The sequence below is a fragment of the Roseburia sp. CLA-AA-H209 genome, from assembly GCF_020687575.1.
In the GTDB taxonomy this organism is placed as follows: Bacteria; Bacillota; Clostridia; order Lachnospirales; family Lachnospiraceae; genus Roseburia_C; species Roseburia_C amylophila.
Genome location: NZ_JAJEQU010000001.1, coordinates 288,082 through 345,752, shown reverse-complemented (window position 1 = coordinate 345,752; position 57,671 = coordinate 288,082). Strand labels below are relative to the sequence as shown.

General features: G+C 41.2%; 51 protein-coding genes (2 of these 51 only partly in view). 45 read left to right on the top strand and 6 right to left on the bottom strand.

What is annotated here, in order from left to right; all coding sequences use genetic code 11:
• Positions 1-610, top strand: partial view of an NAD(P)/FAD-dependent oxidoreductase gene (locus tag LKD41_RS01705; protein WP_022243114.1) — the end only. It extends 794 nt beyond the left edge of the window; the window shows 610 of its 1,404 coding nt (coding positions 795-1,404); its start codon lies beyond the left edge, outside the window; it ends in the stop codon at positions 608-610.
• Positions 611-657: 47 nt separating this feature from the next.
• A complete protein-coding gene (locus tag LKD41_RS01700; protein WP_227700201.1) occupies positions 658-1,647 on the top strand; it encodes a peptidylprolyl isomerase in 990 nt (329 codons plus the stop codon).
• Between the two features lie 98 nt (positions 1,648-1,745).
• Here the strand turns inward: LKD41_RS01700 and htpG are convergent, their stop codons facing one another.
• The 3 genes from htpG to LKD41_RS01685 all read right to left on the bottom strand — a co-directional run bounded on the left by htpG (position 1,746) and on the right by LKD41_RS01685 (position 9,269).
• Positions 1,746-3,842, bottom strand: coding sequence for a molecular chaperone HtpG (htpG, locus tag LKD41_RS01695; RefSeq protein ID WP_227700200.1), 2,097 nt, complete (start codon positions 3,840-3,842; stop codon positions 1,746-1,748).
• Between the two features lie 215 nt (positions 3,843-4,057).
• Positions 4,058-5,014 (bottom strand): glycosyltransferase family 2 protein, encoded by a 957-nt coding sequence (locus LKD41_RS01690; protein ID WP_227700199.1) that lies wholly within the window; start codon positions 5,012-5,014, stop codon positions 4,058-4,060.
• A 7-nt stretch (positions 5,015-5,021) separates the two neighbouring features.
• Positions 5,022-9,269 carry a 2-hydroxyacyl-CoA dehydratase gene (locus LKD41_RS01685; protein ID WP_227700198.1) on the bottom strand — a complete coding sequence of 1,416 codons (4,248 nt, stop codon included), beginning with the start codon at positions 9,267-9,269 and terminating at the stop codon, positions 5,022-5,024.
• Between the two features lie 250 nt (positions 9,270-9,519).
• On the opposite strand from LKD41_RS01685, the gene LKD41_RS01680 reads away from it, so the two are divergent.
• The 4 genes from LKD41_RS01680 (at position 9,520) to pdxR (ending at position 14,460) form a co-directional block, all read left to right on the top strand.
• The gene (locus LKD41_RS01680) at positions 9,520-10,380 is read left to right on the top strand and encodes a hypothetical protein (RefSeq protein WP_022243109.1); all 861 of its coding nucleotides are present in this window, start codon (positions 9,520-9,522) and stop codon (positions 10,378-10,380) included.
• Between the two features lie 120 nt (positions 10,381-10,500).
• Entirely contained in the window at positions 10,501-12,171 is a 1,671-nt protein-coding gene (locus LKD41_RS01675) for a glutamine--tRNA ligase/YqeY domain fusion protein (RefSeq protein WP_022243108.1), read from the top strand.
• Between the two features lie 15 nt (positions 12,172-12,186).
• Positions 12,187-13,038, top strand: coding sequence for a DUF2225 domain-containing protein (locus tag LKD41_RS01670; RefSeq protein WP_022243107.1), 852 nt, complete (start codon positions 12,187-12,189; stop codon positions 13,036-13,038).
• Positions 13,039-13,050: 12 nt separating this feature from the next.
• Positions 13,051-14,460, top strand: coding sequence for a MocR-like pyridoxine biosynthesis transcription factor PdxR (gene pdxR / locus LKD41_RS01665; protein ID WP_022243106.1), 1,410 nt, complete (start codon positions 13,051-13,053; stop codon positions 14,458-14,460).
• 67 nt (positions 14,461-14,527) lie between these two features.
• Here pdxR and LKD41_RS01660 read toward each other — a convergent pair whose 3' ends face one another.
• Positions 14,528-15,754 carry an argininosuccinate synthase gene (locus LKD41_RS01660; protein ID WP_022243105.1) on the bottom strand — a complete coding sequence of 409 codons (1,227 nt, stop codon included), beginning with the start codon at positions 15,752-15,754 and terminating at the stop codon, positions 14,528-14,530.
• A 315-nt stretch (positions 15,755-16,069) separates the two neighbouring features.
• On the opposite strand from LKD41_RS01660, the gene argC reads away from it, so the two are divergent.
• The 12 genes from argC (at position 16,070) to holA (ending at position 29,630) form a co-directional block, all read left to right on the top strand.
• Complete coding sequence (gene argC / locus LKD41_RS01655) at positions 16,070-17,125, top strand: N-acetyl-gamma-glutamyl-phosphate reductase (protein ID WP_227700197.1); 1,056 nt, start codon at positions 16,070-16,072, stop codon at positions 17,123-17,125.
• Positions 17,126-17,137: 12 nt separating this feature from the next.
• A complete protein-coding gene (locus LKD41_RS01650; RefSeq protein WP_117696967.1) occupies positions 17,138-17,599 on the top strand; it encodes a GNAT family N-acetyltransferase in 462 nt (153 codons plus the stop codon).
• 63 nt (positions 17,600-17,662) lie between these two features.
• Positions 17,663-18,886, top strand: coding sequence for a bifunctional glutamate N-acetyltransferase/amino-acid acetyltransferase ArgJ (argJ, locus tag LKD41_RS01645; protein ID WP_022243102.1), 1,224 nt, complete (start codon positions 17,663-17,665; stop codon positions 18,884-18,886).
• Positions 18,887-18,937: 51 nt separating this feature from the next.
• Positions 18,938-19,837, top strand: coding sequence for an acetylglutamate kinase (gene argB / locus LKD41_RS01640; RefSeq protein WP_022243101.1), 900 nt, complete (start codon positions 18,938-18,940; stop codon positions 19,835-19,837).
• Entirely contained in the window at positions 19,830-21,023 is a 1,194-nt protein-coding gene (locus tag LKD41_RS01635; protein WP_227700196.1) for an aspartate aminotransferase family protein, read from the top strand. The genes argB and LKD41_RS01635 overlap by 8 nt, the downstream gene beginning before the upstream one ends.
• A 9-nt stretch (positions 21,024-21,032) precedes the next feature.
• Entirely contained in the window at positions 21,033-22,178 is a 1,146-nt protein-coding gene (locus LKD41_RS01630; RefSeq protein WP_227700195.1) for a hypothetical protein, read from the top strand.
• Positions 22,179-22,284: 106 nt separating this feature from the next.
• Complete coding sequence (locus LKD41_RS01625; protein ID WP_227700194.1) at positions 22,285-22,860, top strand: ComEA family DNA-binding protein; 576 nt, start codon at positions 22,285-22,287, stop codon at positions 22,858-22,860.
• Between the two features lie 8 nt (positions 22,861-22,868).
• A complete protein-coding gene (locus LKD41_RS01620) occupies positions 22,869-23,558 on the top strand; it encodes a response regulator transcription factor (RefSeq protein ID WP_118056793.1) in 690 nt (229 codons plus the stop codon).
• A 32-nt stretch (positions 23,559-23,590) separates the two neighbouring features.
• A complete protein-coding gene (locus LKD41_RS01615; protein WP_022243096.1) occupies positions 23,591-25,039 on the top strand; it encodes a sensor histidine kinase in 1,449 nt (482 codons plus the stop codon).
• A gap of 10 nt (positions 25,040-25,049) precedes the next feature.
• Complete coding sequence (locus LKD41_RS01610) at positions 25,050-26,012, top strand: GerMN domain-containing protein (protein WP_227700193.1); 963 nt, start codon at positions 25,050-25,052, stop codon at positions 26,010-26,012.
• A 134-nt stretch (positions 26,013-26,146) separates the two neighbouring features.
• Positions 26,147-28,609 carry a DNA internalization-related competence protein ComEC/Rec2 gene (locus LKD41_RS01605; protein WP_227700192.1) on the top strand — a complete coding sequence of 821 codons (2,463 nt, stop codon included), beginning with the start codon at positions 26,147-26,149 and terminating at the stop codon, positions 28,607-28,609.
• 43 nt (positions 28,610-28,652) lie between these two features.
• On the top strand, positions 28,653-29,630 hold the full coding sequence (gene holA / locus LKD41_RS01600) for a DNA polymerase III subunit delta (protein ID WP_227700191.1): 978 nt from the start codon (positions 28,653-28,655) through the stop codon (positions 29,628-29,630).
• A 73-nt stretch (positions 29,631-29,703) separates the two neighbouring features.
• Here the strand turns inward: holA and rpsT are convergent, their stop codons facing one another.
• Complete coding sequence (rpsT, locus tag LKD41_RS01595; protein ID WP_022243092.1) at positions 29,704-29,967, bottom strand: 30S ribosomal protein S20; 264 nt, start codon at positions 29,965-29,967, stop codon at positions 29,704-29,706.
• A 192-nt stretch (positions 29,968-30,159) separates the two neighbouring features.
• Here rpsT and gpr point away from each other — a divergent pair, with 192 nt between their 5' ends.
• The 15 genes from gpr (at position 30,160) to thiI (ending at position 48,043) form a co-directional block, all read left to right on the top strand.
• The gene (gpr, locus tag LKD41_RS01590; protein ID WP_022243091.1) at positions 30,160-31,107 is read left to right on the top strand and encodes a GPR endopeptidase; all 948 of its coding nucleotides are present in this window, start codon (positions 30,160-30,162) and stop codon (positions 31,105-31,107) included.
• 242 nt (positions 31,108-31,349) lie between these two features.
• Positions 31,350-32,480 carry a stage II sporulation protein P gene (locus LKD41_RS01585; protein ID WP_227700190.1) on the top strand — a complete coding sequence of 377 codons (1,131 nt, stop codon included), beginning with the start codon at positions 31,350-31,352 and terminating at the stop codon, positions 32,478-32,480.
• A gap of 116 nt (positions 32,481-32,596) precedes the next feature.
• Positions 32,597-33,931 carry an MBOAT family O-acyltransferase gene (locus LKD41_RS01580; protein ID WP_117840938.1) on the top strand — a complete coding sequence of 445 codons (1,335 nt, stop codon included), beginning with the start codon at positions 32,597-32,599 and terminating at the stop codon, positions 33,929-33,931.
• Between the two features lie 12 nt (positions 33,932-33,943).
• Positions 33,944-34,831, top strand: a complete 888-nt coding sequence (locus tag LKD41_RS01575; protein WP_227700189.1) for a GDSL-type esterase/lipase family protein — start codon at positions 33,944-33,946, stop codon at positions 34,829-34,831.
• A 4-nt stretch (positions 34,832-34,835) separates the two neighbouring features.
• Positions 34,836-36,647, top strand: coding sequence for a translation elongation factor 4 (gene lepA, locus LKD41_RS01570; protein WP_022243087.1), 1,812 nt, complete (start codon positions 34,836-34,838; stop codon positions 36,645-36,647).
• Positions 36,648-36,664: 17 nt separating this feature from the next.
• Positions 36,665-37,852: a radical SAM family heme chaperone HemW gene (gene hemW / locus LKD41_RS01565; RefSeq protein ID WP_117696996.1), complete on the top strand. Its 1,188-nt coding sequence runs from the start codon at positions 36,665-36,667 to the stop codon at positions 37,850-37,852.
• 206 nt (positions 37,853-38,058) lie between these two features.
• The gene (hrcA, locus tag LKD41_RS01560) at positions 38,059-39,102 is read left to right on the top strand and encodes a heat-inducible transcriptional repressor HrcA (RefSeq protein WP_022243085.1); all 1,044 of its coding nucleotides are present in this window, start codon (positions 38,059-38,061) and stop codon (positions 39,100-39,102) included.
• 20 nt (positions 39,103-39,122) lie between these two features.
• Positions 39,123-39,776: a nucleotide exchange factor GrpE gene (gene grpE / locus LKD41_RS01555; RefSeq protein WP_227700188.1), complete on the top strand. Its 654-nt coding sequence runs from the start codon at positions 39,123-39,125 to the stop codon at positions 39,774-39,776.
• Between the two features lie 18 nt (positions 39,777-39,794).
• Entirely contained in the window at positions 39,795-41,675 is a 1,881-nt protein-coding gene (dnaK, locus tag LKD41_RS01550; RefSeq protein ID WP_117840941.1) for a molecular chaperone DnaK, read from the top strand.
• Positions 41,676-41,752: 77 nt separating this feature from the next.
• A complete protein-coding gene (dnaJ, locus tag LKD41_RS01545; protein WP_227700187.1) occupies positions 41,753-42,931 on the top strand; it encodes a molecular chaperone DnaJ in 1,179 nt (392 codons plus the stop codon).
• Positions 42,932-43,167: 236 nt separating this feature from the next.
• Entirely contained in the window at positions 43,168-43,698 is a 531-nt protein-coding gene (locus LKD41_RS01540) for a molecular chaperone DnaJ (protein WP_022243081.1), read from the top strand.
• Positions 43,699-43,938: 240 nt separating this feature from the next.
• Positions 43,939-44,895: a 50S ribosomal protein L11 methyltransferase gene (prmA, locus tag LKD41_RS01535; protein ID WP_227700186.1), complete on the top strand. Its 957-nt coding sequence runs from the start codon at positions 43,939-43,941 to the stop codon at positions 44,893-44,895.
• A gap of 5 nt (positions 44,896-44,900) precedes the next feature.
• On the top strand, positions 44,901-45,641 hold the full coding sequence (locus LKD41_RS01530) for a 16S rRNA (uracil(1498)-N(3))-methyltransferase (RefSeq protein WP_022243079.1): 741 nt from the start codon (positions 44,901-44,903) through the stop codon (positions 45,639-45,641).
• Between the two features lie 30 nt (positions 45,642-45,671).
• A complete protein-coding gene (locus tag LKD41_RS01525) occupies positions 45,672-46,838 on the top strand; it encodes a cysteine desulfurase family protein (protein ID WP_227700185.1) in 1,167 nt (388 codons plus the stop codon).
• A 17-nt stretch (positions 46,839-46,855) separates the two neighbouring features.
• Positions 46,856-48,043, top strand: coding sequence for a tRNA uracil 4-sulfurtransferase ThiI (thiI, locus tag LKD41_RS01520; protein WP_117697007.1), 1,188 nt, complete (start codon positions 46,856-46,858; stop codon positions 48,041-48,043).
• 106 nt (positions 48,044-48,149) lie between these two features.
• Here thiI and LKD41_RS01515 read toward each other — a convergent pair whose 3' ends face one another.
• The gene (locus LKD41_RS01515) at positions 48,150-48,380 is read right to left on the bottom strand and encodes an HPr family phosphocarrier protein (RefSeq protein WP_022243076.1); all 231 of its coding nucleotides are present in this window, start codon (positions 48,378-48,380) and stop codon (positions 48,150-48,152) included.
• Positions 48,381-48,469: 89 nt separating this feature from the next.
• On the opposite strand from LKD41_RS01515, the gene mtaB reads away from it, so the two are divergent.
• The 12 genes from mtaB to coaBC all read left to right on the top strand — a co-directional run.
• The gene (mtaB, locus tag LKD41_RS01510; protein ID WP_227700184.1) at positions 48,470-49,822 is read left to right on the top strand and encodes a tRNA (N(6)-L-threonylcarbamoyladenosine(37)-C(2))-methylthiotransferase MtaB; all 1,353 of its coding nucleotides are present in this window, start codon (positions 48,470-48,472) and stop codon (positions 49,820-49,822) included.
• 136 nt (positions 49,823-49,958) lie between these two features.
• On the top strand, positions 49,959-50,222 hold the full coding sequence (locus LKD41_RS01505) for an IreB family regulatory phosphoprotein (RefSeq protein ID WP_022243074.1): 264 nt from the start codon (positions 49,959-49,961) through the stop codon (positions 50,220-50,222).
• A gap of 10 nt (positions 50,223-50,232) precedes the next feature.
• The gene (ruvX, locus tag LKD41_RS01500) at positions 50,233-50,670 is read left to right on the top strand and encodes a Holliday junction resolvase RuvX (protein WP_022243073.1); all 438 of its coding nucleotides are present in this window, start codon (positions 50,233-50,235) and stop codon (positions 50,668-50,670) included.
• 2 nt (positions 50,671-50,672) lie between these two features.
• Complete coding sequence (locus tag LKD41_RS01495) at positions 50,673-50,933, top strand: DUF1292 domain-containing protein (RefSeq protein ID WP_022243072.1); 261 nt, start codon at positions 50,673-50,675, stop codon at positions 50,931-50,933.
• Between the two features lie 66 nt (positions 50,934-50,999).
• Positions 51,000-52,664 (top strand): ribonuclease J, encoded by a 1,665-nt coding sequence (locus LKD41_RS01490; RefSeq protein WP_022243071.1) that lies wholly within the window; start codon positions 51,000-51,002, stop codon positions 52,662-52,664.
• A gap of 15 nt (positions 52,665-52,679) precedes the next feature.
• On the top strand, positions 52,680-53,024 hold the full coding sequence (locus tag LKD41_RS01485; RefSeq protein ID WP_022243070.1) for a YlbF family regulator: 345 nt from the start codon (positions 52,680-52,682) through the stop codon (positions 53,022-53,024).
• Positions 53,025-53,039: 15 nt separating this feature from the next.
• On the top strand, positions 53,040-53,429 hold the full coding sequence (locus tag LKD41_RS01480; RefSeq protein WP_022243069.1) for an endolytic transglycosylase MltG: 390 nt from the start codon (positions 53,040-53,042) through the stop codon (positions 53,427-53,429).
• The gene (locus LKD41_RS01475) at positions 53,426-54,067 is read left to right on the top strand and encodes an O-methyltransferase (protein WP_227700183.1); all 642 of its coding nucleotides are present in this window, start codon (positions 53,426-53,428) and stop codon (positions 54,065-54,067) included. The genes LKD41_RS01480 and LKD41_RS01475 overlap by 4 nt, the downstream gene beginning before the upstream one ends.
• A 35-nt stretch (positions 54,068-54,102) precedes the next feature.
• Complete coding sequence (locus tag LKD41_RS01470; protein ID WP_117697019.1) at positions 54,103-55,329, top strand: peptidase U32 family protein; 1,227 nt, start codon at positions 54,103-54,105, stop codon at positions 55,327-55,329.
• 3 nt (positions 55,330-55,332) lie between these two features.
• On the top strand, positions 55,333-56,385 hold the full coding sequence (locus LKD41_RS01465) for a lactonase family protein (RefSeq protein ID WP_118172665.1): 1,053 nt from the start codon (positions 55,333-55,335) through the stop codon (positions 56,383-56,385).
• A gap of 247 nt (positions 56,386-56,632) precedes the next feature.
• Positions 56,633-57,478 carry an ECF transporter S component gene (locus LKD41_RS01460; RefSeq protein WP_227700182.1) on the top strand — a complete coding sequence of 282 codons (846 nt, stop codon included), beginning with the start codon at positions 56,633-56,635 and terminating at the stop codon, positions 57,476-57,478.
• Positions 57,479-57,483: 5 nt separating this feature from the next.
• On the top strand, positions 57,484-57,671 hold the 5' end (the start) of the coding sequence (coaBC, locus tag LKD41_RS01455; RefSeq protein WP_227700181.1) for a bifunctional phosphopantothenoylcysteine decarboxylase/phosphopantothenate--cysteine ligase CoaBC. The gene runs 1,006 nt beyond the window's last position; 188 of the gene's 1,194 nt are visible here — the first part of the coding sequence; the start codon lies at positions 57,484-57,486; its stop codon lies beyond the right edge, outside the window.

Below are 57,671 nucleotides of genomic sequence, written 5' to 3'. Positions count from 1 at the left end.
AGTGCGTACTTTCTGTACCAATCCATCCGGGGAAGTAGCAACCGAATATTATGATGACGGACTTGCGGTTGTAAATGGACATGCTTACAAGTCGAAAGATATGAAAACAAATAATACCAACTTTGCATTGCTGGTATCCAAGAACTTTACCAAGCCATTTAAGACTCCGATTGAGTATGGTAAACAGATTGCACAGCTTTCCAATATGCTTTGTGATGGCAAAATTTTAGTACAGACATTTGGTGATTTTAAGCGGGGCAGAAGAACTACAGAGGAACGTCTGGCAAGAAACAATCTGATTCCAACCTTAAAGGATGCAGTGCCGGGAGATTTATCACTGGTATTCCCACATCGTATTATGGTAGATATCGAAGAAATGTTAGAGGCATTGGATAAGGTTACACCTGGTATTGCCAGTGATGAAACATTACTTTATGGTGTAGAAGTAAAATTCTATTCCAATAAAGTTGTTGTCAGCAAAGATTTTGAAACCAGCATTAAAGGTCTGCGTGCCATCGGTGATGGTGCAAGCGTAACCAGAGGATTACAGCAGGCATCTGCAAACGGAATCAGCGTGGCAAGAAGTATATTAAAGAGTCTTGAAGCATAAAAACATACCAAAGAATTGGTTTTCGAATAAGAAAAGGAAGAAAATTCATGGGACGAAAGAGTAAAATTGCCGCAGTGGTCTTAAGCATTTCCGTATTTCTTGGTGGATGCAGTCTTGGAAAAACTGACATTGTATTTACAACAGGCTTATCTGCTAATGAAGTTTTTAAGATAGAGCATGAAAAGGTATCTTTGGCAGAAGCCAAGGTATATCTTTGTAACTACCAGAATCTATATGGAAATGTCTATGGAATCGATTTGTGGGAACAGCAGTATCAGACCGATGATTTAGAGCAGTATGTGAAGGACGTTACATTATCGGAAATGACCCGGGTAATCTGCATGGACCAGCTGGCAGAGCAGAAGGAAATTACTTTAAGTAAAGAGGAAAAGACCAATCTGAAGCTGGCTGCAAAAGAATATTATGAGTCATTGAATGAAGAGGAAAAAAGTTATATGGATGTCAGTGAGGCAACCATAGAGAAACTCTATGAGAATTATGCACTGGCAAGCAAGGTGTATACATCTTTAACAACCGGTGTCAATGAGGAAGTCAGTGATGATGAAGCAAGGGTCATGGAAGCACAGCAGATTTATGTAAAGGATCAGAACCGTGCAGGAGAGGTGGCATCCAGACTGGCAAATGGAGAGGATTTCCGGACAGTAGCAGCAGATTATAATGAGGCTGCCCAGATTGATATTACCTTTGGAAGAGATGAGATGCCAAAGGAAGTAGAGGATATTGCATTTAACTTAAATGATGATGAAATATCAGGAAGCATTGCGACAGAGGATGGTTATTATTTTATCAAGTGCATCAATAAATTCAATCAGGAGCTGACGGATGCAAATAAGGTTAAGATTGTTAAAAAACGTGAGAAAGAAGCATTTAATGACGAATATGACGCTTTTGTGGCAGACTTATCTTCAAGCCTCAATGAAAAAGTCTGGGATGAACTGGAACTTAAAACAGACGGAACCATAACCACCAACAGTTTTTTTGAAGTGCTGGATAAGTATTATCAGTTAGAAGAGTAGAACAATAGTAGAAAAAATCTACAGAATCTGCCGCTGGCAACTATAAAAGGGAATCTGATGAAAATCAGATTCCCTTTTGGGTAGTTCTTCTTGAACTTTTATTTTGCCAGCAGCATCATGATATCGTTGCTACGCTGGATGAATTTTGTCATAGCATCTACGGATAATGGCTGGTTGCTTAAAACAGCTAAATCGTAAAGCTGCTGACAGAACATTGGTACATGCTCGGAATCTTTGTGATTTAAGATGTACTGGACCAGAGGATGACTGGTATTTAAGGTCAGTGTCTGGTCTGCCGCAAACATGGAAGTATCCATACCGCCCATGCCATTCATGGCATACATTTTCATCATATCCTGCATACGTCTGCCTTCCTCGGAGAGAGTAATAACAGAAGCAATGTCGGCATTTTTCAGTTTGGCAGCTTTAATCGTAAGCTTATCATTCTTTAAAGTATCTTTGAATACTTTGGACAGGGTTTCTTCTGCCTCTTTGGCATCCTCAGCATTTTCCTCTTTCAGGGAATCGGTAAGGTCTGCATCGATTCGCATGAATTTGAATTTCTCATTACGCTGCTCTAACTGGCTGATGAAGGAGGTATCGATATTGTGATTTAAGATAACTGCATCCATGCCCTGTTCCTTGAACATCTTGATATACTGTCCCTGCTGAACCGGATCGGTAACATAGTAAATCGGTTTTCTTTCATCCTTTTCTTCTGAGTCAGAAGCAGTATCAGCGGTCTTATCAGCATCAGAAGCATTGTCAGAAGCGGTATTTTCGGTACTACCTTCCGTATTTTCATCTGCTTTTTCGTCTTCTTTCAGAAGCTCCGGAAGAGTAAGGTACTTATCATCTAAGTTTTTAAAGAGAATGTAATCATTCATCTTGTCACAGAACTTGGTATCTTTTAAGCAGCCGAATTTGATAAATGGGCTGATGTCATCCCAGTATTTTTCGTAGCTTTCTTTTTCGGTCTTGCACATACCGATTAATTTATCTGCAACTTTTTTGCTGATGTAATCGGAAATCTTCTTTACAAAGCCATCGTTCTGCAGAGCACTACGGGAAACATTAAGCGGAAGGTCAGGACAGTCAATCACGCCCTTTAAGAGCATTAAGAATTCCGGAATCACTTCCTTAATGTTATCTGCGATAAATACCTGGTTATTATATAATTTAATAGTTCCTTCGATGGAATCGTATTCCGTATTAATCTTCGGGAAGTACAGAATACCTTTTAAGTTAAATGGATAGTCCATATTCAGGTGAATCCAGAATAAAGGCTCTTTATAATCCATAAATACTTTCCGGTAGAAAGCTTTGTATTCTTCATCGGTACATTCGCTCGGAGTCTTAGTCCAAAGTGGGTTTGTATCATTTAATGGAACCGGACGTTTTAAAATCTTAAGCTTTTCGGTTCTTGGAGATACTTCTACGACTTCTTTTTCGCCATTTTCATTTTCTTTTTCTTCTGTCTTTGCTTCTTCAACGATTGTTTCAATGACAGTATCGGTATCTAATTTATCTTCCGGTTGGATGGTCTCATACTGTGGCTCGGCATTTGCCTTGGTCAGATAGATTGGTACCGGCATGAAAGAGCAGTACTTCTCAATGACTTCTCTTGCACGATATTCGTTGGCAAATTCCAAAGAATCTTCATTTAAGAAAAGAGTAATTTTGGTGCCGACTTCGGTACGGTCACTGTCTTTCATATCAAATTCTGTGCCGCCATCGCATTCCCAGTGAACAGCAGTAGCACCATCTTTATAAGAAAGGGTATCAATGTGAACCTCATCTGCAACCATGAAAGCAGAATAGAAGCCCAGTCCGAAATGACCGATAATCTGGTCTTCATTGGCTTTATCTTTGTATTTCTCCAGAAAATCGGTAGCACCGGAGAATGCAATCTGGTTGATATATTCTTCTACCTCGTCAGCGGTCATTCCAAGACCGTTATCGATGAAGGTAAGGGTTTTATCGTCCGGGTTGACAATAACGTGGATTTCAGGCTTATAATCGGCTGGAAGGGTATATTCGCCCATCATTTCCAGCTTCTTTAATTTGGTAATGGCATCACAGCCATTGGAAATCAGTTCACGATAGAAAATATCATGATCGGAATACATCCATTTCTTTATAATCGGAAAAATGTTATCGCTGCTAATTGATAAATTTCCATGTTTATTACTCATTTAAAACACTCCTTTTCTTTCTCTATATAATTTCTTGTTTTATTTTGTAGTGTCAGACTACAAATCCTAATAGAAATATTATACTTTGCAAATTTAAAAGTCAATAGAAAATTAGCACTCTTTAAAAAAGAGTGCTAACAAAAATCCGCAACACCAGTATTTATTGGACGTTGCGGATTTCTTAAAAGTTTATAAACTTTCTTTTTAATCATTTTTCATTCAGATTTAACAGCTTTATCTGGGCTTAAATTGCTTTCCTTGCAGATATAAATAGGCCGTTTTTTAACCTCCATATAAGTGCGGGAAAGGTAGGAACCTAAGATTCCGATGCACAGAAGCTGGATACCTCCGATAAAGATAACGATACATGCCATGGACGGCCAGCCGAAAGCGGAGCCACCGAATAAAAGCTGCCTTACAATAATAAAGATAATGGCAAGGAAGGAAATGATACACATAAACATTCCGGTAAAGGATGCAAGCTTCAACGGAGCTGTAGAGAAGGATATCATTCCGTCCAAGGAGTAGCGGACCAGCTGGAAGAAAGACCATTTGGTTTCTCCGGCAATCCGCTCTGTATTTTCAAATTCAATCCATTTGGTACGGAAACCGACCCAGCCAAATAACCCCTTGGAAAAGCGGTTGTATTCATTTAATTCTAACAATGCATCAACAAAAGGACGGTTCATCAACCGGAAATCTCTGGCACCATCTACGATATCTGTATCGGACATTTTGCGGATAAGCTTATAGAACATCCGGGCAAAGAAAGAGCGGACAGGCGGTTCTCCTTTGCGGTTTACCCGTCGTGTGGCAACCGAATCATAGCCTTCTTCCAGGATGGCATGAAGCATCGAAGGAAGCAGGGAAGGCGGATCCTGTAAATCTGCATCCATAATGGCAGTATAATCACTGGTTGAATTTTTCAGACCGGCATAAATAGCCGCTTCTTTTCCAAAATTACGGGAAAAGGAAATATAATATACACTGCTATCGGAAGAAGCAAGCTTTTTTAGGATGGCAAGGGTATTGTCCGTTGAGCCATCATTGATAAACAGCAGCTTAAGAGAAATCTCTGTAAGCTGTTGTCTGATTTTTGAAATCTCTTCGTAAAAATACGGAAGTGCTTCTTCTTCGTTATAGCAGGGTACAATAATCGTCATTGTTTGCATAAAAGAATCAATCCTTTGCAAGGTTCTTGTTGGCAGTAGAGAGCATCAGTTTGATACGGTTCAACTGGTTTACTTCACTGGCACCCGGGTCATAGTCGATAGCCACGATGTTAGAAAGAGGGTACTGGTGACGCAGTTTCTTGATAACACCTTTACCAACCACATGGTTTGGCAGACAGGCAAATGGTTGTGTACATACGATATTATTGGTTCCGGTATGAATCAGCTCTAACATTTCACCGGTTAAGAACCAGCCTTCACCGGTCTGGTTACCCTGGGATACAATCTCAGAAGCATATTTTGCCAGTGTTTCAATGTGGGCAGGTGGATCAAAGTGTTCACTCTTTTCAAATTCGTCACGGGCAGCGGAACGGAGCCATTCGAAAAATCTGATACCGAGGTTTGAGACTCTTGCGGATTTCCGGCTCATGCCAAGGTGTTCTGCTTTAAAGTTCTGGTTATAGAAGCAGTAGAGCAGGAAGTCGGTAAGGTCAGGAACAACAGCCTCAGCACCTTCGGACTCCAGTAAGTCTACCAGATAATTATTTGCGGCTGGAAGGAATTTAACCAGAATCTCACCAACGACACCAACCTTAGGTTTCTTAATGTCTTTCATCGGAAGACGGTCGAAGTCACGGATGATTTCACGGCACATCTTTTTGTATTTCCGGTGGGAGACAAAGCCCTTCCTGGAAATAAATGCAATGACGCGTTCTTTCCATTTCTCATGAAGTGCATTGGCAGAACCAGGTACTTCCTCATAAGGTCTGGTGCGGTAGAGACAGCGCATGAAAATATCGCCAAACTCCAGGGCATAAAGACCGTGCTGGATAAGCTGTGGTGTGAACTTAAAGCCAGGGTTTTTCTCTAAGCCGCTTAAGTTGATGGAAATAACCGGAACGTCTTTATAACCGGCTTTTTCCAAGGCACGGCGGATAAATCCGATATAGTTGCTGGCACGACATCCACCACCGGTCTGTGAGATTAAAATTGCAGTCTTTGTCATGTCATATTTTCCGGACATAACAGCACTCATAATCTGACCGACAACCATAAGGGAAGGGTAGCAGGCATCATTATTTACATATTTTAATCCTACATCTACAGAGTCACGGTTATCATTGTCAAGTACAACCAGATGATATCCGGCAGCCTGGAAAGCAGGCTCTAAGAGTTCGAAATGAATCGGTGACATCTGCGGACAGAGAATTGTGTAACTGTCACGCATCTCTTCGGTAAATACTACACGGTTAAAGTTAGCGGGAACGATGGTACGTTTTTCCTGACGTTTTTCTTTGACACGGATAGCAGCAAGAAGAGAACGGATACGGATTCTTGCGGCACCTAAGTTATTTACCTCATCGATTTTCAGGCAGGTATAAATCTTGCCTGATTTGCTTAAAATGTCATTGACGCAGTCTGTTGTAACGGCATCTAATCCACAACCGAAGGAATTCAACTGGATTAAATCAAGATTATCCTGTGTCTTTACAAAGTTTGCTGCAGCATACAGTCTGGAGTGGTACATCCACTGGTCCATAACAATAAGCGGACGCTCTACTTCATGGAGATGTGCTACGGAATCCTCTGTAAGTACAGCTAGACCATAGGAATTAATCAGTTCCGGAATACCATGGTTGATTTCCGGATCCACATGATATGGACGGCCGGCAAGTACAATACCACGTTTTCCAGTCTCTTTTAAATATGCTAAAGTTTCTTCTCCTTTGTGCTTGATATCCTCTCTGGCATTGGAAAGCTCCTGCCATGCAGTTTTCGCGGCAGCTTTGATTTCTTCTGCCGGAATGGAGAACTCTTCGGTAAAGGTATGTACTAACTGCTCGGTCAGAACGTCAAGGTTGGTAAATGCCATAAACGGATTTAAGAAACGAACCTGACCTGAAGTAATTTCATCTACATTATTCTTGATATTTTCGGCATAGGATGTAACAATCGGGCAGTTGTAGTGATTGTTAGAATCCGGGAATTCATTTCTTTCATAAGGAATACATGGGTAGAAAATGAAATCTACCTGATGCTGAATCAGCCAGGATACATGACCGTGGGCAAGCTTGGCCGGATAACATTCGGACTCGCTTGGAATGGAATCAATACCCAGCTCGTAAATCTTTCTGGTTGACTGTGGAGAGAGTACTACTTCAAATTTTAAAGCTGCAAAGAAGGTTGCCCAGAATGGGTAATTCTCATACATATTTAATACTCTCGGAAGTCCTACGGTTCCGCGGGTGGCTTCTTCTTTCTTCAGTGGAGGATAAGCAAAAAGCCGTTCATTCTTATATTCAAAAAGGTTTGGAATATTTTCTTTATTCTTTTCTTTGCCAAGTCCACGTTCACAACGGTTACCGGTAATGTAGGAACGGTTGCCGGAGAAACGGTTGATGGTTAAAAGACAGTGGTTGGTACATCCCTGACAGCGGGTCAGCTTGGTATCAAAGGTCAGTGCATTGATTTCATCAATGGAAAGCATGGAAGTCTGGTAACCTTCCTCATGACGCTCCCTTGCAATTAAAGCAGCACCAAAAGCACCCATGATTCCTGCAATATCAGGTCTTACTGCTTCACAGCCGGAAATTTTTTCAAAACTCCGGAGTACCGCATCATTGTAGAAGGTTCCACCCTGAACTACGATATGCTCACCTAAATCCTTTGCATCGGAAAGCTTGATAACCTTGAAAAGAGCATTCTTGATAACGGAATAAGCAAGACCGGCGGAAATATCAGCAACGCTTGCACCCTCCTTCTGAGCCTGTTTTACCTTGGAATTCATAAATACGGTACAACGGGTTCCAAGGTCAATCGGGTTTTCAGCAAATAAAGCTTCTTTGGCAAAATCCTGCACACTGTAATTTAATGATTTTGCAAAAGTCTCGATAAAGGAACCGCATCCGGAAGAGCAGGCTTCATTTAACTGAACACTGTCAACGGTCTGGTTCTTAATCTTGATGCATTTCATATCCTGACCACCGATGTCTAAGATACAGTCTACATCCGGGTCAAAGAATGCCGCTGCATAGTAGTGGGCAACGGTTTCTACCTCACCGTCATCCAACATAAGGGCAGCTTTTAATAAAGCCTCTCCATAACCGGTGGAGCAGGAGTGTACAATATGTGCATCCGCCGGTAATAAGGAATAGATTTCCTTGATGGATTTGATTGCAGTAGCCAGAGGACTTCCGTTGTTGCTGCTATAGAAAGAATAGAGAAGAGAACCGTCTTCTCCTGCCAGTGCAATTTTGGTTGTGGTGGAACCGGCATCAATTCCAAGATAGCAGTTTCCTTTGTAAGTAGAAAGGTCCGCTGTCTTTACATTGTGTCCGTTATGACGGGCAGTAAAGGCGTCATAGTCAGCCTGGGTTGCAAAAAGAGGCTCCATACGGGCTACTTCAAATTCCATTTTAATATCAGAAGACAATTTGTCTAAAATATCGGATAAATCGTAAGTGACATCTTCTTTATAATTTAATGCAGAACCAATGGCTGCAAACAGATGGGAATTTTCCGGTGCAATAATGTGTTCATCATCCAGTTTTAAGGTGCGGATGAAAGCTTCCTTTAATTCAGAAAGAAAGTGCAGTGGTCCACCTAAGAAAGCAACGTGACCACGGATTGGTTTTCCACAGGCAAGACCACTGATGGTCTGGTTTACGACTGCCTGGAAAATAGAAGCAGATAAGTCCTCTCTGGTAGCACCTTCATTAATCAATGGCTGGATATCGGTTTTTGCAAATACACCGCATCGTGCAGCAATCGGATAGATGGCATCATAATTTTTGGCATACTCATTCAGACCGGATGCATCTGTCTGGATCAAAGATGCCATCTGGTCAATAAAGGAACCGGTACCACCGGCACAGATACCATTCATACGCTGCTCCACATTACCACCTTCAAAATAAATAATTTTGGCATCCTCGCCACCAAGCTCAATGGCAACGTCAGTCTGTGGCGCATAGTCCTGTAAGGCAGTAGATACGGAAATAACCTCCTGCACAAACGGAATGCCAAGATGTTTGGCAAGGGTAAGTCCGCCGGAACCGGTAATCATCGGTGCCAGCTTTAAATTCCCAAGCTTATCAAATGCCTTTTTTAATAAATCCGTTAAGGTTTCACGGATATTGGCAAAATGTCTTTCGTAGTCTGCAAACAGCAGCTCGTTATTTTTTCCAAGAACAGCAATTTTAACGGTTGTGGAACCGATGTCTATTCCCAGTTTGTTAAGATTTTTGTTTTCCATAATAATCACCCTGTATTAGTCTGTTACTTCATATTAATAATGTGTTTCATAAATTCCAAAACAAAATCCATTATACGACAGTATTTTTCAAAAAACAATTCCTAATAAAAGAATTTATGGATTGTTTAGAAATAGTGGGGAATCTGAAATTTTTATGAAGAAATCCCAGTGTCGTTGACAAATCTTTGGGGATACTTCTATAATAGTAGACAGATTGCAATAAACTAATTTATGAAATATGAGGTGTAATATGAATTTTTTGAATAAAATGGAGCGCAAAATTGGAAAATACGCAATCCCGAATCTGATGATTTATCTGATTGCAGCATATTGCATCGGATTTGTGATTTATACAGTAAATCCGAACTTTATGTTGATGCTGACCTTAAGCCCTTATCATATTCTGCATGGACAGGTGTGGAGACTGATTACCTGGATTCTGATGCCGACAGATACCAGAGTATTCTCACTGCTGATTATGGCGCTTCTTTATTATCAGCTTGGTTCTGCACTGGAACGGAGCTGGGGCACGTTCCGTTTTAATGTTTATATTTTCGGCGGAATGTTATTTACCGTAATCGGAGCGTTTATTTTATATGGAATATATGCAGCAGCCGGAACAGGAAGCTTAGAAACAATTTCATTGATTTCAAGCCTTACTTTCACTACGAATTATATCAATCTGACCATATTCCTTGCCTTTGCGGTCATGTATCCGGAAATGCAGATTTTACTGTTCTTTATTATTCCGGTAAAAATGAAGTGGATGGCAGTGGTATACGCAGTATTGATTGCAATTAATCTGATTTTAACCAGCTGGGGCGGAAGAATTGCTATCATTATGTCTATTTTAAACTTCCTGATTTTCTTCCTGTCTACCAGAAATTACAGAAGGGTATCCCCGAAGGAAATTCACCGGAAGCAGGTATTTAAGGCTCAGATGCGGGAGCCGAGGAGAGGCAGCATGGTGACAAAGCATAAATGTGCAGTCTGTGGAAGAACCGAGCTGGATGATCCAAACCTGGAATTCCGTTTCTGCTCCAAGTGCGATGGCAATTACGAATATTGTCAGGATCATCTGTTTACTCATCAGCATATTAAGCACAGCTAGAAAAGGAAAACGCGACCGGACAACATTTTGACGGAACTCCAAAAATCGTTATTGATTTAGCGGACGTTTGACTTTATAATAGATATATTAGTGAAGAAACGAACCCAGGAGGAAGACAAAATGGAAAACGAAGCTGTCTCCAAGAATTTTATTGAGCAGATTATCGACAAAGATTTAGCAGAAGGACATTGCAAAACGGTGCATACCAGATTTCCACCGGAGCCAAATGGCTATTTGCATATCGGACATGCCAAATCTATTCTTTTAAATTATGGACTTGCACAGGAATATAACGGCTTATTTAATATGCGTTTTGACGATACCAATCCGACCAAAGAGCGAAGCGAATTCGTAGAGTCAATCAAAGAGGATATTAAATGGCTGGGTGCGGATTGGGGCGACAGATTGTTTTTCGCATCCAATTATTTTGACCAGATGTATGAAGCAGCTGTAAAACTGATTAAGAAAGGGAAAGCATATGTTTCTGACTTAAGCGCAGAAGAGATGCGCGAGTACCGCGGAACCTTAAAGGAGCCGGGAAAAGAAGATCCGTCAGCCGGTAGAAGTGTAGAAGAGAACTTAGAACTGTTTGAAGCAATGAAAGATGGCAGGTATGCAGACGGTGAGAAGGTATTGCGTGCCAGAATTGATATGGCTTCTCCAAATATGAATATGCGTGACCCGGTTATTTACCGTGTGGCACATATGACTCATCAGAATACAGGGGATAAATGGTGCATTTATCCGATGTATGATTTTGCACATCCAATCGAGGATGCCATTGAAGGAATTACACATTCTATCTGTACGCTGGAATTCGAAGACCACAGACCTTTATATGACTGGGTTGTCCGTGAGTTAGAGTATGAGAATCCACCAAAGCAGATTGAGTTTGCAAAATTATATCTTACCAATGTGGTAACCGGTAAGCGTTACATTAAGAAGCTGGTAGAGGAGCATATTGTAGATGGATGGGATGACCCGCGTCTGGTATCCATTGCCGCTTTGAGAAGAAGAGGCTTTACACCGGAGTCTATTAAAATGTTTGTAGAGCTGTGCGGCGTTTCCAAGGCAAACAGTTCGGTAGATTATGCAATGTTAGAATATTGTATCCGTGAGGATTTGAAATTAAAACGTTCCCGCGTGATGGCAGTATTAGATCCAATTAAGGTTATTATTGACAATTATCCGGAAGATCAGATAGAATACTTTGATGTGGTCAATAATATGGAAAATGAAGCTCTAGGCAGCCGTAAGGTTCCGTTTGCAAGAGAACTTTACATTGACAGAGAAGATTTCATGGAAGAACCGCCGAGAAAATATTTCCGTATGTTCCCGGGTAACGAAGTGCGTCTGATGCATGCATATTTTGTGAAATGCAACAGCTTTGTAAAAGACGAGAACGGAAAAGTGACAGAGATTCACTGTACCTATGACCCGGAATCCAGAGGCGGAAACAGCCCGGATGGAAGAAAGGTAAAAGGAACCATTCACTGGGTAGCAGCACCAACCGCAGTGAAAGCAGAAGTAAGATTATACGAGAATATTGTGGACGAAGAGTTGGGCGTATATAACGAAGACGGAAGCCTGAACTTAAATCCGAATTCTCTTACCGTATTAAAAGAGTGCTATGTAGAGCCAGGTCTTGCAGATGCAAAAGGATATGACAGCTTCCAGTTTGTACGACAGGGATATTTCTGTGTAGACGCGAAAGATTCAAAAGAAGATGCACTGGTATTTAACCGCATCGTTTCACTAAAGAGTTCTTATAAACTGCCAGCTCAGCAGTAGAGCGGAGGAATAGATATGAATTTATTTTCTGGATTGGAAAAATTCGGAATAAAGGCAACTGACAGTACAGACCTTTATGCCGATGAGAAAGCAGCAGAAAAGAAAACAAAAGAAAAAGTAGAAACAGCCGTAGTACAGCCAAAGGAAGAGGATTTCCTTTTAGATAAGACCGTGCGCTGCCCGGTATGTGATAAAGAATTTAAGACGAAAATGGTAAAAGCCGGTAAGGTGAAGCGATTGGAGCCGGATGCAGATTTGAGACCGAGACAGCAGTATGTGGATTCTTTGAAATATGATGTGGCATCCTGCCCGAATTGCGGATATACTTCACTGAATCGTTATTTTGAACATATTACCATGGGTCAGATTAAATTGATTAAGGAACAGATTAGCCGGAATTTTCATCCGCAGGCACCATCTGACGATGCAACATGGGATTATGATAAGGCAATTGAAATGCATAAGTTATCCCTGTTTAATTCGATGGTAAAGAAAGCGAGAACCAGTGAAAAAGCATATAACTGTCTGATTCTTGCATGGTTGCTTCGCACCAAAGCAGAGGAATTAGAGACTGCCGGTAAAAAAGAAGAGGCAGCAGCCTGCAGACAGGAAGAGGAATCTTTCTATAAAGAGGCCTATGATGGCATGATGAAGGCAGTAAGTACAGAGATGTTCCCGATTTGTGGAATGGATCAGAGTACTATGGATTATCTTCTTGCAAATATGGCATTCCATTATAAGCAGTATGATGTAACATCAAAATGCTTAAGCCGTGTTTTGAGTTCCGCAAGTGCAAATCGTAAGATTAAGGATAAATCCTTGGAATTAAAAGAAATTATTTTAAAAGAGCTTAAGAAAAACCGATAGGTGGATAACGGGATGAAGGAATTATGGATTGATTTACAGCCGGATTCTCCACACGCACTTTATGAGCAGATTTACGAATATATTCGTAAGGATATAGCAGACGGTAAGATTTCCCCGGGGGAAAAATTACCGTCTACTCGTTTTATGGCCAAAAATCTGCAAATCAGCAGGAGTACCGTGGAACTGGCATATGAACAGCTTACAGCAGAGGGGTATATTGAACCAAAACCCTGTGCAGGCTATTTTGTATGCGATATCAGCATGCTGTATCAGCTGAGCCGTGGACAGGAAAAGCCAGAAGAGGGAAGACTCATGGAGCGGCAGAAAAAGCAGTATGAAATCAGTTTTTCTCCATATGAGATTGACCGGAAGCATTTTCCCTATGGAATATGGTATCGGATGCATAAGAGTGTAGTGCCGGAGGATAACCCGGATTTATTGCTTTCGGGAAATCCGAAGGGAGAACTGAATCTTAGAACGGCAATCAGCCGCTATCTCTATCAGGCGAGAGGGGTAGTCTGCGATGAAAAACAGATTCTTCTTGGTGCCGGTAATGAGTATCTTCTGTTATTGTTAGCTCAGATTATGGGGCGGGATAAGAAAGTGGCAATGGAGAATTATACTTATTTGCAGGCATATTATACTTTCTGTAATATGGGATATCGGGTGCTGGCAGAAGAAATTGATGAAGATGGAATTTGTATGGAGGCTATCCGGAAAGAAAATCCGGATATGGTTTATGTCATGCCATCCCATCAGTTCCCGTTGGGAAATGTCATGCCGCTGCGAAGAAGGCTGGAACTTTTACAGTGGGCATCTGAAGGAGAAGAACGTTATATCATAGAAGATGACCACGATAGTGAGTTTCGTTATAAAGGAAAGCCGATTCCGGCTTTGTGGGGAAATGATACCGGAGAACATGTGATTTATATAGGAACTTTTTCAAAAAGTATTGCACCATCTCTTCGAATCAGTTTTATGGTACTGCCCCATTCCCTGATGGAGCGGTACCACAGTTCCTGTGGTTTCTATGCCTGTACGGTGCCGCGGAACAGTCAGGAAGTATTGTGCCATTTTATGGAAGAAGGGCATTTTGAACGGCATCTGAACCGTATGCGTAATAACTATAAGAATAAGCATGATACTTTTATGCGTCTTTTAAAGCAGGAAGACTGGGTCTGCCGCATTTACGGTGATAATGCCGGCCTGCATGTATTGGTAGAACTGGAAGTGAAGTGGAAGGAAGAAGAGGTGGTAGAGCAGGCGAGAGAGCAGCATATTGAAATTCATGGACTGGGTGAATATGTGATTCAAAAGCCAAAGGAAAAGAAAGTTCCGACACTGGTGCTTGGATATGGTAATCTGACAGAAGATGAAATGGAACAGGGTCTTGCTGTATTAAGAGAGATTCTGGATAAATAAAAAAGACATTACATATCGGCGGCTGTCGAATGTAATGTCTTTCTCTTTTGTGTTATGTTAGAAAATACTATTTCTGGTTATTTTTTTCTAATTCCTGCATTTTCATAGCACGAACTTTTAATGGAAGACCAAACAGCGTGATGAATCCATCTGCATCATGGTGATCATAAAGGTCTCCGGTTGTAAAGCTTGCCAGTGACTCACTGTAGAGAGAGTATGGAGAAGTTGTTCCGGCTTTGATGATGTTTCCTTTGTAGAGCTTGAATTTCACTTCACCGGTTACATATTCCTGGGTAGACTCAACGAATGCCTGAACTGCTTCACGTAAAGGTGTGAACCATTTTCCTTCGTAAACAATCTGAGCCATACGATTGCCCATATCTTTTTTAACATCCATAGTAGCACGGTCTAATACGAGTTCCTCTAACTGACGATGTGCTTCCATCAGGATAGTTCCGCCAGGAGTTTCATATACACCACGGGATTTCATACCAACAACACGGTTTTCTACGATATCGATGATACCAATTCCATGTTTGCCGCCTAAACGGTTTAATTCACGGATGATATCGGAAACTTTCATTTTCTTTCCATTAACAGCAGTAGGAACACCTTTTTCAAAGGTCATGGTTACATATTCGCCCTCATCCGGAGCTTTTTCCGGAGAAACACCAAGAACTAAAAGGTGGTCATAGTTTGGCTCATTTGCAGGATCCTCTAACTCAAGACCTTCGTGGCTGATGTGCCATAAGTTACGGTCACGGCTGTAGCTCTGGTCAGTAGAGAATGGAAGATGAATGCCATGTGCTTTGCAGTATTCAATTTCGGATTCACGGGAATCCATTTTCCATTTGTCATCACGCCAAGGAGCAATAATTTTAATATCAGGAGCAAGTGCTTTGATAGAAAGCTCGAAACGAATCTGGTCATTTCCCTTACCGGTTGCACCGTGGCAGATAGCAACAGCATTTTCTTTTCGTGCAATTTCAACTAATTTCTTGGCAATACCAGGACGAGCCATAGAAGTTCCTAAGAGATATTTGTTCTCATATACGGCATCTGCCTGAACACATGGAACAATATAGTCATCACAGAATTCATCTGTAATATCTTCAATATATAATTTGGTTGCACCGGATAATTTTGCTCTTTCATCAAGACCGTCCAGCTCTTCACCCTGTCCGCAGTCAACACAGCAGCAGATTACTTCATAATCATAATTTTCTTTTAACCATGGGATGATAGCGGTTGTATCAAGTCCACCAGAGTACGCTAAAACAACTTTTTCTTTCATAATAATAGGTATCCTTTCTTCAGATGTTTTTTAACTAGGACTAATATACAACAAAAAAATTAAATACGCAAGCGAAAAAATATACATAATATACTTATAAAAATGCATAATTATATACAAAGGGTACATATTTATGTATAAAAACCGGATAATATATTAACAAAAGAAGACTTATAGAATCACAAATTAACTGAAAAAGCGTGAAAACAGAAAATAATACTTGCATAATGTATAAAACGAATGTATAATTATGCACTGTAAATGGCATGCAAATTTCGTGTGTGTCATAATCTTAAGAAGAAAGAAGATGTAAAAATGGTTAAAGCAGGAATTATCGGAGCAACCGGATATGCAGGAGCAGAACTGGTAAGGATTCTTATGGGACATCCTTCCGTAGAGATTAAGTGGTATGGCTCCAGAAGTTATATAGATAAGAAGTATGCAGATGTTTACCGTAATATGTTTGAAATCGTAGAGGATACCTGCCTCGATGATAATATAGAAGAGCTGGCAAAGCAGGTGGATGTTATCTTTACAGCAACACCGCAGGGTTTCCTTGGCTCTGTATTGAATGAGAAGATTTTATCCGAGACAAAGGTAATTGATTTGAGCGCAGATTACCGTATTAAAGATGTGGCTACTTATGAAAAATGGTATAAAATTGAGCATAAGAGTCCACAGTTTATTGAAGAAGCCGTTTACGGACTTTGCGAAATCAATCGTGAAAAGGTGAAAAATGCAAGACTGGTAGCCAATCCGGGATGCTATACCACCTGTTCTATTTTAACCGCATATCCGTTGGTAAAAGAGGGACTGATTGATGCCAATACATTGATTGTAGATGCAAAGAGCGGTACTTCCGGTGCAGGACGTGGAGCAAAGGTCAATAATCTGTTCTGTGAAGTAAATGAAAATATGAAGGCATATGGCGTGGCAACCCACAGACACACACCGGAAATTGAAGAACAGTTAGGTTATGCAGCCGGAAAAGAGATTACCATCAGTTTTACACCACATCTTGTTCCGATGAACCGTGGTATCTTAGCAACAGAGTACGCATCACTGGTAAAGAAAGCAGACGGAAGTTATCCAACCAAAGAAGAGATTCGTGCAGCTTATGAAAAATATTATAAGAACGAGAAATTCGTCAGGGTATTAGAGGATGGTGTGTGCCCGGAAACCAAATGGGTAGAAGGAAGCAACTATGTAGACGTGAACTTTGTAGTAGATGAGCGTACCGGAAGAGTGATTATGATGGGTGCGCTGGATAATCTGGTAAAAGGAGCAGCCGGTCAGGCGGTTCAGAATATGAATTTATTATTTGGATTAAAGGAATCGGAAGGTCTCGAACTGGTACCGATGTTCCCGTAAGCAGGAGAGAATATGGCAGAAGCTACATATATATTAAGAACAATGAAAGAAGACGATTTTAATGAAGTCCATGCACTCTGGATGAGCATTCACGGATTTGGCATCCGGAGCATTGATGATTCGGAAGAAAATGTGAAACGTTTTATCCGAAGAAATCCGGACACCAGTATCGTGGCATGTATGGATGGAAAAATCGTAGGAGCTATTCTTTGCGGACAGGATGGAAGAAGAGGATGCTTTTATCATGTATGCGTCCATGAGGATTACCGGAAACATGGTATTGGAAAAGCAATGGCAATGATGGCAATGGAAGCATTGAAAAAAGAAGGCATCAACAAAGTAAATCTGGTGGCATTTACCAGTAATGAGCTGGGCAATGGATTCTGGAAGAATATGGGCTGGACATTCCGGAAGGATATGAATTATTATGAATTTGATTTGAATCCGGAAAATGTAACTGTATTTAATCCATAAATAAATTCGGAAAGCAGACAGCTTAAGATAAAAGACAGAGGAAAGCAGGACAGGAGGCATATTATGAAAAAAGTAGAAGGCGGCGTTACCGCAGCAGAAGGTTTTCAGGCTGCATCCACAGCAGCAGGTATTAAGTATAAAGACAGAACAGATATGGCAATGATTTATTCCACAGAGCCATGTGCAGTTGCCGGAACATTTACCACGAATGTCGTAAAGGCAGCACCGGTAAAATGGGATAAGGACATTGTAAAGAACAGTGCATTTGCACAGGCAGTTGTAGTAAATGCCGGAATTGCCAATGCATGTACCGGAACAGAAGGATTAGGATATTGCAAAGATACTGCAAAGAAAACTTCAGAGTTAATGGATATTCCGGAGGATGCAGTTCTTGTGGCATCCACAGGAGTAATTGGAAAACAGCTTCCGATTGACCGTATCTGTGCCGGTGTGGAACAGATGAGCAAAAAATTAAGTGGTGATTTAACTAGTGGACATAATGCAGCACTTGCTATTATGACAACAGATACCCATGAGAAAGAGGCTGCAGTGGAGGTAGAGCTTTCCGGTAAGAAGGTTACCATCGGTGGAATGTGTAAAGGCTCTGGCATGATTCATCCGAATATGTGTACCATGTTAAGCTTTATCACAACAGATGCTGCAATTTCAAAAGAAATGTTGCAGGAAGCACTGAGCAGTACCGTAACAGATACTTATAACATGATTTCCGTAGATGGAGATACTTCCACCAACGACACCTGCCTGGTACTGGCAAATGGCCTTGCAGGCAATGAAAAAATCAAAGAGAAGAATGAAGATTACGAAACATTCTGTGAGGCACTTTATTATGTCAATGAAGCACTGGCTAAGATGATGGCAGGAGATGGCGAAGGCGCAACTGCTTTATTTGAAGTAAAAGTAGTGCATGCGGCATCCAAAGAAGATGCGGTTATCTTAAGCAAATCCGTAGTAACATCAAGTCTTACCAAGGCTGCAATCTTTGGACATGATGCTAACTGGGGAAGAATCCTATGTGCATTGGGCTATTCCGGCGTGGAATTTGATCCGGAGCAGGTTGACCTTTACTTTGAAAGTGCAGCCGGCAAGCTGATGATTATCAAAGATGGTGTTGCCGTAGATTATTCCGAGGAAGAGGCAACTAAGATTTTATCTGAAAAAGAAGTAACTGCCATTGCAGATATGAAGATGGGTGAAGCCTGTGCAACAGCATGGGGCTGTGATTTGACCTATGATTATATTAAAATAAATGCAGATTATCGTTCTTAAAAAAGATTCGTTAAAACATACTTTTTAAGAAAAGGAAAGAGGATTGGACAGATGGAAGAAAACAGTATGCAGGAAATATTGAAAAAAGCTGAGGTATTAATTGAGGCATTGCCATATATCCAGCGTTTCAACCGCAAAATTATCGTAGTAAAATATGGCGGAAGTGCAATGGTAGATGAAGAGTTAAAGCAGAGCGTTATCCAGGATGTAACTCTTTTAAAACTGGTTGGTTTCAAACCGATTATCGTTCATGGTGGTGGTAAGGAAATCAGCAAATGGGTTGCAAAAGCCGGAATGGAGCCGGAATTTATCAATGGACTTCGTAAAACCGATGCACCTACCATGGAAATTGCAGAGATGGTTCTTGGAAAAGTCAATAAATCACTGGTTCAGATGGTAGAAAAGCTTGGCGTGAACGCAGTAGGTATCAGCGGTAAAGATGGTGGACTGCTGAAGGTAAATAAGAAATTATCCAATGGACAGGATATCGGGTATGTGGGTGAAGTTAAGGAAGTAAATCCAAAGATTTTATATGATCTTCTCGAAAAAGATTTCCTGCCGATTATCTGCCCGGTAGGTCTTGATGATAATTATGATACCTATAATATCAATGCGGACGATGCAGCGTGTGCAATTGCCCGTGCCGTACAGGCAGAAAAACTTGCATTTCTTACAGATATTGAAGGTGTATACAAAGATCCGGATGATAAATCTACACTGATTTCCGAACTTAAGATTTCAGATGCACACAAGCTGATTGAAGATGGTTATATTGGCGGCGGAATGCTTCCAAAATTAAATAACTGTATCGATGCCATTGAAAATGGTGTATCCAGAGTACATATCTTAGATGGTAGAATTGCACATTGTCTGTTACTGGAAATCTTTACAAACCGAGGAATCGGAACAGCAATTTTAGGAGATGCGGAGGAAAAGTTTTATCATGAATAAACAGGAATATATGGATTGTGAAGATAAAGCGTTATTACATACTTATAATCGTTTCCCTCTGGTATTAGATCATGGTGAGGGCGTATATCTTTATGATACCGATGGAAAGAAGTATCTTGATTTTGCGGCAGGTATTGCAGTAGAAGCGTTAGGATACAGCAATGAAGCGTATAAGCAGGCATTAAAAGACCAGATTGATAAAATTACACATACTTCAAATCTTTATTATAATGTCCCGATTATGGAAGCTGCAGAAAAATTCTTAAAAGTTTCCAAAATGGACAGGGTTTTTTTCACCAACAGTGGAGCAGAAGCCATTGAGGGAGCAATTAAGGCAGCAAAAAAATATGCCTATACCAGAGATGGTCATGCAGACCATGAGATTATAGCCATGAATCATTCCTTCCATGGAAGAACCCTGGGTGCATTATCCGTAACCGGAAATGCCCATTACAGAGAACCGTTTGAGCCACTCTGCGGTGGTGTGAAATTTGCTGATTTTAATGATATTGAAAGTGTAAAAGCTCAGGTAACAGAAAAAACATGTGCCATTATCTTTGAAACCGTGCAGGGAGAGGGTGGAATTTATCCGGCAGAGGAATCCTTTATGAAAGAGATTTCAGCACTCTGTAAAGAGAAAGATATTCTTCTTATTTTAGATGAAATCCAGTGTGGAATGGGAAGAACCGGAGAAATGTTTGCATGGCAGCATTATGGAATCAAACCGGATATTATGACAAGTGCCAAGGCATTGGGCTGTGGAGTGCCGGTAGGAGCTTTTGCCATGACAGAACGTGTGGCAGAGAAATCCTTGGCACCGGGTGACCATGGAACCACATATGGAGGTAATCCGTTTGTCGGAGCAGCGGTCAGTAAGGTAATGGACTTATTTGAAGAATTAAAGCTTACAGACCATGTAAAAGAAATCGCAGTTTATCTGGAAAGCGAACTGGATAAGCTGGTAGAAGAATATGATTTTATTAAAGCCCGCCGTGGTATGGGACTGATGCAGGGGCTTGTAAGCACAAAACCAGTTGGAACCATCGCAGCAGAAGCATTAAAAGAAGGTTTAATTATTATAACAGCCGGCGCAGATGTAATCCGTATGGTGCCGCCACTTGTGATTGAAAAAGAGCATGTGGATGAAATGATAACGAAACTGAAAAACGTACTGGATCGTATGTAGGCAGGGTATATGAAAAAGAAAACAAAGGAAATCATAGAAACAACAACGCTGGCAGTGGGAGTTATCCTGCTGTCAGCGGCTGCTTTTTACAGTAGCAAAGAAACAGGGAAAACAGAGTTAAAAACAGACAGAAAAGAGCAGATAACATCTGAGCAGGAAACAAAAGAAGCATATGAAGCAGCGCAAAAGGAGCTATCCTTTTGGTACAGCGATGCAGACTGCAGGAATTATTTTGAACAGTGTGCAGTGGATTATTATGCCAAAACCGGTATCGCAGTGGGGATCCGTTATGTAGATGAGGAATCTTATCTTGAACAGATTTATGATGCAACGATGACGGAAGAAGACTATCCGGATTTGTATCTTGCCTGGAATGATGCAAAAGACAAGGCGTATTTATATGGTGTTGCAACGGAAGAAGAATACCCATTGTTTTTTGATACACTGGTGATGGTATATCAGAAAGAGAATTTTCCGGAAGCACCGGAGAGTATTTCGGAAATTTTAGACTATGGACAGAATAACCTTTTAGGAGAAGGTGTAGGAAATCTGCTGGAATGGAATGTGGCAGATGGATTTTATGATTATCCATTTGTGGGGACTGAAGTGGAATGGAATGAGACGGACTATACCCTTTTGACGACATATGGAGAAAAATATAATGATGAATTAACTTTCTTTAAAAACCTTTCAGAAACTGTGGGAATTGATACGGATGAAATTGACAGAAATCAGGTGGTGGAGAATTTTAATCAGGGAGCATCTTTGTGTGCAATCATTGATTCTGATGATTTAAATAAGATGACAGCAGAAAATTATGGCGTTTGCGGGCTGCCGATGTTAGACGATACCACACCGATGCAGGGGGTTGCCAGAACGGGGATTCTTTTGGTAAATGAATTTTCGGGGGAAAAAGATATGGCGGCTGATTTTGCTGCTTTTATAGAAAAAGAAGAAGTGGATGCCCTGCATGCAATGACTGGTCATATTTCTACAGATGAAGGTGCCAGCCGGGATGAAGCAGAACAGGCAGCTTTTATGCAGTATCAGAACAGCCAGCTGGTACCGGATGCTGCAAATGCAGGTGAGTTCTGGTCAGAATTTACAAGGCAGATGAAGGCATTGTGGAATGGTGGAAGTCTGCCACAGGAATAATTTGAAAATACTACTTGTATAAAGGGCAAATTTTCGTTAAAATAGAAAACAGTAAGCATTAGGGGACTTTCTTGCATAACAGAATTTATGTAAGGGAGTGATACGGATGAAAAAAGTCGGGTTATTAGCTCTGGCTTTATATTGTGGGATTATATATACGGCATGTGGAAAAGAAGATACCGTATATTTTGAGCCGGATACGCAAATGGAGAGTGAAGAGGTTACAGAAGCTGTCTTATGCCCGCCGGCTTCTTGTTATGTATATGTCTGCGGTGAGGTAGTGCACCCGGGGGTATATGAAGTGGCAGAAGGAGCCAGGGTCTGCGATGTATTAGAACTGGCAGGAGGCTTAAAGGATGCTGCAGCAAAAGAGGCACTCAATCAGGCAGAACCGGTTGTTGACGGACAGATGATAAAGGTGCCGGATCAGGAAACTTACCTTTTGCAGCAGACAGGGAGTGCTGATTCGGCAGCAGAGCCGGAGGATGGTAGAATTAATCTGAATACTGCATCAAAGGAACAGCTTATGACACTTTCCGGAATTGGAGAATCAAAAGCTGAGACAATTATTTCTTACCGGGAAAAAAATGGCGCATTTCAGACTATTGAAGATTTAATGAATATTCCCGGAATTAAAAATGGCGTTTTTGAAAAAATAAAAGATAATATAAGGGTTAACTGAGGTGTAAAATGGCAAAAAAAGTTCTGGTTGTGGACGACGAAAAATTAATAGTGAAAGGAATCCGTTTTTCATTGGAACAGGATGGAATGGAAGTAACCTGTGCGTATGATGGTGAAGAGGCACTGCGTCTGGCACAGGAGAATAAGTTTGATATGATTTTACTGGATATCATGCTTCCGAAGATGGATGGATTTGAAGTGTGTCAGGCAATCCGGGAGTTTTCTAATATGCCAATCGTCATGCTGACAGCAAAAGGCGATGATATGGATAAAATCTTAGGACTGGAATATGGTGCAGATGATTATATCACCAAGCCGTTTAATATTCTTGAGGTGAAAGCCAGAATCAAAGCAATTATGCGAAGAACTGCTGCCAGTGAACCGAAGGAAGAAAATTCCAAAGTGATAGAGAGCGGCGATTTAAAATTAGACTGTGAGAGCCGCAGACTGTTTGTCCAGGGAAGAGAGATTAATCTGACAGCCAAGGAATTTGACTTGTTAGAGCTTCTTGTTATGAATCCGAATAAGGTATACAGCCGTGAGAATCTGCTGAATCTGGTATGGGGTTATGAATATCCGGGCGATGTCAGAACGGTGGATGTTCATGTGCGTAGACTGCGTGAGAAGATTGAACCGAATCCGAGTGAGCCAAAATATGTGCATACGAAATGGGGTGTAGGTTATTTCTATCAGAAATAACAGCGATAAGCAGAGGATGAAGGTACAGACTTATGAATAGAAAAAAAGGTATTCGTAATTTTTTGAAAAGCATGAAATTCCGGCTGATTTGTCTTTTTATGCTGATTGGTATTTTGACCGGAATTTTAATCCGGACCGGGATTTTAACTGCTTATGAGAAACATGCAGTTTCTAACCGGAGTGTAGATGTAATTGGTCAGGCAAAGATTCTTGCAAACCAGATGGTATCCACAGATTATATCAATGGAGCGGAGTCGGAAAGCATCACTTCACAGTTGCAGCAGATGTCACGTATTTATGATGGAAGAATTCTTCTGATAGATTCTTCTTTTCATATTATAAAAGATACTTATGATCTGGATACCGATAAAACAATTATTTCAGAAGAAGTCATAAAGTCATTCCGCGGTGAGGATTCTATGAATTATGATGTGGATAATCATTATGTGGAAATGACTATTCCGCTGACTACAGATAACGTAGAGTCAGGGGAGAAGAGTATTATCGGAGTGCTTCTTATCAGTGTTTCGACAGATAGTATTCTTGCCAATCTGGAATATATGAGAAATGCTGCATTAGTGCTTCAGATTTTCGGGGCAGTTTTACTGTTTGCAGTCAGCGTATTTTTATCCGTTCGTCTGACAAACCCGTTGAAGAATATGGCATCCTCTATTGCTGAGATTCAGAATGGATATGGAACCAGTGATGGGGAGCTGATGATTAAGGATTATTCTGAAACAGTTCAGATTTCGGAAAAATTTAATAAACTATATAGCAGAATGAAGATGCTGGATGACTCCAGACAGGAATTTGTGTCCAATGTGTCCCATGAGCTGAAAACACCGCTTACTTCTATGAAGGTACTGGCAGACTCACTGAATGGACAGGAAGATGTTCCAGTAGAACTGTATCGTGAATTTATGTTAGACATTGGAAATGAAATTGAACGTGAAAATAAAATTATTAATGATTTGCTCTCGCTGGTTAAGATGGACAAGTCTGCATCAGATTTGAATATCACGTCAGTTAACATCAATGAGATGCTGGATTTGATTTTAAAGAGATTAAAACCGATTGCGGAAAAACAGCATGTAGATCTGGTGTTGGAAAGCTTCCGGCCTGTTACAGCGGAAATTGATGAGGTAAAGCTGACGCTTGCCATTACCAATCTGGTGGAAAATGCAATCAAATACAATAAGGAAGACGGTTGGGTACATGTGTCCCTGAATGCAGATTATCAGTATTTCTATCTTAAGGTAGAGGATTCCGGCATCGGTATTCCGGAGGATTCCTTAGAGCATATTTATGAAAGATTCTACCGCGTGGACAAGTCCCATTCCAGAGAAATAGGTGGAACCGGACTTGGACTTGCCATTACAAGAAATGCAATATTAATGCACCGTGGTGCAATTAAGGTATTTAGTACAGAGGGTGAGGGAACGCTCTTTACTGTGCGGATTCCGCTGAATTACATTGCCTAGGAGGTCTGGCATGAAGAAAATTGCAGGATGGCTGGGTTTTATCCTTCTGGTATCGCTGTTCACAGGGTGTGGCAGACAGGAGACAGATGACCCGGCGTATCATATTTATTATCTGAATAAAGAAAAAACAAAAGTGGTAGAGCAGCCATATGATTTAAAAGAGGGCAAGACAGAGGACATGATAGCCACTCTTTTAGATGCGTTGTGCACCAATACGGATAGCGTGGAGTATCAGAAACCGGTTCCTGGTGATGTTACAATTACAGACTGGTCACTGGAAAGCAATCAGCTGTTCCTTTACTTTAATGATAATTATTCCAAAATGCAGTCTACGGATGAGGTGTTGTGCCGGGCAGCAGTGGTAAAGACACTGGTACAGCTTCCGGATGTAAAATATGTATCTTTTTATGTGGGAGATGCACCGTTGGCAGACAGCCGGGATAATGTAATCGGACTGATGACAGAAGAAAGCTTTGTTGAGAATCCGGGAAAACAGATTAATTCCATTCAGACAACAACATTACATTTATATTATGCAAATGCTGATGGAAACGGACTGGTAGAATGCGAAAAAGAAGTACAGTATAGCAGTAACATTTCCTTGGAAAAACTGATTATGGAGAATCTTTTAAAGGGACCGGATGATAAGAATTTGAAAGCACCACTTCCGGAAGGAACAAATCTTGTCAATGTTACGACAACCAATGGAACCTGCTATGTTACATTAGATGAGGCGTTCCTGAATCAGAATTATGAAATACAGGAGCCAATTGTCATTTATTCTATTGTAGACTCTTTATCGGAGATTTCAACCATCAGTAAGGTGCAGATTTCTGTAAATGGAAAGACCAGCGGTGTTTACCGGGATAGTTTTGCATTAGACCAGCTTTATGAACGGAACCTTGACTATGTGGTAAGTGCAGATGAGAACGAGACGGTATCTACAGAAGCACAAACAGAAGAGACACCTTAGTAGAAGGTCTTAAGAAGAAGTATCTTATAAGTAACATATCTTATAAGCGACATATTAAGAAGAAACATCTTAGAAAAATATTTAGGAGGGGTTATATCGAAATTATAAAACGCCCCTTATGCTATGGAACGATATTGTTCCTGTGTGGTATTATTGTCTGCCTGTCTGTTCCGACGGTCATAAAAGTTATCCTTATCAGCTTTGTGGCAGGGTGTCAGACGTATCTGCTGTATGCCCTGCGGCAAAGAAAACGGAGGGTATACCGGTTTACAGCAGTACTTGGAATAGGATTTTTTCTGCTGGGAATTGCAAGAATCTGGTATATGCAGCAGCAAAGCTATACCATTGAGACGATTTTAAAAGAGCAGGAGACCAGCCTTTCTGTAGAAACAGATGCTTCCAGAGGCTGGCAGACGGAAAATGAAAAGACAATTTTACAGGGGAAGATAGAGAAAAAAGAACGAAAAAACAATCAGACAAGATTATATCTTAATCATGTTTTCTTACGGATTGGAGATAAAACCTATAAAACCAATTCTGTCCTGGTTCGACTGAAGCAAGAACCATCTGACCAATCGTGTCGTATTGGAACAACCATTGTATTAGAAGGAAATATCCGACAACTGAATCGCGCTGCCAATGATGGTAATTATGATGAATTTCAATATTATCACAGTCTGAATATGGATTATCATTTTGATGCCGAAAGGATTTGTGGGGAATATGGAAGAGAAGATGTACTGGCAGAGAAATTATTTTCGATAAAAGAAAAATTAAAAGAAGATTATATAAATTATTTATCGGAAAGAAATGCTGGGATTCTTGGAACAATGCTTTTAGGAGATAAAGAACTTTTGGAAAAGGAAGTTTCAACAGTCTTTCAACAGGCAGGAGCCAGCCATGTGCTGGTAATCAGTGGAATGCATATTTCCTGCATTGGACTGTTCTGCTATGGACTTCTTAGAAAAAAAGGAAATTCTCTTTGTGCCTGTACGGCAGCGGTTGTATTTTTGCTCTGTTATGTGAAAATGACCGGGATGGGAATATCTGCTATCCGGGCATGGATTATGTTTGCACTTCTTATGGCAGCCAAGCTGTCCGGGCGAAGCTATGATAGCAGAACCGCTCTTTCTGTGGCAGTGCTGGTGCTTTTGTGGAAAAACCCGTATCTGGTTGAAAATGCAGGACTCCAGTTTTCGGTAGCTGCAATTCTTGGTGTGGTAGTAGTGGCAAAATGTATTGGACAGTTGTTTCCGAGGGAGCAAAAACAGCAAACACAGGAACGGAAAACAGGCGATAAGGCGGCAAATAAAATGCGGGAAAAATGGAAACGGCAAATCCGGCAGAACTTTTTAGTTTCGCTTTCCGTTCAACTTACAACACTTCCACTGGTGGCATACTATTATTATGAAGTGCCGGTCTATGCTTTGATTCTGAATCTGTTGATAGTTTCCTTGTTAAGTGCAGTTTTAATAAACGGGATAGTTGCAACATTGCTCATGTGTATGGGAAAAATTGTTGTAGGAAGGCTGTTTGCGGGACCGGTAATCATGATGTTGGAATTATTGCTGGACGGAATTTATGTTGGAGTCAGCTGGTGCAGCCGGCTCCCGGGAGCTACGAAGATAGTAGGACAGTGGCCGATACAGCGCATCATATTCTATTATCTGATGCTTGCAGCCACCTGCTTGCTGATAAAAAACCGGACAAAGAAAAGCGGAAACAGAGATGGGAATAGAAATACAAATATACTCCTTAGAAAGTTTCTGATTGTTTTGATTGGAAGCGTGGTGTTACTTCTGGTTCTTCGTCCGGTAAAGAGTAATCATCTTATGGCAGTTCTTGATGTGGGGCAGGGAGATGGCATCTATGTACGACTGGGGGAAGATACCAATCTTTTTCTGGATGGCGGAAGCACTGATGTGTCTAAGGTGGGAACGTATCGGATTTTGCCATTTCTAAAAAGCAATGGAATCACGAAGATAGATTATTGGTTTATAAGCCATTATGACGAAGACCATGTGAACGGATTATTAGAAGTTCTTGAGACGGAGTATTCTGTTGAAAATATTATATTGCCTGGAAAACAGCCGGATGTAAAGAATTATCAGAGCATATGTGCACTGGCAGAGCGGAGAAACATTCCCATCGTATATATGAAAGAAGGAGATTGCATAAGAAGTGGAGAGGATACCATAAGCTGCCTCCTTCCGGACGGAGAGTATCAGGCAGAGGATGAGAATGGAAAATCCATGATATTGCTCTATCAGACGAAATATATTTCCGGGATATTTACCGGAGATGCCGGAGAAGCAGAAGAAAATTGGCTCTTAGAAAAGCAGCGGTTGTGGAAAGTAGATTTTCTTAAAGTAGGACATCATGGCTCAAAGTATTCCTCGACAGAAAAATTTTTAAAAGCACTTTCGCCGGAACTGGCATTGATTTCCTGTGGGGAAAACAACCGATATGGACACCCTCATCAGGAGACTATAAATCGATTAAAAGAAGCTTCGGCAGAAATTTTTGATACGATGGAAGGCGGTCAGATTTCGCTGGAAGAGGAAAAGGGAAGGATCACAATTCACAGCTTTCGGTAAGTATACTTTGATAAAGAAGTAAAAATATAGTATAATATCCTTTATGAAAACAATAGATAATGACATTAAAATGGGACAATTAAAAAACGTATATCTTTTATATGGAACGGAAGACTATCTGAAACGGCAGTATCGTGATAAGCTAAAACATGCACTGGTAGAGCCGGATGATACGATGAATTTTTCGGCATATGAGGGAAAGGATATTAATCCAAAGGAACTGATTGATTTATCGGAGACACTGCCATTCTTTAAAGAAAAGCGTATGATTCTGGTGGAAAACAGTGGCTTCTTTAAAAACAGCTGTGATGACCTGGCAGAATATATGAGCCAGGTGCCGGAATCCACCTGCTTCGTTTTTGTGGAAGAAGAAGTGGATAAGCGTTCCAAATTATTTAAAGCGGCATCCAGGGCTGGAAGTGCCGTAGAATTTGAGACCCCGAAGGAAGATATGCTGGTCCGCTGGATACTGGGCAGAATCCAGCGGGAAGGGAAGAAAATTACCCAGTCCGTGATGCAGCTTTTCCTGTCAAAGACCGGTTCCGATATGGAAAATATTGATAAGGAATTAGAAAAGCTTATCTGTTATACATTGGATAAGACAGAGATTTCTGCGGCAGATGTAGAGGCAATCTGTACCGGACAGACGGAAAATAAAATCTTTGAAATGATTGATGCCATCTCTGCTAAGAATCAGAAGAAGGCTTTGGACTTATATTACGATTTACTGGCATTAAAGGAAGCACCCATGCGGATTTTATTCCTGATTGCAAGACAGTTCCAGAATCTGCTTTTGATAAAAAGCATGTCAGCAAAAGGATATCCTGCTGTCAGTATTGCAAAGACTGCAGGGATGCCAAGCTTTGCAGTGCAGAAGAACCTTCGGCAGGCAGGAGCTTTTAAAATAAATCAGTTAAAGGAAGCAATAGAAGACTGCGGACAGGCAGAAGAGGATGTCAAGACGGGAAGAATGGCAGACCAGTTAGCCGTAGAACTTCTGATTGTAAAATACAGTGCATAAAAAAAGAACGTTTCGAATGACGGTACGAAACGTTCTTTTTTATAATCGTTTATAATCTATGCTCTTCCGGCAATTATGCCATTTTGTTCACAGCTTTGTTTAAGCGTGAAATCTTTCTGGAAGAAGTGTTCTTGTGATAAACACCCTTAGTAGCAGCTTTGTTGATTTCAGATGTTGCAGCAACTAATGCAGCAGCAGCAGCCTCTTTATCGTTTGCAGCGATTGCAGCGTCTACTTTCTTAATAGATGTTTTAACTTTTGATCTAATAGCTTTGTTTCTATCAGCTTTGGTCTGATTTACAAGAATTCTTTTCTTAGCAGATTTAATGTTAGCCAACCTGTACACCTCCAATATGATTGTTTTATTGTTTTTGGTTGTTTCATTAAAGCCGGACACGGACGTTCTAATGTAAACATACCATGTTAGTTTATCCCACATATTTGCATCTGTCAATACATATTTGGAGAAAAAATGTAAAAAATAATAAAGAAAATTTATTTGGAAAAATTGTTTACAGGAAGTGAAGCTATGTTTCAGATAAGAACAGACCTCGCATTAGAGACGAGAGAAAAATTTGATGAAGATCATATTGAAGTAAAGGGAGTACGGGTGGATGAGGAGAGAATTTCACCGGAAATCATGATTACAAGAGTGTTCATTGACACAGAAAACGGAGCAAAGGCAATGAAAAAACCGAAGGGAACCTATATTACCATTGAGGCTTCGGACATGATGGAAGAAGATGAGGATTATCACAGAGAAGTGTCCGGGCAGCTGGCAAAAGTGATTGAAACCATGCTGCCGGGGAAAAAAGAAGAACTCAAAATATTGGTAGTGGGTCTTGGTAACCGGGAAGTGACACCGGATGCATTAGGACCTTATGTAGTAGATAATATGATGATTACCAGGCACATTATCAAGGAATATGGACAATATGCCTTTGGAAATAAGGCGACGAGCCAGATAAGCGGAATTGTGCCGGGCGTAATGGCACAGACCGGTATGGAATCAGGAGAGATTGTCCGGGGAGTTATTGAAGAGACGAAACCGGATATTGTAATTGTGGTGGATGCACTGGCGGCCCGCAGCGTGAAGCGTCTGAACCGTACCATCCAGATTACGGATACCGGAATCAATCCCGGTTCCGGTGTGGGCAATCACAGGCACGCCATTAATAAAGAAAGCATGGGAATTCCGGTAATTGCCATAGGAATTCCTACCGTAGTAGATGCCGCAACGATAGTTTCGGATACTATGAGTGACTTAATCGGAGCCATGCGGGAGTCAGCGCAGCTAAAAAGCGTGGGAAATGGGCTGGCAGGTCTGGATGAAATTGAAAAGCATGAGCTGGCGAGAGAACTTTTATCTCCACATTTGAATGCAATGTTTGTAACACCAAAAGATATTGATGAAGCGGTAAAAAGGCTGAGCTATACCATATCAGAGGGACTGAATCTGGCATTCTCCCGGTTCTAAAGGGACAGAAGCTGCATAGAATATAGTGTTTGCTATGGCAGAACAGGAGGTGCTGGCAGCATGAGAGTCTATGGGCAAAGATATCAGGGAAAAACGGAACTGGTCAGGAAACGAAAAAAATGGTACAGGCAGTCTGCTATTGCACTTTTTCTGTTGTATGCTTTTTTTCTTATGGTGAAAGCGGGAACCGGAAGGGAAACACTGGCAAAACGTTTTTTTCCTATATACAGAATGAGATATCCATGTCCATGACCAGACAGTATATTCCGACTGTTGCCTATATGGCAGAGGGCAGGCAGGAACAGACACTGAGTGATTTTTTGCTGGAAAAAGTGACAGACCAGATACCGCTTATCGGATATGCAGATACCATAAGGACTTATGATACGGCAATTGAGAGCAGCCTTTCAGAAGAAGAGATTGTTGCACTGGAAGGAAAAGATGAAGCGGAAGTAGAGGCCAGGCAGATGGCGGAGGCAGCCAGCAGAGAGAATCAGGACTGCATAGTGGCAGAAATGGAGCAGGAAAATGCGCAGGCAGGAGCAGATGCGGCAGCAGAAGCGGCAGAGCAGCCGGCAGCCCCAGATAATACAGCAGTTAGCTCTCAGCCGTTGGTGGAGATTCCAAGAGAAAAATTAAATGATTTTGATTATCTGATTCAGAATTTTTATCAGGTGGACAATACAACAACCATCAATAGCAGTCAGTTAAATGCAGAAGAATTGTTAAGTATGGATTTAACCATAAAAACGCCGGCAGACCAGCCGCAGATTCTGATTTACCATACCCATTCCCAGGAAATGTTTGCAGATTCCGACCCAAATGATGTAATGACGGGCGTTATGGGAACAGGGGAATATCTTACCAGCCTGTTACAGGAAAAATATGGATTTCAGGTCATGCATCATATGGGACAGTATGATGTGGGAGACAGAGATCACGCCTATGCCAATGCGGAGGGACCCATTGAGCAGCTGTTAGCAGAGAATCCGAGCATAGAAGTGGTAATAGATTTACATCGTGATGCAGTGGATAAGCATATGGTGCGGGAGGTAAACGGGGTGCAGATGGCACCGATTATGTTCTTTAACGGACTGAGCCGGACAAAAGCGTTAGGAGATATTTCTTATCTCAATAATCCAAACCTTACCGGGAATCTTGCTTTTTCCCTGCAGATGCAGATTGCAGCGGCAGAGTATTATCCGAATCTTACCCGCCCGATTTATTTAAAAGGATACCGGTATAATATGCATTTTAAAGAGAAATATCTTTTGATTGAAATGGGTTCCTATACTAACACGCAGGAGGAGGCACGCAATGCCATGGTTCCACTGGCAGACCTTTTGAACAGAGTGCTGCATGGAGAAAATTAGAAAAATATTTCGTAATGAAAATGTAATAACTTTTTGGGAAAAACACATTGAAATCACTTGCATTTCTTATATAATAGAAGAGATACGTAAAATAAAACGAAAGATATGGAGTTATCATGGAATTTTCAAGCTTAGAATTTTTATTTCGGTTTTTGCCGATTTTTCTTATTATATATTATCTGGTACCGGTAAAGTATAAAAATCCGGTACTTTTCTTTGGCAGTCTGGTATTCTATGCCATGGGAAGCTGGAAGGATGCACTTCTTTTACTGTTTTCCATGAGTCTGAACTATATTCTGGTATTACTGATGGATCATATAAGAAGGAAGAGCAGCAGAAATACCATGCTTGTGATTTTGCTTTGCTATAATATCGGATTATTGTGTATATTTAAGTATACAAGATTGTCGCTTCCGCTTGGAATCAGCTTTTATACTTTTACCATGCTTTCCTATGTGCTGGATGTCTATAAGAAGAAAACAGCAGCGTTGAGGGATTATCTGGAGTATGGAACTTATATCCTTTTGTTCCCAAAGCTGATATCCGGACCGATTGCCCAGTTTGCCAATATGGCAGGGCAGTTAAAGAAACATCCAATCCGTCTGGAGAAAATCGAACATGGTCTGACTCTTTTTATCATAGGATTGGGATATAAAGTAATTATTGCAAATCATCTGGCAATTCTCTGGCGTGATATTCAGGGCATTGGCTTTGAGAGTATTTCCACACCGTTAGCGTGGATGGGAGCATTCGGTTATTCTGCACAGTTATTCTTTGATTTCCAGGGATATTCCCTGATGGCAATCGGAATCGGAGAGATGCTTGGATTTGATTTGCCGAAGAACTTTGACCATCCGTATCGTTCCAGGACAGTGTCTGAGTTTTACCGCCGGTGGCACATTACACTGGGAAGATGGTTCCGTGATTATTTATATATTCCGTTGGGAGGCAACCGGAAGGGAAATGCGTGGACATTTTTCAATCTGCTGATTGTCTGGGTTGTAACCGGAATGTGGCATGGTTCTACCATTAATTTTCCATTATGGGGCTTGATTTTATTTGTATTTATTGCGTTGGAACGATTTGTAATCAGAAATTTTTTGGAGAAACATGGATGGCTGGCACACCTTTACATCTGGTTTGTAATCCCTCTGACCTGGGTCGTGTTTGCAATTACGAAGTTATCTGATTTGAAAGTATATTTTGCAAGACTGTTCCCGTTCTTTGGAACCGGAATCGCAGTCAATGCAGGCGATTATCTGAAATACGGCAGAACCTATGGAGTGTTTTTCCTATTGGCATTCGTGGTATCACTTCCTTTTATGGATAAGATATTAAAAAAATGCTGGAAGAAGTGGTGGATGAAAGCAATTTTGTTTGTTGTATTATGGATTTGTATTTACCAGATTGCAAATGGACTGAACAATCCGTTTATGTATTTTAGTTTTTAATGGGAGGCTGCCATGAAGAAATGGAAGAAATGTCCGCTTCTTATTGTTACGGCAATCAGCATGCTGCTGGTAAGCGGTGTCGCCTTAGCCGGAACAAAGGGCGCATATAAAGAATATAATAAGGACTGGCCGAAGGTTCCGGCGGTGGCTGGAATGATGCAGGCATCCAAAGAGGGCATTCTGCCATGGGATAAGGCAGAACCGGAGGAGGATTTGGAAAGCGTATATGCTGACAAAGAGGAGCCGGCAACGGAAGAAGCAACAGAAGCAGTTGCAGATACGGAGGCAGAAGCGGATAAGACTTATACTTTTACCGATGTAACCCAGGATTATTTTGATGATGCAGTATTTATCGGAGATTCCAGAACCGTTGGCTTAAGAGACTATGGCGGCTGGGATAATGCAACTTATTATGCCAGTATCGGACTTACGGTCTATGATATGTTTGATACGCCGATTGTCGAGGAAAACGGCGCGAAGATTACCATTGAAGAAGCATTAAGCAAGCATCAGTTTGGTAAAGTCTATCTGATGATTGGAATCAACGAAATGGGAACCGGTACAGTAGACAGCTTTATGAAAAAATATGAAGAAGCTGTCAATCATATCCGGGAATTACAGCCGGATGCACTGATTTTCTTACAGGGCATTATGTATGTAAAACAGGAAAAGTCAGAAACCGACCCGATTTTTAACAATCCGGCAATCAAAGAACGGAATGACAGAATTGCAATGCTTGCAAATAATCACGATATATTTTATATTGATGTAAATGAAGTAGTGACTGACGAAACAGGAAATCTGAATCCGGAATATACTTATGATGAGATTCACCTGCTGGGAAAATATTATTCCCTGTGGACGGATTTCCTTTTGAAACATGGAATAAAGAAGGAGTAAATATATGTCAATCGACCAGAGTAAGATTCGTAATTTTTGTATCATTGCCCATATTGACCACGGTAAATCAACCCTTGCAGACCGTATTATCGAAATGACAGGGCTTCTGACCAGCCGCGAAATGCAGGCGCAGGTTTTAGATAATATGGATTTGGAGCGGGAACGTGGAATTACCATTAAGTCCCAGGCAGTCCGTATTATATATCATGCCAAAGATGGAGAAGAATATATTTTCAATCTGATTGATACACCGGGACATGTGGACTTTACCTATGAAGTATCAAGAAGTCTTGCTGCCTGTGACGGTGCAGTGCTGGTAGTAGATGCAGCACAGGGGATTGAGGCACAGACCCTTGCCAATGTATATCTGGCATTAGACCATGATCTGGAAGTGATTCCAGTCATTAATAAAATTGATCTGCCGAGTGCAAGGCCGGAAGAAGTAGTAGAAGAAATTGAAGATGTGATTGGAATTGAGGCACAGGATGCACCACGGATTTCTGCCAAAACAGGGTTGAATGTGGAAGAAGTATTAGAGCAGATTGTGCATAAATTACCGGCACCAAAAGGGGATGCCAAAGCGCCTCTTCAGGCGTTGATTTTTGATTCTGTGTATGATGCTTATAAAGGTGTTATTGTATTCTGCAGAATCCGGGAAGGTTCCGTAAAACCGGGGACAACCATCCGCATGATGGCAACCGGAGCAGAGGCAGATGTAGTAGAAGTAGGATATTTCGGAGCCGGACAGTTCATTCCATGTGATGAGTTAGAAGCCGGAATGGTAGGTTATATTACTGCCAGCCTTAAGAATGTGAAAGAAACCCGTGTGGGTGATACCATAACAGAAGCAAAGCGTCCTTGTGATGCACCATTGCCGGGATATAAGAAAGTTAATCCGATGGTGTACTGTGGATTATATCCAACAGATGGAGCCAAATATCCGGATCTTCGTGATGCTTTGGAAAAATTACAGTTAAATGATGCAGCATTACAGTTTGAACCGGAGACTTCCATTGCATTGGGCTTTGGTTTCCGCTGTGGTTTCTTGGGACTGCTTCATTTGGAGGTAATTCAGGAGCGGTTAGAGAGAGAATTTAATCTTGATTTAGTAACGACAGCACCAGGCGTTGTATACCGGGTACATAAGACTGATGGTACCATGATAGAATTGACAAACCCATCCAATCTTCCGGATCCATCCGAAATCGAATATATGGAAGAGCCGATGGTTGCAGCAGAAATTATGGTGACATCCGAATATGTAGGTGCCATTATGGATTTGTGCCAGGAACGCCGTGGTATCTATAAGAGTATGGAATATATTGAGCAGACCCGTGCAGTTATTAAATATGACCTTCCGTTAAATGAAATTATTTATGATTTCTTTGATGCATTGAAATCCCGTTCCAAAGGATATGCGTCCTTTGATTATGAGATGAAGGGTTATGAGCAGTCAGAGCTTGTGAAACTGGATATTCTTATTAATAAAGAAGAAGTGGATGCTCTTTCCTTTATTGTATTTAAGGATACCGCCTATGAGCGTGGAAGAAAGATGTGTGAGAAGTTAAAGGAAGAGATTCCGAGACATTTATTTGAAATCCCGATTCAGGCAGCCGTTGGAAGCAAGGTAATTGCCCGTGAGACAGTAAAAGCAATGCGAAAAGATGTGCTGGCAAAATGTTACGGCGGTGACATCAGCCGTAAGCGTAAACTGTTAGAGAAACAGAAGGAAGGTAAGAAACGTATGCGTCAGGTGGGAAATGTAGAGATTCCACAGGAAGCATTTATGAGTGTACTGAAGTTAGATGAGAAATAGATGACAGGAGAACATAGATGGAACTTTATGTGCATATTCCTTTTTGTGTAAGAAAATGTGAATATTGTGATTTCTTATCAGCACCTGCGGACGAGCGGTTACAAAACCGCTACGTGGGTGCTCTTTTGCATGAAATCAGATATTACGGACAGACAATGGGACGTCCGGCTCTTTCTACTATATATATAGGGGGCGGAACACCGTCTCTTTTAGCACCGGAATATATCGCACTTCTTTTAAAACAGATTCAGGTAAGCTTTGAGGTGGAAGCAGATGCAGAGATTACCATAGAATGTAATCCCGGAACTTTAAATGAGGAAAAACTTCTTACCTATAAAGAAGCAGGCATTAACCGTCTCAGCATAGGGTTACAGTCTGCCTTTGATGATGAATTAAAGATATTAGGAAGAATCCATACTTACCGGCAGTTCTTGGAGAATTATGAATGTGCCAGAAGATGTGGCTTTGAAAATATCAACGTTGATTTGATGAGTGCCCTGCCTTATCAGAGTACAGAGAAATTTGTCACCAGCTTAAAGCGTGTCATAGCATTAAAACCGGAGCATATTTCAGCCTATTCCCTGATTATCGAAAAGGGAACACCATTTTATGAAAAATACAAATTCGAGGCAGTGCTCCGGGAAGCCGGAAAGCCGACAGAGCATCTGCCATCTGAAGAGACGGAGTATGAAATTTATAAAAAGACTCAGGAGATTCTTGCAGAGGCAGGTTATGAGCATTATGAAGTATCCAATTATGCTAAGCAGGGGAAAGAGGCAAGGCATAATATCGGATACTGGAAGCGGGTACCGTATCTTGGGGTAGGACTTGGGGCAGCTTCCCTGATTGGAGAAGTACGCTACAGTAATATAAGAGAGATTGAAGCGTATATCAAAGCATGCGGTAATATTTCGGCGAAGGAAATAGATGGAGTACCAGCATTGAATCTCCATGAGAGTGCAGATGCAATCAGCCGCCATGCCCAGATGGAAGAATTCATGTTTTTAGGCCTGCGTATGTTAAAGGGAGTTACAAGAACAGAATTCAAAGAGACTTTTGGCGTGGAAATAGAAGCAGTATATGGCGAAGTCTTAAACCAGCTTCAGGAAGAGGACTTAATCGAGAAAAAAGCCGGTGTAATAAAGCTCAGCGACCACGGTATGGACATCAGTAACTATGTACTCGCCCAGTTTTTACTGGATTAAGTAGTGCGGTGTTGAACAGCATTGAATCAGAACAAATCTAAAGAAATTATAAAATTATAAAATGCTGTTGACAAAAAAAACGAATGGTGCTATCTTAAGTACATAGAAATTAGCACTCTTTCAAGTTGAGTGCTAACAACAAAGAAAAAGCAGTACAAAAAGCTTTTTCAAATACCTATAAAAGTTTCATTTTCAGGAGAACGTGAATGAACGAGAACGAATTAGATGAAAGAAAAACAAAAATCTTAAATGCAATCATTCGCAACTATCTGGAAACGGGTGAGCCGGTTGGTTCAAGAACCATTTCCAAGTATACGGATTTGAACTTAAGTTCCGCAACAATCCGGAATGAGATGTCGGACTTGGAAGAGATGGGATATATTTTGCAGCCACATACATCGGCAGGAAGAATTCCATCCGATAAGGGATATCGCTTCTATGTAGATAATCTGATTGCAGAGAAGGACAAAGAAGTATCCGATATGAAAGAGTTCGTAATTGAACATACGGAGAAGATGGAACAGGTATTGCAGCAGGTGGCAAAGCTGTTGGCGAACAACACGAATTACACCACCATGATAACAGCACCGCAGTATCACCACAACAGCCTGAAGTTCATCCAGTTATCCAATGTGGATGATGAACATATTCTGGCGGTTGTCGTATTGGAAGGCAATCTTGTGAAAAATAAGATGATTCCGATAGAAGAGCCGATAGATAATGAGCATATGTTAAAACTTAACATGCTTTTGAATACACATTTAAATGGATTGTCATTAGATCAGATTAATCTGGGCACCATAGCAGTGTTGAAAGAGAAAGCCGGTATCCATTCCAAAGTCATCAGTGATGTATTGGATGCAGTAGCAGAAGCAATCAGCGAAGACGAGGATTTGGAGATATATACCAGCGGTGCAACGAATATCTTAAAATATCCGGAGTTATCGGATTCGCAGAAAGCAGGAGAGCTTTTAGATGCGTTAGAAGAGAAGAAACAGTTAGTAAGTCTGGTGACGGATAACCTCAGCAATGAGGAGAACGGCATACAGGTTTATATAGGAGATGAATCTCCAATTCAGACCATGAAGGACTGCAGTGTGGTAACAGCTACCTATGAACTTGGTAAAGGCGTGAAGGGAACGATAGGAATTATCGGACCGAAGCGTATGGATTATGAGAACGTCATGGATAATCTGAAAAATTTGAAATCACAACTAGAAGGCATATTTGATAAGCCGAAGAAAGAATAGCATAGAAAGGTGGTAAGAAAGTGGCAGAAGAAAAGAAAGAAGAAGTGCTTGAAGAAGTATTAGAAGACTTAGAAGCAGAGGATGCAAAAAAGCAGGAAGAAGCACAGAATACCGCCTCAGAAGAAAAAGAGGTTGAGGCAGAAGAAAAAACGGAAGATACCGAATCTGAATCGGAAGAAATAGAGAAAGAAGATGAGGAGAAAAAGAAAGGTATCTTTAAAAAGAAAGACAAGAAAGATAAGAAGGACGAACAGATTGAAGATTTAACCGACCGGCTGAAACGTCAGATGGCAGAATTTGAAAACTTCCGTAAGAGAACGGAAAAGGAAAAGAGCCAGATGTATGACATGGGAGCCAGTGCAATCTTAGAGAAAATCCTTCCAGTTATCGACAATTTTGAAAGAGGGCTTGCAGCTGTACCGGAAGAAGACAAAAACAATGGCTTCGTAGAAGGTATGGATAAGATTTATAAGCAGATGATGACAGTGCTGACAGAAGTTGGTGTAACACCGATTGAAGCAGCCGGTCAGGAGTTTGACCCGAATCTCCATAATGCAGTAATGCATGTGGAAGATGAAGAACTCGGTGAGAATGTAGTAGCCGAGGAGTTACAGAAAGGTTACAAGTACAAAGAAAATGTAATCAGACATAGCATGGTAAAAGTAGCGAATTAAGCATAGGAGGATAAGAACATGAGTAAAATTATTGGTATTGATTTAGGAACAACAAACAGTTGTGTGGCAGTTATGGAAGGTGGAAAACCTACCGTTATAGCAAACCAGGAAGGTGCAAGAACAACACCATCTATCGTAGCATTTACAAAAACAGGTGAGCGTCTGATTGGTGAACCAGCAAAACGTCAGGCAGTAACCAACGCAGAGAAAACAATCTCTTCCATTAAGAGACATATGGGAACCGATTACAAAGTAAGCATTGATGACAAACAGTATTCTCCACAGCAGATTTCTGCAATGATTTTACAGAAATTAAAAGCTGATGCAGAAGGATATTTAGGAGAAAAAGTATCAGAAGCAGTTATTACTGTACCGGCATACTTCAATGATGCACAGCGTCAGGCAACCAAGGATGCAGGTAAGATTGCAGGACTTGATGTAAAACGTATCATCAACGAGCCGACAGCAGCAGCACTTGCTTATGGACTGGACAACGAAAAAGAACAGAAAATTATGGTATACGACTTAGGTGGTGGTACATTTGATGTATCTATCATCGAAATCGGTGACGGAGTCATCGAAGTATTATCTACAAATGGTGATACCAGATTAGGTGGAGATGATTTCGATAATAAGATTACACAGTGGATGATTGACGAATTCAAGAAAGCAGAAGGCGTTGACTTATCTACCGATAAGATGGCTCTTCAGAGATTAAAAGAAGCTGCAGAGAAAGCTAAGAAAGAGTTGTCTTCAGCAACAACAACCAATATCAACCTGCCATTCATTACTGCAACAGCAGAAGGACCAAAGCACTTTGATATGAACTTGACAAGAGCAAAATTCGATGAGTTGACACATGACTTAGTAGAAAAAACAGCAATCCCGGTACAGAACGCTATGAAGGATGCAGGCGTAACCAATGCAGACTTAGGCCAGGTATTATTGGTTGGTGGTTCTACACGTATCCCGGCTGTTCAGGATAAAGTAAGACAGTTAACAGGCAAAGAGCCAAGTAAATCCTTAAACCCGGATGAGTGTGTAGCACTTGGCGCTTGTATCCAGGGTGGTAAATTAGCAGGAGATGCCGGCGCAGGTGATATCCTTCTTCTGGATGTTACTCCATTGTCACTGTCTATCGAGACCATGGGTGGAGTTGCAACAAGACTGATTGAGAGAAATACAACAATTCCTACAAGAAAGAGCCAGATTTTCTCAACAGCAGCAGATAATCAGACAGCAGTAGATATCAACGTAGTGCAGGGTGAGCGTCAGTTCGCGAGAGATAACAAATCTCTTGGACAGTTCCGTCTGGATGGTATCCCACCAGCACGTCGTGGAGTTCCTCAGATTGAAGTTACTTTCGATATCGATGCAAACGGTATTGTAAATGTATCTGCAAAAGACTTAGGAACCGGAAAAGAACAGCATATTACAATTACTGCCGGATCTAACATGTCTGATGCAGATATCGATAAAGCAGTAAAAGAAGCAGCTGAATTTGAAGCACAGGACAAGAAGAGAAAAGAAGCAATTGACACCAGAAATGATGCAGATGCCTTCGTATTCCAGACACAGCAGGCATTAGACCAGGTTGGAAATAACCTTGATGCGGCAGATAAATCTGCAGTAGAGGCTGACTTAAATGCACTGAAAGCTTTAGTAGATGCAAATCCACAGGCTGAAAACATGACAGATGATCAGGTTGCTGAGATGAAAGCAGCAAAAGAGAAACTGATGGAAAGTGCACAGAAAGTATTTGCTAAGATGTATGAGAACGCTCAGGCAGCTCAGGGAGCCGCTGGTGCAGGTCCTGATATGGGAGCAGGTGCAGCCGGTGGAGCAGCTGCAGGTTCCGCAGATGATGATGTGGTAGATGCTGATTACAAAGAAGTATAATTCTACAGATAAAAAGCAGTAGAAAGGGTTGGCAGTTTTACTGTCAACCCTTACAAACGGTAAAGAGGGAATAGATTATGGCAGAACAGAAAAGAGACTATTACGAGGTCTTAGGCGTTGATAAAAACGCAGATGACGCAGCAATAAAAAAAGCATATCGTGTCCTTGCCAAAAAATATCATCCGGATATGAACCCGGGGGATAAAGAAGCAGAAAAGAAATTCAAGGAAGCATCTGAAGCATATGCAGTACTGAGCGACCCGGAGAAGAGAAAACAGTATGACCAGTTTGGTCATGCAGCCTTTGATGGAGGTGCCGGCGGAGCAGGCGGATTTGATTTCTCAGGTATGGATATGGGAGACATTTTTGGAAGCTTTGGAGACATTTTCGGAGATTTCTTTGGCGGCGGAAGACGCAGCAGCAGCAGCAACGGACCGATGAAGGGAGCCAATGTACGTGCCAGTGTCAGAATTACATTTGAAGAGGCAGCATTTGGCTGTGAGAAAGAAATTGATTTAGTATTAAAGGATGAATGTAAGACCTGTCATGGTACAGGAGCGAAGCCGGGAACCAGTCCGGAGACCTGTAGCAAATGTCAGGGAAAAGGAAAAGTGGTATATACCCAGCAGTCCTTATTTGGTATGGTACAGAATGTACAGACCTGTCCGGTATGTAACGGAAGCGGTAAAATTGTTCGTGACAAATGTCCGGACTGTCGTGGAACCGGATACATTGCCAGCAAGAAGAAGATTAAGGTCAGCATTCCTGCCGGAATTGATAACGGTCAGAGTGTAAGAATCCGTGAAAAAGGTGAGCCGGGTGTAAATGGCGGACCAAGAGGAGATCTTCTGGTAGAAGTAGTAGTATCCCGCCATCCAATCCTTCAGAGACAGGGCATGGATGTATATTCAACAGCACCAATCAGTTTTGCACAGGCAGCACTGGGCGGAGAAGTAAGAATTACAACCATCGACGGCGATGTGGTCTACGAAGTAAAACCTGGTACACAGACCGACACCAGAATCCGTCTGAAAGGAAAAGGAATCCCATCCCTGCGTAACAAGGCAGTCCGTGGTGACCAGTATGTTACACTTGTGGTTCAGGTTCCGACCGGATTAAATGAAGCTGCAAAAGAGGCACTGCGCCAGTTTGATGCAGAGACCGGTAATTCATTAAAGACACAGAATGGTGCGGCAGGCACGAAAAAGAAAAAGGGATTTATGGGAAAAATTAAAGAGTCCTTCGATGATTTATAAAAATGATAAAGCTGTTTCCTGAAAAATGGAGGCAGCTTTTTTTACGCGAGTAGCGAGAAAAATCGCATGCTTGCATGCAGATTTGGCGAGCACCGCGATAACTCTGGAAAACTGCAAAAGTGAGTTTCTCGTTGTTGCATTTTGTGACAACATATTGTATACTATTCCTGATTCATAAGTTTTTTGTAACCATATGTTGATTTAGGCAACCGTTTATGAGACAAGGAGAGAGATTTATGAAGCAGCATAACAGCGCTGTGATTAAGAAGGATGCAGCACAGTTTGAAAAATGGTGTTTTCAGCAGACTGTGGAACTGGAACATACAAGGAGAGAACTGGAAAATTCCAAACGCGAGATGGAACGCCATCAGAGGGAGTTAGAATTCCAGAAGCGGAAATTCGAGATGGAGAAGAATCTTGAACAGGAGCGGATGAAGCGGGAACAGCATCTTTTTGACATGAAGTGGAAAATATTAGAAAGTGAACTTCAGAAACTTGCTGCCGAAAAGCAGAAAATGGAGCGTCAGAGAGACTTTTACAGCAGAGTACATGAATTTGAACAGGAGAATAGAAGCCAATCATCCAATGTGGTGAAGGGAGAAATGTTCTTTATGGGAGTGGGCAATGAAAAATCGTTGCGGAAGCGTTATAAGGATTTGATTAAAATATATCATCCGGATAATCTCAATGGAGACACCGGTACGATTCAGGAAATTAACCGGGAATATCAGGTACTGATGCAGAAACTGGAAGTAAAATATCAGTAATAAGATAGCAATAATAGCACAGCAATGACATAGCAATAAACAGGAAAATCAGCGGGCAGAAGAAATATGTTCCGCTGTTTTTGTGTTACCAGACATGCGTAGGCGTCGCTATGTATCTAAAGAAGCTGTCTGCTGGTTACCGTTGATTCCCTTACAGTTGCGAAAAATAAAAAGCTATGTTAAGATTAAAATGTTTGCTTTTTATAATAGAAGGTTAAGATAAGAACAGGAGCAGAAACTATGAAATGGGATAAATATACAATAGATACAACAACAGAAGCTGAGGATTTTATCAGCATGATGTTATCAGAAAATGGCATTGAAGGAATTGAAATCGAAGACAATGTACCATTGACGAAAGAAGAAACAGGAGAAATGTTTATTGATTTTCCGCCGGAACTTCCACCAGACGAAGGAAAAAGCAAAGTCAGCTTTTATTTAGAGGCAGGAGAAGACCATACCGAGACTTTAAAGGCAGTTCGCATTGGTTTAGAGCAGTTAAGAAGCATGGTAGAAATCGGAAGCGGAGATATTACCTCCAGCCAGACCGAGGATATCGACTGGATTAATAACTGGAAACAGTTTTTTCAGTCTTTTTATATCGATGATATTTTAATCAAACCAACCTGGGAACTATTAAAGGAAGAGGATAAAAATAAATTCTTAATCGAGATTGACCCGGGTATTTCCTTTGGAACCGGAAAGCATGAGACAACACAGCTTTGTATCCGCCAGATTCGTAAATATTTAAAAGAGGGCGAGCGTGTTCTGGATGTAGGATGCGGCAGCGGAATCTTATCCATTGCAGCATTAAAGCTTGGTGCAGGCAGCGTAGTGGGTACGGATGTGGATGGAGATTGTATCACATCAACTCATGAAAATATGACAGTCAATCATCTGGCAGAAAATTCAGGTGAATTTTATGTTGGAAACCTGATTGACGATAAAGCATTTCAGGAAAAGATTGGCACAGGTTATGATCTGGTCGTAGCGAATATTTTAGCGGATATTATTATTCCGATGGCACCGGCACTTTATCAGTGTGCGAAAGAGCAGGGAGTGCTTATTACTTCCGGAATTATTGATTTTAAAGAAAACGAAGTAAAAGAAGCTTTAGAGCAGGCAGGCTTTGAAATCTTAGAAGTCAACCATCAGGGCGAATGGGTCAATGTAACTGCACGGAAAAATCAGAGGTAAAATAGATGCATCAGTTTTTTGTTGAAAAAAGCCAGGTGGGCAAAGAATATGTTACCATAACCGGAAGCGATGTAAATCATATCCGGAATGTACTGCGTATGAAAATCGGAGAGACGATTCGCATCAGTGACCGGGAAGGTGGCAATTATTTTTGTAAGATTGCAGAAACCGGAGAAAATTTCGTGCAGGCAGACATAGTATCTGTGGACGAAGAAGGAACCGAGCTTCCGTCTAAAATCTATTTATTTCAGGCACTGCCGAAGGGAGATCGGATGGAAACGGTGATTGAAAAGGCAGTAGAACTTGGTGTCTATGAAATCATTCCGGTAGCCATGAAATACTGTGTGGTAAAGCTGGAAGGAAAAAAGGCAGCACAACGGGTACAAAAATGGCAGGCGCAGGCAGAGACTGCAGCAAAACAGTCAAAGCGCAGTATCATTCCAAAGATTCATGAAGTAGTATCTTTCAAGGAAGCCTTAAAGCTGGCAGAAAACTGTGATATCCGCTTAGTGCCTTATGAAAATGAAAATGGCATGGAAGGAACCAGGACAGTATTAGAGCAAATCGAACCGGGGAAGAGTATCAGTATTATGATAGGACCGGAAGGCGGATTTGCAGAGGAAGAGATTGCAAAAGCAAGAGAGACCATGCAGTCCATTTCCTTAGGAAGAAGAATACTTCGGACAGATACAGCAGGTATCTGCATGATGTCCATGCTGATGCTGCAATTAGAGAGCCGTATATAACGAAAAAACAGTAAGAAAGTGTAGAAAAGTATGGAAGCATATCTGGATAATTCTGCGACCACCCGCTGCAGTGACCGGGCGTGTCAGTTAATGGTAGACCTTCTGACGAAGGATTATGGCAATCCATCTTCCCTTCATATGAAAGGAATTGAGGCAGAACGATTTGTTGAGACTGCAAAGAAGAAAATAGCAAAAACATTAAGAGTATCAGAAAAAGAAATCATCTTTACATCCGGTGGAACGGAGTCAAATAACCTTGCGATTATCGGTGCTGCAATGGCAAACCGCAGAGCGGGAAATCATATTATAACCACATCCATTGAACATGCATCCGTAGAGAATCCAATGGAGTTCTTAAAGGAGCAGGGCTTTGAAATTACTTATCTTTCTGTGGATGAGAATGGAATTATTTCACTGGAAGAGTTAGAAGAAGCAGTGACGGAACAGACCATTCTTGTTTCCATGATGCAGGTAAATAATGAAATCGGAGCCATCGAGCCGGTTGCAGAAGCTGCAGAGCTTATTAAGAAAAAGAATCCGGATACACTGATTCATGTAGATGCAATCCAGTCTTATGGAAAAATGTATATCTATCCAAAGAAACTTGGCATAGACATGCTTTCCGTCAGCGGACATAAGATTCACGGTCCAAAGGGAAGCGGATTCCTCTGGGTGAAGGAAAAGACGAAATTAAAGCCGCTGATATTAGGCGGTGGACAGCAGAAGGGAATGCGTTCCGGAACGGAAAATGTACCGGCAATTGCAGGTCTTGGAGAAGCAGCAGAAGAAATCTATGAGAATCTTGATGAAAAGAGAGCGCATCTTTACGGATTAAAGCAGCGTTTTATCGACGGAATCGAAAAGCTGGAAGGAACCCATGTAAATGGAAAGACCGGAGAGGATTCAGCACCACATATCGTCAGCGTCAGCTTTGAAGGAATCCGAAGTGAAGTATTATTACATTCACTGGAAGACAGGGGGATTTATGTATCTTCCGGTTCTGCCTGTTCTTCAAATAATCATGCAGGCAAACAGAAGGGAAGCAAGACCCTTAGAAACATTCATTTAAAGGAAAACCTTCTGGATTCCACACTGCGTTTTTCCTTCAGTGTGCATACAACGGAAGAAGAGATTGATTACGCATTAGAAGTACTGGGAGAGCTGCTTCCGGTATTGAAGAAATATACAAGACATTAAAAGAGAAAGGAAATCATATGTATAAATCATTTCTGGTAAAATATGGAGAAATCGGAGTAAAGGGAAAGAACCGCTATATTTTTGAAAATATGTTAATGGAGCAGATCCGCCATGCGTTAAAGACAGCAGAGGGCGAGTTTGAAGTAACCAAAGAGCAGGGAAGAATCTATGTCAATGTAGTATCCGATGACTATGATTATGACGAGACCGTAGAAGCATTAAGCCGTGTATTTGGTATTGTAGGATTCTGTCCATTACTTCAGGTAGAGGATGAAGGCTTCGATAAATTAGCGGAGACAGTGGTAGATTATCTGGGTAAAGAATATCCGGAAAAGAACTTTACCTTTAAAGTAAATGCAAGGAGAGCAAGAAAGAATTATCCTCTTGATTCCATGGAAATCAATGCTGAACTGGGTGGAAAAATCTTAGATGCGTTCCCGGAGAGCAAGGTAGATGTGCATAACCCGGAGGTTATGGTCTGCATTGAAATCAGAAGCCTTATCAATATTTATTCCAAGGAAATTCCGGGACCGGGTGGAATGCCGGTAGGTTCTAACGGAAAAGCAATGTTATTATTATCCGGCGGAATCGACAGTCCAGTAGCAGGTTATATGATTGCAAAACGTGGAGTAGCGTTGGACGCAACTTATTTTCATGCACCGCCATATACTTCAGAACGTGCAAAACAGAAGGTAGTGGATCTGGCAAAACTGGTAGCAAGATACAGCGGACCTATCAATCTTCATGTAGTGAATTTTACCGATATCCAGCTTTATATTTATGAGAAATGTCCACATGAGGAGCTTACCATTATCATGCGCCGCTATATGATGAAACTGGCAGAGCATTTTGCTAAAGAAAACCGCTGTTTAGGACTGATTACCGGAGAGAGTATCGGACAGGTCGCAAGCCAGACCATGCAGTCATTAGCGGCAACCAATGAAGTATGTACCATGCCGGTATACCGCCCATTGATTGGATTTGACAAGCAGGAAATCGTAGAAGTGTCAGAAAAAATTGATACCTATGAGACATCTATCCAGCCGTTTGAAGACTGCTGTACCATTTTTGTGGCAAAGCATCCGGTTACCAAACCGAACATTGAATACATCAAGAAATCTGAAACAAAGTTAGAAGAGAAGATTGATGAACTGATGCAGACTGCAATTGATACGGTAGAAGTGATTCACGTAGAAGCAGAGTAGTGCGCATCCTTGCGGAGCGTTTTTTACTTTACAGGAAAGCAATTTCCTGTAAAGTAAAAAAAGGGATTGCTTTCGCAATCCCCTCAATTCATTTACATCAATTCAATTATACAAGATAAGGTTTTAATGCTTCCATAATCTCATCCAGATTAGACTCTGCATGAATTGCTAAGTCGATTGGTTTGGATAAATCTAAGCTGAAGATACCCATGATAGATTTAGCATCGATAACGTATCTTCCAGAGATTAAGTCGAAATCAAATTCGAACTGTGTGATTGCGTTTACGAAGGATTTCACCTTATCGATTGAGTTTAATGAAATTTGAACTGTTTTCATAGTAAGACCTCCTTGGTTGCTATAAATACTTTTTCTTAATAGTAACTTCTTTGGAGGTAAAAGTCAACTAGAAGTGAGGAAAAAATCGAATGAAAAAAGCAGCATTGCACAATTTGGGATGCAAGGTGAACGCATATGAGACGGAGGCTATGCAGCAGTTATTAGAACAGGCAGGTTATGAGATTGTTCCTTTTACGGAACAGGCGGATGTCTATGTGATTAACACCTGTTCGGTAACCAACATGGCAGACCGGAAATCCCGCCAGATGCTTCATAAAGCAAAAAAAGAAAATCCGGACAGTATCGTTGTCGCTGCCGGCTGTTATGTCCAGACTTCATCGGAAGAAGCAGCAAGGGATTTATCCGTGGATATCATTATCGGAAATGACAAGAAACATGAACTGGTGGAGCTTATTGAAAACTGTATGAACCAGAAGAAAAATGCAAACGAAGAAACCGAAGGAGTGGATGACTGGAAGGAAAATATCTGCGATATTAATGAGAAAGGCAGAGCATATGAAGCGCTGTCTATCAGCCGGACAGAAGAACATACCAGAGCTTTCTTAAAGGTGCAGGATGGCTGCAACCAGTTCTGCACATATTGTATTATTCCATATGCGAGAGGTAGAATCAGAAGCCGTAAGGCAGAAGAGGTCGTGCGTGAAGTGGAGACACTTGCAGCAAATGGCTGTAAGGAAGTGGTACTGACCGGAATCCATTTAAGTTCCTATGGATTAGACCATGGAGATAATCTTTTACATCTGATTCAGGAAGTGCATAAAGTAGAAGGTATCCGCCGGATTCGTCTGGGTTCCTTGGAGCCTGGAATCATCGATGAGAATTTTGTGAAGGAGCTGGCAAAATTAGAAAAAATCTGTCCGCATTTTCACCTGTCCCTGCAGAGCGGATGCGATGCAACCTTAAAGCGGATGAACCGGAAATATGATACAGCCACTTACGAAGCAGGCTGTAAGCTGATTCGAAAATATTTTACCCATCCGGCAATTACCACAGATGTTATCGTAGGATTCCCGGGAGAAACGGAGGAAGAATTTGAGGCAACGAAGGAATTCTTAGAGCGGATTCATTTTTATGAGATGCATATTTTCAAGTATTCCAAGCGCAAAGGTACGAAGGCAGCAGTGATGCCGGATCAGGTGCCAGAACAGGTGAAGACAGAACGCAGTAAGGTGCTTTTGGCACTGGCACAGGAAATGTCAGAAGAATTCCGGGAGTATTATGTTGGCAGACCGGAAGAAATATTATTAGAAGAAACCGATGAAATCGCAGGAAATGTATATTTTACCGGATATACCAAAGAATATGTAAAGATAGCAGTGCCGGAGGCAGAAGGGGAAGAAAATATTTTGGTGAAAGGTGTAGTGACCGGACGGATTTCAGCGGATGTATACCGGATGGAAAATATTGAAAAAGCAGAGTAGAATTATCGGGAAAAGATAAGTGTATGAGAAGTGTATTTTGAATAATGGTTGAATTTTGCAGTACTTTATATTAGAATAGATTTAGCGATGCTTTTTCATTAGGAAGAACAAAAGAGCAAAATAAGGGCGTGAAAAAATGCAGAACATGAATAACACACAATATTTTAGAGTTGAAAAAGAACCGGAAATCAGGGTACATGATGTACTTAAGATTGTATACGAGGCATTATCCGAGAAAGGATACAATCCGGTCAATCAGATTGTTGGATATATTATGTCTGGTGATCCGACTTATATTACCAGTCACAATAATGCAAGAAGTCTGATTATGAAAGTAGAACGTGACGAACTTGTAGAAGAGATATTAAAGGAATATATCCATACAAATTCATGGAAGTAGGAGGCAGTTGATGCGGATAATCGGTCTTGACTTCGGTTCTAAAACCGTTGGAGTTGCCGTTAGCGATGAACTGCTTATTACTGCACAGGGAATTGAGATTGTGCGCAGAAAATCAGAAAATAAGCTGCGTCAGACATTGGCACGTATTGAAGAATTAATCAAAGAATATAACGTGGAGAAAATTGTTCTCGGCTTTCCGAAAAATATGAATAATAGTGAAGGCGAGCGTTGTGAAAAAACCTTAGAATTTAAAGAAATGTTAGAAAGGCGTACCGGACTTACAGTAGAGCTGTGGGACGAACGCCTTACTACTGTTGCGGCGGATAATCTTATGATGGAAGCCGGAATCCGAAGAGAGAATCGCAAAGAATATGTGGATCAGATAGCGGCATCCTTTATTTTACAGGGATACCTTGACTATCTGCAGAATGAAAAGAATCAGGAGTAAATATGGAAAAAGTAAATTTTACAGACCCGGATACCAATGAGTCAGCAGAATTTTATGTATTAGAGCAGACAACCATACGGGGAATCAATTACCTTCTTGTCACAGTAGACGAAGAGGGTGATTCGGATGCATTTATTTTAAAAGAAACACAGAATGAAGATGATCACAATACCATCTATGAAATGGTGGAAGATGATAAAGAGTTAGAAGCACTTGCAAAAATTTTCGCAGAATTAATGGAAGATGTAGACATTGAATTCTAGGAGAACTTATGTAATTGCGGACAAATGCAATGAGCGCGAAAAGAAAGAATTTATGGAGGTAATATTTTGAAAAAAGAAGCAAATTCAAAATTGAAAATCATTCCATTAGGCGGATTAGAGCAGATTGGAATGAACATAACTGCCTTTGAATACGAAGACAGTATTATTGTTGTGGACTGCGGTTTATCATTCCCGGAGGATGACATGTTTGGTGTAGACCTTGTTATCCCGGATGTGACTTATTTAAAAGATAATATTGACAAAGTAAAGGGATTTTTTATTACACATGGTCACGAAGACCATATCGGAGCAATCCCTTATATTTTAAAAGAAGTCAATGTGCCGATTTATGCAACCAAGCTTACGATTGCAATTATCGAACACAAGTTAGAAGAGCATAATATGCTCAAGAAAGTAAAACGTAAGGTAGTAAAATACGGACAGCATATTAACTTAGGCTGCTTCCGCGTGGAATTTATCCGTACCAACCATAGTATTCAGGATGCGGCAGCTCTTGCCATTTATTCACCGGCAGGAACAGTTGTCCACACCGGAGACTTTAAAGTGGATTATACACCGGTATATGGTGATGCTATCGATTTACAGCGTTTTGGTGAGATTGGTAAGAAGGGTGTACTGGCATTGATGTGTGACTCCACCAATGCAGAGCGTCCTGGCTTTACCATGTCGGAGCGTACCGTAGGAAAGACCTTTGATAATATTTTTGCTGACCATAAGAACACACGAATCATTATTGCAACTTTTGCATCCAATGTAGACCGTGTACAGCAGATTATGAACTCTGCCAATAAGTATGGCAGAAAAGTAGTGATTGAAGGACGAAGCATGGTAAATATCATTACGATTGCGTCTGAGTTGGGATATCTTACCATCCCGGAGCAGACCCTGATTGATATTGAACAGCTGAAGAATTATCCGGATGAGCAGACGGTTATCATTACAACAGGAAGCCAGGGAGAATCCATGGCGGCATTATCCCGTATGGCATCCGGCATGCATCGTAAGATAACAATTAAACCAAAGGATACCATTATTTTTAGTTCCAACCCGATTCCGGGTAATGAAAAAGCAGTGTCCGGTGTCATTAATGAACTGACCATGAAAGGTGCAGAGGTTATTTTCCAGGATGTTCATGTTTCCGGTCATGCCTGTCAGGAGGATATCAAACTGATTTACTCACTGGTAAAACCGAAATATGCAATTCCGGTTCATGGAGAATACCGTCATCTGGTTGCCCAGGCTAAGATTGCAGAAGAACTTGGCATTGATAAAGAAAATATTTTCCTCTTGTCTTCCGGTGATGTATTAGAACTGGATGAGGAAAGCGCAGCAGTTACCGGACATGTACAGGTAGGCGATGTCATGGTAGACGGACTTGGTGTTGGTGACGTAGGAAATATTGTATTGCGTGACAGACAGCATCTGGCAGAAGAAGGAATCATTATTGTTGTAATGACATTGGAAAGTGGCTCCGGAATGGTGCTGGCAGGACCGGACATCGTATCCAGAGGATTTGTCTATGTACGTGGGGCAGAAAGCCTGATGGAGGAAGCTCGTCATGTATTAGAGGGAACCATGGAACACTGCATGGATAAGAATATTACAGACTGGAGCAAGATTAAGACAGAAATCAAAGATGCTTTAGGTGATTTTGTCTGGAAAGAGACAAAGCGCAGACCGATGATTATTCCAATTATTATGGAAGTTTAATGTGGGTGGATGAACATGAGCGTAGTAGAAGATAAGGTAACAGAACTTGTAAATGCAATTCAGGATACCAATGAATATAAGCGTTATCAGGAAGCAAAGAATAAGCTGCATGCGAATCCGGAATTAGAGCAGATTGTATTTGCATTCCGCCAGAAGAATTACCAGATCCAGAACAGTAAAAATGTGGATCTGTTCTGGGAAGTAGACCAGCTGGAGCGGGAAAATATAGATATCCGCAAGAATCCGGTTGCAGAAGAATTTATGACAGCAGAGCTTGCATTCTGCCGTCTGCTGCAGAAAATTAATTTCAGACTGGTTGGCGGCTTGAATTTTGAAGTAGGTTTTGTAAACGAAAGATAATGGAGAGGTTGTGCGATGAGTGCCAGTAAGATTGTGATGAAAATTGTCCGAATCAGTTTTTCTGTTCTTGTTGTTGTACTGGTGATTTTTGTACTTTTTAAGGCAGGAAGCTATGCATATGATTTCGGATATCGCGTGTATACAGAGCAGCCGGTGTCATCCGGTGATGGCAAGGATATTGTGGTTCAGATAGAGGCTGGAATGTCCGGTAGTGATATTGGAAGTATGTTAGAGGAGAAAGGACTTATCCGTGATGCCAGGCTTTTTGCAGTGCAGTTAAAGCTTTCTGCGTATTCTAAAAAAATCAAACCGGGAATATATACGCTGAATACTTCCATGACAGCGAAAGAAATGATGGAAGCCATGTCACCGGTTTCGGAAAAAGATACAGAGGGTACAACGTGATAGTAGAGGAACGATTAGTAACGTATATCAATTCCTTAGACAGTGGAAATACACCGCTTTTAGAGGAAATTGAGGCAGAGGCAAAGAAGAATTATGTGCCGGTTATCCGTAAGGAAATGCAGAGCTTTTTAAAATCCATGCTGGCATTAAAGCGGCCGGAGCGGATTTTGGAAGTGGGAACTGCAGTAGGATTTTCTGCACTTCTGATGGAAGAATATAATCCGGTGCCATGCCGGATTACAACCATAGAAAATTACGAGAAAAGAATTCCTATTGCACAGGCAAATTTCAAACGTGCCGGAAAAGAGAAAGAAATCACACTGATTCCGGGAGATGCCACAGAGGTGTTAAAGACGTTAGAAGATTCTTATGATTTTCTTTTTATGGATGCGGCAAAGGGACAGTATATCAATTTCCTGCCGGATATTCTTCGGCTGATGAAGCCTGGTGCATTACTGGTATCTGACAATGTGCTGCAGGAGGGAGAAATTATCGAATCCCATTATGCAGTAACCAGAAGAAACCGGACCATTCATAAGAGAATGCGGGAATATCTTTATGAACTGACACACAATGACAGTCTTACCACATCGGTGCTTCCGATTGGAGACGGTGTTACCATTAGCATTAAGAAATAGATGATACAGATTGAAATATTAGGAGAAATAAATCAATGAGACCGGTAGAATTACTGATTCCAGCCAGCAGTCTGGAAGTATTAAAAATTGCAGTCATTTATGGAGCGGATGCCGTATATATCGGCGGAGAAGTATTCGGACTTCGTGCGAAGGCAAAAAACTTTTCCATGGAGGATATGGCAGAGGGCATCCAGTTTGCCCATGAGCATGGCGTAAAAGTTTATGTAACAGCAAATATACTGGCTCACAATGGGGATTTGGAAGGTGTAAGAGAGTACTTTACCCAGTTAAAGGAAATCAAGCCGGATGCCCTGATTATTTCCGACCCAGGTATTTATACCATTGCAAAAGAAATCTGCCCGGAAATCGAGCGTCATATCAGTACCCAGGCCAATAATACCAACTATGGAACGTATCAGTTCTGGTGGAACCAGGGCGCAAAGCGTGTGGTAACAGCAAGAGAGCTTTCTTTAAATGAGATTGCTGAGATTCGCAAAAATATTCCGGATGAAATGGAAATCGAGACATTTGTGCATGGAGCAATGTGTATTTCCTATTCCGGAAGATGTCTTTTAAGTAATTATTTTACCGGAAGAGATGCCAACCAGGGAGCCTGCACTCATCCGTGCCGCTGGAAATATGCAGTGGTAGAGGAAAAACGTCCGGGAGAGTATCTGCCGGTTTATGAAAATGAACGTGGTACCTATATTTTTAACTCCAAGGATTTGTGCATGATTGAGCACATCCCGGAACTGATTGAGGCAGGTATTGATTCCTTTAAGATAGAAGGACGTATGAAGACAGCACTTTATGTTGCTACTGTAGCACGTACTTACCGGAAAGCCATTGATGATTATCTTACCTCACCGGAGAAATATAAAGAAAATATGGACTGGTATTTAGAACAGATTTCTAACTGTACTTATCGCCAGTTTACCACCGGATTTTTCTTTGGAAAGCCTTCGGAAGAGAGCCAGATTTACGATAATAACACTTATATCAAAGAGTATACCTACCTTGGAATTGTAGGAGAACGCAACGAAGAGGGATTATATCGAATTGAACAGAGAAATAAATTCTCCGTAGGGGAACAGATTGAAGTCATGAAACCGGATGGAAGAAATATTCCGGTTACCGTAAAACGGATTGTGGACGAAGATGGAAACGAAATGGAATCAGCACCACATCCAAAACAGGTGCTTTACATTGATTTAGGACAGGAACTGGAGATGTATGATATTTTACGCAGACAGGAGGAATGACCTATGGAAGAAAAATATGTTGTTTATGTCGGAACGTATACCCATGAGAACAGTATCGGAATCCATTTATATGATTTGGATGCAAAAAGCGGAGAAATGAAGGAACGGAAAGTGGTTCCCATCAATAATCCTTCCGATTTGCTGGTATCGAAGGATGGCAGATTCTTATATTCCATTGCAGATGAAGGCGTGGAAGCATTTCACATTCTGCCGGACGGAGACCTTGAGCCAATGAACAAGCAGTGGATTGGCGGTATGCGTGGCTGTTATGTGGAAGTGGACAGTAAGAACCGTTATCTTTTCGTAGGCGGTCATCATGATGGCAGAGTGACCATGATGAAGTTGGAGGAAGACGGCAGCATCGGAGAAATCGCAGACGGTATTTTTCATAAGGGAATAGGACGGACCATTGCAGAGCGAAGCTCCAAGCCACATGTAGACTGCGTGAAGCTGACACCGGACGAGAAGTTCTTGTGTGCAGTGGATAATGGATTAGATCATGTAAAGATTTACCGGATTGACTATGAGAATGGCAGGATGAAGCTTGCAGATATCATCCGTTGTCCGTTGGAATCTGCACCGCATATGATTCGCTTCAGCCGTGATGGAAGATTTGCTTATATTCTCTATGAGCTGTTGAATCAGATAGAGGTATTTTCCTATACGTTAGAAAATGACCAGCCGCATTTCGAGAAGGTTCAGACCATTACAACGACCACACCGAAGGAAGCTGATGTCTGTGCTGCATCCGGTCTGGAAGTGACAATGGATGGTGAATATTTATTCTGCAGTAATGCAGGTGCAAACTCCGTATCGATTTATGAAATTGATAAAGAGAGCGGATGTCTTACCATGATGTGTAATTCGAAAATCAGTGGTGATTATCCGAAAATGATTGGTATCTGTCCGGACAGAATGCATTTCATGAGCCTTAATAATGAGACCAATGAGATTACCATGTTTAAGGTAGATTATGAGAAGAAATACATTCTGATGGAAGAGAAGCCGATTCCGGTAGACAAGCCGAATTGTATTTATATCCATAAACTAAGTTAAAAGCGAACTGCAGGAAACATGCTTTAACCAGGCATTTTTCGGTATTCATGTAAAAAGGGTAAAAAAGATGTCGTTTGTTAAAAAAATAACAGACGACATCTTTCTTTTTTGGAAAAATTATGATAGAATAACACGGTTGAAGCCTACCGGTCCGGAGGCTATCAATGGAAGTGCTTGGCCGCAAAGCCTTAAAATGCGGAGAAAAAAGAAAATAGAAAAAGAAAATTCAAGAAAAGAGGAAGAGACTATGAGTGAAAAAAACGTAGCTTTTACCAGGGACAGAAGTATCCCAAAATCTTATGAGCTGGTTCTGACAGCTTTATTTACCGCCATTATTGTCGTAATGGCATTTACCCCGTTAGGATTTATTCCTTTAGTAGTAATTAATGCAACGATTATCCATATACCGGTTATTTTAGGTGCAATTTTCTGCGGACCGAAAAAAGGTGCCTTTTTGGGATTTGTATTTGGATTAACCAGTTTTATTAAAAATACATTGATGCCAACTTCAATGTCAGCATTTGTATTTTCACCGATACTGGCAAGCAGCATCGATGGTGCAGCAGGAGTGGTAAAGAGTACCATTATCTGTTTTGTACCACGAATTTTAGTAGGTATCATCCCATATTTCGTATATCGTGGAATTGTAAAATTAACCACATCCAGCCATGCAAAGGCTGCAAAGGTAATCAGTAATCTTGTAATCAGTGCACTTTTACTGGTAGGTATCCATGCGTTCTTTGCTAAAATGCTGACAACAGATTCGAAGGAAATGATTGGCTGGATATCAGGTGCAGCTGCAGCAGTTATTTATTTTATTGTAGTGGAATTGACCGGAAGAAAGAAGGATGGTAGATTCTTGGGCTATGTCTATGCCGGCGTGACCGGTGCATTGACCAATACATTGCTTGTAATGCCGATGATTTATATTTTCTATAAAGAGGCATATGCCAATGCATTGAGCATTGAACCGGGCGCAGTTATGGGTGTAATCCTTGGCGTTATCAGCTTTAATGGAATTATAGAAGCGATTGTAGCAGCCGTTCTGGTAGCCGCAATTGGAATGGTATTGAATAAAGTACACAGGAGGTAATTCATATGTTAAAGGGCAGGAATATATTACTGGCAGTGACAGGCAGTATTGCAGCATATAAAGCGGCTTCGCTTGCCAGTATGCTGGTAAAGCAGCACGCAGATGTGCATGTAATTATGACGAAAAATGCAGAGCAGTTTATATCACCGGTTACCTTTGAGACACTGACCGGAAATAAGGTGATTGACGATAC

Bases quoted from the DNA above. Each gene is read 5' to 3' on its own strand.
- LKD41_RS01700 (WP_227700201.1), top strand. From the start codon at position 658: ATGGGACGAAAGAGTAAAATTGCCGCAGTGGTCTTAAGCATTTCCGTA.
- htpG (WP_227700200.1), bottom strand. From the start codon at position 3,842: ATGAGTAATAAACATGGAAATTTATCAATTAGCAGCGATAACATTTTT.
- LKD41_RS01690 (WP_227700199.1), bottom strand. From the start codon at position 5,014: ATGCAAACAATGACGATTATTGTACCCTGCTATAACGAAGAAGAAGCA.
- LKD41_RS01685 (WP_227700198.1), bottom strand. From the start codon at position 9,269: ATGGAAAACAAAAATCTTAACAAACTGGGAATAGACATCGGTTCCACA.
- LKD41_RS01680 (WP_022243109.1), top strand. From the start codon at position 9,520: ATGAATTTTTTGAATAAAATGGAGCGCAAAATTGGAAAATACGCAATC.
- LKD41_RS01675 (WP_022243108.1), top strand. From the start codon at position 10,501: ATGGAAAACGAAGCTGTCTCCAAGAATTTTATTGAGCAGATTATCGAC.
- LKD41_RS01670 (WP_022243107.1), top strand. From the start codon at position 12,187: ATGAATTTATTTTCTGGATTGGAAAAATTCGGAATAAAGGCAACTGAC.
- pdxR (WP_022243106.1), top strand. From the start codon at position 13,051: ATGAAGGAATTATGGATTGATTTACAGCCGGATTCTCCACACGCACTT.
- LKD41_RS01660 (WP_022243105.1), bottom strand. From the start codon at position 15,754: ATGAAAGAAAAAGTTGTTTTAGCGTACTCTGGTGGACTTGATACAACC.
- argC (WP_227700197.1), top strand. From the start codon at position 16,070: ATGGTTAAAGCAGGAATTATCGGAGCAACCGGATATGCAGGAGCAGAA.
- LKD41_RS01650 (WP_117696967.1), top strand. From the start codon at position 17,138: ATGGCAGAAGCTACATATATATTAAGAACAATGAAAGAAGACGATTTT.
- argJ (WP_022243102.1), top strand. From the start codon at position 17,663: ATGAAAAAAGTAGAAGGCGGCGTTACCGCAGCAGAAGGTTTTCAGGCT.
- argB (WP_022243101.1), top strand. From the start codon at position 18,938: ATGGAAGAAAACAGTATGCAGGAAATATTGAAAAAAGCTGAGGTATTA.
- LKD41_RS01635 (WP_227700196.1), top strand. From the start codon at position 19,830: ATGAATAAACAGGAATATATGGATTGTGAAGATAAAGCGTTATTACAT.
- LKD41_RS01630 (WP_227700195.1), top strand. From the start codon at position 21,033: ATGAAAAAGAAAACAAAGGAAATCATAGAAACAACAACGCTGGCAGTG.
- LKD41_RS01625 (WP_227700194.1), top strand. From the start codon at position 22,285: ATGAAAAAAGTCGGGTTATTAGCTCTGGCTTTATATTGTGGGATTATA.
- LKD41_RS01620 (WP_118056793.1), top strand. From the start codon at position 22,869: ATGGCAAAAAAAGTTCTGGTTGTGGACGACGAAAAATTAATAGTGAAA.
- LKD41_RS01615 (WP_022243096.1), top strand. From the start codon at position 23,591: ATGAATAGAAAAAAAGGTATTCGTAATTTTTTGAAAAGCATGAAATTC.
- LKD41_RS01610 (WP_227700193.1), top strand. From the start codon at position 25,050: ATGAAGAAAATTGCAGGATGGCTGGGTTTTATCCTTCTGGTATCGCTG.
- holA (WP_227700191.1), top strand. From the start codon at position 28,653: ATGAAAACAATAGATAATGACATTAAAATGGGACAATTAAAAAACGTA.
- gpr (WP_022243091.1), top strand. From the start codon at position 30,160: ATGTTTCAGATAAGAACAGACCTCGCATTAGAGACGAGAGAAAAATTT.
- LKD41_RS01585 (WP_227700190.1), top strand. From the start codon at position 31,350: ATGTCCATGACCAGACAGTATATTCCGACTGTTGCCTATATGGCAGAG.
- LKD41_RS01580 (WP_117840938.1), top strand. From the start codon at position 32,597: ATGGAATTTTCAAGCTTAGAATTTTTATTTCGGTTTTTGCCGATTTTT.
- LKD41_RS01575 (WP_227700189.1), top strand. From the start codon at position 33,944: ATGAAGAAATGGAAGAAATGTCCGCTTCTTATTGTTACGGCAATCAGC.
- lepA (WP_022243087.1), top strand. From the start codon at position 34,836: ATGTCAATCGACCAGAGTAAGATTCGTAATTTTTGTATCATTGCCCAT.
- hemW (WP_117696996.1), top strand. From the start codon at position 36,665: ATGGAACTTTATGTGCATATTCCTTTTTGTGTAAGAAAATGTGAATAT.
- hrcA (WP_022243085.1), top strand. From the start codon at position 38,059: ATGAACGAGAACGAATTAGATGAAAGAAAAACAAAAATCTTAAATGCA.
- dnaK (WP_117840941.1), top strand. From the start codon at position 39,795: ATGAGTAAAATTATTGGTATTGATTTAGGAACAACAAACAGTTGTGTG.
- dnaJ (WP_227700187.1), top strand. From the start codon at position 41,753: ATGGCAGAACAGAAAAGAGACTATTACGAGGTCTTAGGCGTTGATAAA.
- LKD41_RS01540 (WP_022243081.1), top strand. From the start codon at position 43,168: ATGAAGCAGCATAACAGCGCTGTGATTAAGAAGGATGCAGCACAGTTT.
- prmA (WP_227700186.1), top strand. From the start codon at position 43,939: ATGAAATGGGATAAATATACAATAGATACAACAACAGAAGCTGAGGAT.
- LKD41_RS01530 (WP_022243079.1), top strand. From the start codon at position 44,901: ATGCATCAGTTTTTTGTTGAAAAAAGCCAGGTGGGCAAAGAATATGTT.
- LKD41_RS01525 (WP_227700185.1), top strand. From the start codon at position 45,672: ATGGAAGCATATCTGGATAATTCTGCGACCACCCGCTGCAGTGACCGG.
- thiI (WP_117697007.1), top strand. From the start codon at position 46,856: ATGTATAAATCATTTCTGGTAAAATATGGAGAAATCGGAGTAAAGGGA.
- LKD41_RS01515 (WP_022243076.1), bottom strand. From the start codon at position 48,380: ATGAAAACAGTTCAAATTTCATTAAACTCAATCGATAAGGTGAAATCC.
- mtaB (WP_227700184.1), top strand. From the start codon at position 48,470: ATGAAAAAAGCAGCATTGCACAATTTGGGATGCAAGGTGAACGCATAT.
- LKD41_RS01505 (WP_022243074.1), top strand. From the start codon at position 49,959: ATGCAGAACATGAATAACACACAATATTTTAGAGTTGAAAAAGAACCG.
- ruvX (WP_022243073.1), top strand. From the start codon at position 50,233: ATGCGGATAATCGGTCTTGACTTCGGTTCTAAAACCGTTGGAGTTGCC.
- LKD41_RS01495 (WP_022243072.1), top strand. From the start codon at position 50,673: ATGGAAAAAGTAAATTTTACAGACCCGGATACCAATGAGTCAGCAGAA.
- LKD41_RS01485 (WP_022243070.1), top strand. From the start codon at position 52,680: ATGAGCGTAGTAGAAGATAAGGTAACAGAACTTGTAAATGCAATTCAG.
- LKD41_RS01480 (WP_022243069.1), top strand. From the start codon at position 53,040: ATGAGTGCCAGTAAGATTGTGATGAAAATTGTCCGAATCAGTTTTTCT.
- LKD41_RS01470 (WP_117697019.1), top strand. From the start codon at position 54,103: ATGAGACCGGTAGAATTACTGATTCCAGCCAGCAGTCTGGAAGTATTA.
- LKD41_RS01465 (WP_118172665.1), top strand. From the start codon at position 55,333: ATGGAAGAAAAATATGTTGTTTATGTCGGAACGTATACCCATGAGAAC.
- LKD41_RS01460 (WP_227700182.1), top strand. From the start codon at position 56,633: ATGAGTGAAAAAAACGTAGCTTTTACCAGGGACAGAAGTATCCCAAAA.